This is a genomic window from Bacillus sp. V2I10, assembly GCF_030817055.1.
GTDB lineage: Bacteria > Bacillota > Bacilli > Bacillales > Bacillaceae > Bacillus_P.
This window is the reverse complement of the sequence record NZ_JAUSYV010000001.1, coordinates 1,322,660-1,380,330: the sequence shown is the minus strand read 5'-3', so window position 1 is coordinate 1,380,330 and position 57,671 is coordinate 1,322,660. Positions and strand designations below refer to the sequence as shown.

At 39.3% G+C, this 57,671-nt stretch carries 40 protein-coding genes and 4 pseudogenes (2 of these 44 running past the window's edge); 10 read left to right on the top strand and 34 right to left on the bottom strand.

Annotation, left to right across the window (positions count from 1 at the left end):
* The 6 genes from QFZ72_RS06880 to QFZ72_RS06855 all read right to left on the bottom strand — a co-directional run.
* On the bottom strand, positions 1–202 hold the 5' portion of the coding sequence (locus tag QFZ72_RS06880) for an MFS transporter (RefSeq protein WP_307431156.1). Its footprint begins 1,100 nt before the window's first position; 202 of the gene's 1,302 nt are visible here — the first part of the coding sequence; its start codon is at positions 200–202; the stop codon falls past the left edge of the window.
* 284 nt (positions 203–486) lie between these two features.
* Positions 487–1,680, bottom strand: coding sequence for an L-rhamnonate dehydratase (rhmD, locus tag QFZ72_RS06875; protein ID WP_307431153.1), 1,194 nt, complete (start codon positions 1,678–1,680; stop codon positions 487–489).
* Between the two features lie 24 nt (positions 1,681–1,704).
* Positions 1,705–3,171 (bottom strand): aldehyde dehydrogenase, encoded by a 1,467-nt coding sequence (aldA, locus tag QFZ72_RS06870; protein ID WP_307431151.1) that lies wholly within the window; start codon positions 3,169–3,171, stop codon positions 1,705–1,707.
* Between the two features lie 71 nt (positions 3,172–3,242).
* Positions 3,243–4,166 (bottom strand): dihydrodipicolinate synthase family protein, encoded by a 924-nt coding sequence (locus QFZ72_RS06865; protein ID WP_307431148.1) that lies wholly within the window; start codon positions 4,164–4,166, stop codon positions 3,243–3,245.
* 287 nt (positions 4,167–4,453) lie between these two features.
* The gene (locus tag QFZ72_RS06860) at positions 4,454–5,257 is read right to left on the bottom strand and encodes an IclR family transcriptional regulator (RefSeq protein WP_307431145.1); all 804 of its coding nucleotides are present in this window, start codon (positions 5,255–5,257) and stop codon (positions 4,454–4,456) included.
* 1,101 nt (positions 5,258–6,358) lie between these two features.
* Positions 6,359–6,913 (bottom strand): recombinase family protein, encoded by a 555-nt coding sequence (locus tag QFZ72_RS06855; RefSeq protein WP_307431142.1) that lies wholly within the window; start codon positions 6,911–6,913, stop codon positions 6,359–6,361.
* 596 nt (positions 6,914–7,509) lie between these two features.
* On the opposite strand from QFZ72_RS06855, the pseudogene QFZ72_RS06850 reads away from it, so the two are divergent.
* The 6 genes and pseudogenes from QFZ72_RS06850 to QFZ72_RS06820 all read left to right on the top strand — a co-directional run bounded on the left by QFZ72_RS06850 (position 7,510) and on the right by QFZ72_RS06820 (position 13,874).
* Positions 7,510–8,387 (top strand): annotated as a pseudogene (locus QFZ72_RS06850) (putative RNA methyltransferase).
* 430 nt (positions 8,388–8,817) lie between these two features.
* Positions 8,818–9,558, top strand: a complete 741-nt coding sequence (gene map / locus QFZ72_RS06840) for a type I methionyl aminopeptidase (RefSeq protein ID WP_056524056.1) — start codon at positions 8,818–8,820, stop codon at positions 9,556–9,558.
* Positions 9,559–10,333: 775 nt separating this feature from the next.
* Positions 10,334–11,437: a phosphatidylglycerol lysyltransferase domain-containing protein gene (locus QFZ72_RS06835; protein ID WP_307431130.1), complete on the top strand. Its 1,104-nt coding sequence runs from the start codon at positions 10,334–10,336 to the stop codon at positions 11,435–11,437.
* A gap of 209 nt (positions 11,438–11,646) precedes the next feature.
* Positions 11,647–12,120 carry a DinB family protein gene (locus tag QFZ72_RS06830; protein WP_307431127.1) on the top strand — a complete coding sequence of 158 codons (474 nt, stop codon included), beginning with the start codon at positions 11,647–11,649 and terminating at the stop codon, positions 12,118–12,120.
* A 633-nt stretch (positions 12,121–12,753) separates the two neighbouring features.
* A complete protein-coding gene (locus QFZ72_RS06825) occupies positions 12,754–13,086 on the top strand; it encodes a DUF3888 domain-containing protein (RefSeq protein ID WP_307431123.1) in 333 nt (110 codons plus the stop codon).
* 629 nt (positions 13,087–13,715) lie between these two features.
* Positions 13,716–13,874: a hypothetical protein gene (locus QFZ72_RS06820; protein WP_307431121.1), complete on the top strand. Its 159-nt coding sequence runs from the start codon at positions 13,716–13,718 to the stop codon at positions 13,872–13,874.
* Positions 13,875–14,417: 543 nt separating this feature from the next.
* On the opposite strand, the gene QFZ72_RS06815 is transcribed toward QFZ72_RS06820, so the two are convergent.
* Positions 14,418–15,287: a LysR family transcriptional regulator gene (locus tag QFZ72_RS06815; protein ID WP_307431119.1), complete on the bottom strand. Its 870-nt coding sequence runs from the start codon at positions 15,285–15,287 to the stop codon at positions 14,418–14,420.
* 126 nt (positions 15,288–15,413) lie between these two features.
* On the opposite strand from QFZ72_RS06815, the gene QFZ72_RS06810 reads away from it, so the two are divergent.
* Positions 15,414–15,953 (top strand): prolyl-tRNA synthetase associated domain-containing protein, encoded by a 540-nt coding sequence (locus QFZ72_RS06810; protein ID WP_307431117.1) that lies wholly within the window; start codon positions 15,414–15,416, stop codon positions 15,951–15,953.
* Between the two features lie 129 nt (positions 15,954–16,082).
* Complete coding sequence (locus QFZ72_RS06805; RefSeq protein WP_307431114.1) at positions 16,083–17,021, top strand: DMT family transporter; 939 nt, start codon at positions 16,083–16,085, stop codon at positions 17,019–17,021.
* A gap of 789 nt (positions 17,022–17,810) precedes the next feature.
* Here QFZ72_RS06805 and QFZ72_RS06800 read toward each other — a convergent pair.
* Positions 17,811–18,618 (bottom strand): annotated as a pseudogene (locus QFZ72_RS06800) (IS110 family transposase); the annotation flags it as partial.
* 501 nt (positions 18,619–19,119) lie between these two features.
* Positions 19,120–19,236: pseudogene (locus QFZ72_RS06795) on the bottom strand (SDR family oxidoreductase); the annotation flags it as partial.
* A gap of 78 nt (positions 19,237–19,314) precedes the next feature.
* Between QFZ72_RS06795 and QFZ72_RS06790 the strand changes: the two are divergent.
* On the top strand, positions 19,315–20,307 hold the full coding sequence (locus tag QFZ72_RS06790) for a zinc-dependent alcohol dehydrogenase family protein (RefSeq protein ID WP_307431111.1): 993 nt from the start codon (positions 19,315–19,317) through the stop codon (positions 20,305–20,307).
* A 1,031-nt stretch (positions 20,308–21,338) separates the two neighbouring features.
* Here QFZ72_RS06790 and QFZ72_RS06785 read toward each other — a convergent pair.
* The 18 genes and pseudogenes from QFZ72_RS06785 to QFZ72_RS06700 form a co-directional block, all read right to left on the bottom strand.
* Positions 21,339–21,635 (bottom strand): hypothetical protein, encoded by a 297-nt coding sequence (locus QFZ72_RS06785; protein ID WP_307431108.1) that lies wholly within the window; start codon positions 21,633–21,635, stop codon positions 21,339–21,341.
* Between the two features lie 420 nt (positions 21,636–22,055).
* Positions 22,056–22,442 (bottom strand): SRPBCC family protein, encoded by a 387-nt coding sequence (locus QFZ72_RS06780; protein WP_307439628.1) that lies wholly within the window; start codon positions 22,440–22,442, stop codon positions 22,056–22,058.
* Between the two features lie 127 nt (positions 22,443–22,569).
* On the bottom strand, positions 22,570–24,300 hold the full coding sequence (locus QFZ72_RS06775) for a M28 family peptidase (RefSeq protein ID WP_307431105.1): 1,731 nt from the start codon (positions 24,298–24,300) through the stop codon (positions 22,570–22,572).
* A gap of 53 nt (positions 24,301–24,353) precedes the next feature.
* Positions 24,354–25,790 carry a YfcC family protein gene (locus tag QFZ72_RS06770; protein WP_307431103.1) on the bottom strand — a complete coding sequence of 479 codons (1,437 nt, stop codon included), beginning with the start codon at positions 25,788–25,790 and terminating at the stop codon, positions 24,354–24,356.
* 42 nt (positions 25,791–25,832) lie between these two features.
* A complete protein-coding gene (locus tag QFZ72_RS06765) occupies positions 25,833–27,029 on the bottom strand; it encodes a M20 family metallopeptidase (protein ID WP_307431100.1) in 1,197 nt (398 codons plus the stop codon).
* Positions 27,030–27,240: 211 nt separating this feature from the next.
* A complete protein-coding gene (locus QFZ72_RS06760; RefSeq protein ID WP_307431098.1) occupies positions 27,241–28,131 on the bottom strand; it encodes a LysR family transcriptional regulator in 891 nt (296 codons plus the stop codon).
* 310 nt (positions 28,132–28,441) lie between these two features.
* Complete coding sequence (locus QFZ72_RS06755) at positions 28,442–30,013, bottom strand: SagB family peptide dehydrogenase (protein WP_307431095.1); 1,572 nt, start codon at positions 30,011–30,013, stop codon at positions 28,442–28,444.
* A 24-nt stretch (positions 30,014–30,037) separates the two neighbouring features.
* The gene (locus tag QFZ72_RS06750; RefSeq protein WP_307431093.1) at positions 30,038–31,978 is read right to left on the bottom strand and encodes a TOMM precursor leader peptide-binding protein; all 1,941 of its coding nucleotides are present in this window, start codon (positions 31,976–31,978) and stop codon (positions 30,038–30,040) included.
* On the bottom strand, positions 31,975–33,906 hold the full coding sequence (locus tag QFZ72_RS06745) for a putative thiazole-containing bacteriocin maturation protein (RefSeq protein WP_307431090.1): 1,932 nt from the start codon (positions 33,904–33,906) through the stop codon (positions 31,975–31,977). The genes QFZ72_RS06750 and QFZ72_RS06745 overlap by 4 nt, the downstream gene beginning before the upstream one ends.
* Positions 33,907–34,064: 158 nt before the next feature.
* Positions 34,065–34,343, bottom strand: a complete 279-nt coding sequence (locus QFZ72_RS06740; protein WP_307431088.1) for a heterocycloanthracin/sonorensin family bacteriocin — start codon at positions 34,341–34,343, stop codon at positions 34,065–34,067.
* A 402-nt stretch (positions 34,344–34,745) separates the two neighbouring features.
* On the bottom strand, positions 34,746–36,035 hold the full coding sequence (locus tag QFZ72_RS06735) for a YjiH family protein (protein WP_307439626.1): 1,290 nt from the start codon (positions 36,033–36,035) through the stop codon (positions 34,746–34,748).
* Positions 36,036–36,181: 146 nt separating this feature from the next.
* Positions 36,182–37,720, bottom strand: a complete 1,539-nt coding sequence (gene hutH / locus QFZ72_RS06730; protein WP_307431081.1) for a histidine ammonia-lyase — start codon at positions 37,718–37,720, stop codon at positions 36,182–36,184.
* A gap of 27 nt (positions 37,721–37,747) precedes the next feature.
* The gene (locus tag QFZ72_RS06725; RefSeq protein ID WP_307431078.1) at positions 37,748–39,373 is read right to left on the bottom strand and encodes a BCCT family transporter; all 1,626 of its coding nucleotides are present in this window, start codon (positions 39,371–39,373) and stop codon (positions 37,748–37,750) included.
* A 140-nt stretch (positions 39,374–39,513) separates the two neighbouring features.
* A complete protein-coding gene (locus tag QFZ72_RS06720; protein WP_307439624.1) occupies positions 39,514–40,482 on the bottom strand; it encodes an agmatinase family protein in 969 nt (322 codons plus the stop codon).
* A gap of 8 nt (positions 40,483–40,490) precedes the next feature.
* A pseudogene (gene hutI, locus QFZ72_RS06715) lies at positions 40,491–41,793 on the bottom strand (imidazolonepropionase).
* A 118-nt stretch (positions 41,794–41,911) separates the two neighbouring features.
* Positions 41,912–43,579 carry a urocanate hydratase gene (gene hutU, locus QFZ72_RS06710; RefSeq protein WP_307431075.1) on the bottom strand — a complete coding sequence of 556 codons (1,668 nt, stop codon included), beginning with the start codon at positions 43,577–43,579 and terminating at the stop codon, positions 41,912–41,914.
* Positions 43,580–43,792: 213 nt separating this feature from the next.
* A complete protein-coding gene (locus QFZ72_RS06705) occupies positions 43,793–45,280 on the bottom strand; it encodes a helix-turn-helix domain-containing protein (protein ID WP_307431072.1) in 1,488 nt (495 codons plus the stop codon).
* 411 nt (positions 45,281–45,691) lie between these two features.
* On the bottom strand, positions 45,692–46,426 hold the full coding sequence (locus tag QFZ72_RS06700) for a PIG-L deacetylase family protein (RefSeq protein ID WP_307431069.1): 735 nt from the start codon (positions 46,424–46,426) through the stop codon (positions 45,692–45,694).
* 392 nt (positions 46,427–46,818) lie between these two features.
* On the opposite strand from QFZ72_RS06700, the gene QFZ72_RS06695 reads away from it, so the two are divergent.
* Positions 46,819–48,177, top strand: a complete 1,359-nt coding sequence (locus tag QFZ72_RS06695) for a glycosyltransferase family 2 protein (protein WP_307431066.1) — start codon at positions 46,819–46,821, stop codon at positions 48,175–48,177.
* A 40-nt stretch (positions 48,178–48,217) separates the two neighbouring features.
* Here the strand turns inward: QFZ72_RS06695 and QFZ72_RS29415 are convergent, their stop codons facing one another.
* The 7 genes from QFZ72_RS29415 to QFZ72_RS06665 all read right to left on the bottom strand — a co-directional run.
* A complete protein-coding gene (locus QFZ72_RS29415; protein WP_373464667.1) occupies positions 48,218–48,304 on the bottom strand; it encodes a hypothetical protein in 87 nt (28 codons plus the stop codon).
* Between the two features lie 54 nt (positions 48,305–48,358).
* A complete protein-coding gene (locus tag QFZ72_RS06690; protein WP_307431063.1) occupies positions 48,359–52,027 on the bottom strand; it encodes a GH32 C-terminal domain-containing protein in 3,669 nt (1,222 codons plus the stop codon).
* A gap of 99 nt (positions 52,028–52,126) precedes the next feature.
* Complete coding sequence (locus QFZ72_RS06685) at positions 52,127–53,095, bottom strand: carbohydrate kinase family protein (RefSeq protein ID WP_307431061.1); 969 nt, start codon at positions 53,093–53,095, stop codon at positions 52,127–52,129.
* A gap of 7 nt (positions 53,096–53,102) precedes the next feature.
* Positions 53,103–54,575 (bottom strand): glycoside hydrolase family 32 protein, encoded by a 1,473-nt coding sequence (locus tag QFZ72_RS06680; protein WP_307431058.1) that lies wholly within the window; start codon positions 54,573–54,575, stop codon positions 53,103–53,105.
* Positions 54,576–54,642: 67 nt separating this feature from the next.
* Positions 54,643–56,247 (bottom strand): ABC transporter substrate-binding protein, encoded by a 1,605-nt coding sequence (locus tag QFZ72_RS06675; protein ID WP_307431056.1) that lies wholly within the window; start codon positions 56,245–56,247, stop codon positions 54,643–54,645.
* 24 nt (positions 56,248–56,271) lie between these two features.
* Complete coding sequence (locus tag QFZ72_RS06670; protein ID WP_307431053.1) at positions 56,272–57,150, bottom strand: carbohydrate ABC transporter permease; 879 nt, start codon at positions 57,148–57,150, stop codon at positions 56,272–56,274.
* 19 nt (positions 57,151–57,169) lie between these two features.
* Positions 57,170–57,671, bottom strand: the 3' portion of a protein-coding gene (locus tag QFZ72_RS06665) for an ABC transporter permease (protein WP_307431050.1). Its footprint extends 470 nt past the window's final position; only the last 502 of its 972 coding nucleotides appear in the window; the start codon falls outside the window, past its right edge; the stop codon is at positions 57,170–57,172.

Genomic DNA, 57,671 nt, shown 5'->3' with positions numbered 1-57,671 from the left:
CAGGAACTTGTAATATCATATAACCAAAGAAGAAAATACCTGCAGCAAGACCTGCATAGGTTGCACCAATTCCTAAATCTTCCTCCATTCCAGCAAAACCAAACCCTATATTGTTACGATCAATATTGGCAATTGCGTACATTAAAAATAGTAATGGAAGAACGCGCCACCATCGCTGTGCATGCACTTTGTTCTCACTCATAGAAAATCCCCCTTTATTTGAAATGGGCTACTTGTATGTGTTTAGTTATAAAAATTCGTATTTTTGGCTTTATATCCTGTTTTAATCACAGAAAACGCTTTCAATTAACTGACAATTTTCGGGTGTTTGAATCTAATTCACATAACTCTAATCTTCTAGTATCTGAATCCTCTATTTTTAGAGGATTCAGTCGTTTTTGATCTGATTTTTCGTTATAATAATATATATCGTTTTAATTTTATGAGAGATGAAAAATAGCCGTTTTTCATCTCCCTTTTTTATTTTTATAACTTCTGACCTTTTACTACCTCTACCAATCCTGCTTCTCTATTTAATTCCACACCAAATCCTGGTGCATCGCTAACTTTTAATTTACCATTCACTGGAATTGGCTCATCTTTGATAAGTGGATAATATTGAGGAACGATATGGTCCGCATCTGGACTCATGACTAAGTACTCTGTAAATGGGCTGTTTACTTTCGTAGTAACATAATGATGACTATAGACTCCGCTGCCATGTGGAATAACTAACTTTCCATAGCTTTCTGCCAAGTTACCAATCTTAATGAGTTCAGTTAAACCGCCACACCAACCAACGTCAGGCTGTATAATATCCAAATCGCAATACTCCATTAATAAGCGGAATCCGTAACGGGTTGCTTCATGTTCTCCGCCTGTCACCATTATGTTGTTCCCAGCACGTTTCTTTAAATCACGATAGCTCCAATAGTCATCAGGATTGAAGCATTCCTCCACCCATTTGAATCCTAAATCTTCAGACCCTTGCATTAACTTTTGAGCATACGGAAGGTCTAATGACATCCAGCAATCCCACATTAACCAAAAGTCTTTTCCTACACGATTCCTCATTTCAGCAGCCTGTTCTAAATTTTTCTTTAACCCTTCTTCCGAGTCAGCAGGACCGTAGACAAGCGGTAATTTACCACCAATAAACCCCATTTCTTTTGCCAAGTCCGGACGAGGTCCTGTCGCATAGAATTCTAGCTCTTCGCGTACCTTTCCACCAATCATCGAATAGATAGGCTCTTCGCGTAGACGTCCCAATAAATCCCATAAAGCCAAATCTACAGCAGAAATGGCATTCATCACGATCCCTTTTCGTCCATAATACATGGAAGCACGATACATTTGATCCCACATTTTTTCCACATTTTCTACAGGTTGACCCACAATGAAACGATCCAAATGATTCATAACTAACCAGGCAGCAGGATAACCTCCAGTAGAAATACCAAAACCTACTACGCCATTATCAGCTTCTACTTCGACCACAATAGTTTTTAAAGCATTGATACCAAAGCTAGTACGAGTTTCCTTATATTCAGGGTAAATACTCATCGGAGTAGAGATTTGTTGAACAATCCAATGTTCTTGGCCCTGATCATGATAATCGGCACCACCACCCTCTACGACGTATGCTCGGATGGACGAAATTTTATGGCCTGTTATTCCCATCTTTATCCCTCTCTTTACTATTCATTATTTTTTATTCGGGTTATGTTGAAGATACACAACATGGGTTTGCAAATATTCCTCTAACCCATGCTTTCCATCAGCTCCACCAATACCAGACTTCTTCCACCCTGCATGGAAACCTTGTATCGCTTCAAAATTTTCACGATTGACATACGTTTCTCCAAACTCTAATTCCTTACTTGCACGCATAGTCACATCTAAATTCTGTGTGAAAATAGATGACGTTAAGCCATATTCGCAATCATTTGCTAATTCTAGTGCTTCATCTAAATCCTTAAAGATTGCAATGGGCAGAACAGGACCAAAAATCTCTTGTTGCATAATGTCCATCCCATTATTTACATTAACAAGTACAGTTGGTTCATAAAAAAATCCTTTTTCCCTAGCTGAACGCTTACCACCTATTAGCACTTTAGCACCACTGGCTACTGCTTCTTGAACCATTCTCTCTACCGATACAAGGGCTTCTTCGCTAACAAGAGGTCCCATATCAAGATTTTCATCAACCAAAGGATTCCCGTACTTTGTTTGTTCCATTGCTTTTACTACCTTTTCAATAAACTCATCAGCTACTGTCTCATGGACATAAACTCGCTCTGTACAATTACATACTTGTCCTGTATTAATTACACGAGAAGCGACAATAGAACGTACCGCCAACTCTATATCTGCATCATCCATAACAATAGCCGGTGCTTTTCCACCTAATTCTAGGGATACCTTCGTAATGTTATCCGCCGCAGCACGCATAACAGCTACTCCAGAATTATAACTTCCTGTTAGGCTAACCATCCCTACCTTTGAATTTCCTGATAATTCTTGACCCAGTGTTCTGCCGCTACCTGTCACAACATTTATAACCCCTTTAGGTATTCCTGCCTTTTCAATGATCTTAGCAAACTCCATCGCGTTATTAGGTGACACATCACTTGGCTTCAAAACAATGGTGTTACCTGTAATCAAAGCAGGAGCTGCTTTACGAGCAATTAAGAAAAACGGAAAATTCCAAGGGAGAATGCCGGCAATAACTCCAATTGGTGCTTTATGAACGAAAATTTGCTCATTCGGTCGATCACTTTGTACGATTTCACCTTCATAACGTCTTGCCCACTCTGCCATATAATCGATATAGTCTGCGGTAAAGTTTACTTCCGTTTCAGCAAGAGATAGGGTTTTTCCCATTTCCTCTGAAATTGTGCGAGCTAAGACATCTGCATTTTTACGAATCTCCTTAGAAATAGCTCGTAAATATTTTCCTCTTTCAACAGCTGGAAGCTTTCCCCATTCCTTTTGTGCACGTTCTGCTGAATCAATTGCTCGACGTACATCTTCCACGGTTCCTTTTGGAATTTCTGAAATAACTTCTTCCGTTGCCGGATTAATAACTTGAGTTGTCTCATTGGAGCTAGATTCAACAAATTCTCCATCAATAAACATTCGATATTTTTTGACTTTTGTTTGCGTTTTCATCTTTTTCAACCTCCTATTGCTAATTTTCTATAATTAGAGCACTTTTCATTCAAATTCAAAAGCAGCATAACTTATGAAAGAATAATAGATTTATCTAATAATTCATTTAAAAAACTTTTCAATTGTTCTTTCTTTTCTGCACTAAGTGAACGGACTGGTGCTAAAACATCTGTAGAAATCTCTATCCCGCGCAGACGAATTGCTTCTTTCGCAACATTCATAAAAGGTGAATCTAGTTTATATAAAAGTAGTACAGGAGCCAATTGGCGGTGTAAATCAATTGCATGGCCATAGTTACCTTGCTTAAAAGCTTGATAGATACCTACCGAAAGTTCCGGTACGAAAGACGCAGTTAAAGGAATTGACCCATCTCCCCCAAGGGACAAATTATTCAAGAAGTGATCGTCATATCCGGAAAACACAGAAAAATCAGTTTTTTCAGACTTCACTTTTAGGATCATTTCTCTTGTGTGTCCTACTGACAAAACCGTATCCTTGATTCCAACGATATGTGGATATGCTCTCACTAACTTAAGTACAAATTCCGGAGATAAATCTTGTCCTGTTAATTCCGGGTAATTATACAAAATAATCGGTAGGTCAACATTTTCAGCAATTTCTGCAAAATGTTGAAAAAGACTGTCCTCAGTTAGCTTGTAATAATAAGGATTAATGACAACGATACCATCTGCTCCTACTTTTTTTGCATGCAAGCTTAATGAAATGGTTTCCTTTGTACCTGTGGTGCCTGTTCCGATTAAAACAGGTACACGACCATTTATATACCGAGTTACAAATTGGGCCACATCTTTTCTTAGTTCAACAGACATTTGGCCGAACTCGCCTCCAGAACCTAAAAAGAACAGCCCGTCTACCTTTGATTCGATTAGAAAATCAATAAGATTTTCCATCCCCTTTTCATCAATACGCCCATCTTTGTGTAATATTGTAGGTACGGGTGGAATAACTCCATGAAATTGTGTTTTAGCTTGCATAATACTCTCCTTTTTTCTTTATTGTTAGTTTAAGTTTTACATCAATGTTAACTAGATAGGTCGAATAAATTTCTTATAAGACATTAACTACATTTGTGCATTTGTTCCCTTTTTTATTCTATTATTAAATCTACTAAATACTAATTGTACAACGGTTAAGAACAATTTGATCCATTTTCAAAAATGAACTATCTTGTGAGTAAGGTTCTTATTCAGTTGATTAATAAAGCGCTTTCAAAATTAATGGCATTCACCTCCTTAACTTTTTTCTTTTTGAGACTTTATGATTAAATGTTGTTTTTTCTCTCTATTGCTTCAGTTTTGTATTGAAAATTTGTATATCCGGCTTGCTTAGATAATCGTTGAGCTAAATCTATAATTTCTTCACGTGCTGTTTCTCTTTTTGTATTCCAGCTATTTTCAAGCATTGTAAAACTAACTCCAGCAATAATTTTGCCTTCGTGATTATAAATTGGTGCTGCTACGCAGAAAAACCCTAGAGCCCCTTCTTGAGACTCATAAATATATCCTTGTATTTTAGCCTTTTCTAATTGTGTCCATAATTCATCGATGTCCGTTATAGTATAAGGAGTTTTCTTTTCTAATTGTTTTTCTAGATACAATTTTTCAAGTTGCTCATAATTGTATTGTGATAATTGAATTTTACCAATTGCAGATGCATGAGCTGGAAAATGCATACCTGGATCTGTTACTAAACGAACTGGTGAATTCCTGTCTTCTTTTGCCAAATAAACAACATTTCCTCCGTCTAAAATACCTAGTTGGATATTTTCATGTAACTTATTTACAGATTTCGCTGCTTCTAAATAAAAAGATTGTAAAATATTAAATTGACGAAAATATGCAGCACTAAGTGCGCCTAATGATGGTCCAAGTGAGTAAGTATCCCCTTTTTCTTTTACAACCCATCCAAGAGTTTCAAGTGTATTTAATAGGGAATACATTGTACTTTTATTGATTTCCAAAGATTTAGATATGTCTATTAAGCGAAGTTGAGATGGTTCCCTAGCAATTAAATTGAGGACTGAGTTAGCTTTTTCAATTGCAGGAACCCGATATTTTGGTTCCAAATTATTTCACCTCTTTGGTTTAATTAAGATTATTCGGTTTTGTATTTTAAATTAGGTTTTGTATATTAAACTAAATTAATTATATCATATATTCAGAAAAAATAAAATATTTTTATTGTAATTTGTAAGAAATTAGTCAGGGTGTAAGAAATACCAGGATCACCTACTGTAGCATAGTCTCTTTTATTAATCTGTCCATTTTAAAGGGTATAGTTCATGCCGAGCAAAGGCTTTTTTTGACGAGTTTCTTCTATATAGGCTATTTTTATACTGCCCTTTAAACTCATTGACTAACTTATAAAAAGTCTTCTTCTTTACATCTATTTCTTGTATGGCCTTCACAGCAGTAAACTCCCCTGATTTCCACCAAACATACACTTCTTCAAACTCTTCTGTAGCCTGAAAACTTTGGGTTGACCAAACGTTGGACCACTTTGCAAAGCCAAATCAATCCCTTCGCGCTGCCGTTTTCTAATACGATCTCGTTCTTCTTGTGACATCCACGATAAAATCTGTAGGAAAGTTGTATGAGCAACGGCATATCTAAATCTATAATGTCGGCCTGAATATTTTTGATGTCATTCCACTCCTGTAAAATCCCTTATTTGTTCCGACTGAAACGATCTAGGGAATGATTGTAAAGGATATCTCCTTTATAGATAACATGTTTTCTCTTTTGTCCAAAAAGATTTCTCATTCATTGACTCCTAATTTATTGTGGCTTCTAATTATCGACATTCATTTTTCTAATGAATTTTAGAAAGTACACTTTTACAAACGGTTTTGATAAAGGGTAGGTATAAAATGGAAATAAATAGAAGTTTGGTTTTTTAGAGATTTGGTCAGGTGCAAAGATATATCTATTGGAAGTATTTGTTTATAAAACAAGTGATTCAAATTCCTTATTTCATTTTTCATTTACATCCAAATAGGAATCGTCCAAAAGTTGTAACTTCTAGACGATTATATTTAGAATTTATTTTCCGTGTGTCATTTTTAGAGATATTTTGCACTTATTTTAAGTGTTATTTTGCACATCCAACTTTAAAACCCAGCTACCTTTCATGAGAAGATTAGCTGGGTTTCTTCATTACTTCCGATTTACTGTTTTTCTAAATAACGATAAATCGTCGTGCGAGACACGCCCCACTTTTCCGCAACATCTTTAATCGGTGTACCACTTTGGATTAAAGCTTTCATCATTTCAATATCTTTTGGTCCATACTTCTCTGGGCGCCCACCTAGACGCCCACGCGCTTTTGCAGCTGCTCGTCCTGCAACCGAGCGTTCCTCGATCAGGTTACGTTCAAATTCTGCAAACGCTGCGAATAAGTGAAACATCAATTGCCCCGTTGCATTGCTTTTGTCCATTGTTAGGTTTTCTTGCAAACTATGAAAGCAAACACCTCGTTCATTTAAGCTGTTCACAATTTGAATCAAATCTTGCATGTTACGTCCTAGTCGGTCCAATCGCCAAACGACAATTGTATCGCCTTCACGTACATACTGAAGTGCTTTCACTAAACCGGGACGTTGTTTTTTTGTCCCACTCATCTTATCGTGATAAATTTTCGTACAACCATGTTGCGTTAGCGCATCTGTTTGCAAATCTAAATTTTGCAATCCTGTCGACACACGTGCATATCCAACTAACACCAATTATCACTCTTTCTAATTTTTACTCTAATTTGATTGTAATATAAGATAAAAATAAAAAGGTTATTGAACATAGAATAGTGAACAGGGTTTTATTACACTTAAGACAATAAAAAAGCCCCTTTCAAATCAAAAAGAAGCGTGTTCAGAAAAGGACGAGTTTTGAAACATAGAAGACAAATGAGTAATCTAAATGTATAAATGAAAAAGCATTAGTAAATGTGGATTTGAAATAAATTTCAATAATGTACAAGATTTTTTCTTGTTCAGCAATCGGGCCAGATTGTAGAAGAATGAAACGCCATTTCAAATGATTTCAAATCAGTATTACATTGAAACAATCACAAGTTAGAAAAGTTATATACTTGAAATGAGAAGTTAGTCATGCTAATGTGTTTTATGGGTTAAATTCCTATAAACCTACTCAAAGGGGTTATTTCCATGATTATTCAATTCATTCGTTATAGATAGTAATAGGTATAGACTACTTTCAAATCCTCATCAAATTTTTTTGAAAAAATTTGATGAGGGTTTATTTGTCTATGCCTTTTTCATTTATCTAAAAACGAATGAATGAGGTGGCTTCTTTGTTTAAAATAAACAAAAGAATAAAGGGTGCAAAATATTTAAGTAATTTTGAATCTATTTTTAAGTGTCCTATTTGTGATTCACCAATGAATGTTTTTGAGTTAAAAAGTTTAATCTGCTCAAATAATCATACATTTGATTTTGCCAAGCACGGGTATATCAACTTGACGACTCACCCGGTAAGAACTAAGTACAGTAAGGACCTTTTCGAAGCACGAAGGAAACTTATTGCAGAGGATGGCTTTTTTGAACCACTAAGTAAGGCAATTGCTGAAATCATAAATAAGCATGTTGGTATTAAAAAAGGAACAATTTCTTTAATAGATATGGGATGTGGAGAGGGTTCGCACCTATCTAACATTTGTGATATTGTTAGTTCTGATTATCAAAAAACAGTAACAGGAGTAGGAATTGATATTTCTAAAGAAGGTATCTTGGTAGCTTCTAAGAACTACACCAATAAGATTTGGGCTGTTGCTGACCTTGCAAATACTCCATTTAACGATAAGCAATTTGATGTTATGCTGAACATCTTATCACCTTCAAATTATACAGAATTTAATAGATTGTTAAAAGCTGATGGTTTATTAGTGAAAGTTGTTCCGCAAGTGGCTACTTGAAAGAATTAAGAGAAGTTGTTTTCGATGAACCTGAAAAACAATCCTATTCTAATGTAGATACTGTTGAACGATATAATGAGAATTTCCAAGTGGTAGGTAGCTCAAGGCTATGTTATACCGTTACCCTTAATAAACTTTCAATTCAATCACTGATTCAAATGACTCCCTTATCATGGGCAGCCACAGAGGGACAAGTTAAATCATTCTTAGAAGGGGATTCAGTTCAAATAACCGTTGATTTAGAAATATTAATTGGTAAGAAATAATAATATGTTTAGGACGAAGGCAATCCTTACAGTAGGGACTACCTTTATGCCTTTTATACAACAAACGGGCGCTTATCTGTAATAAGGTAAGTGTCTTTTTTATTGGATTAAAAGATTGAGTTAATCACCTGGTTTTGAAATAATTGGTATTAAGCAATCGGGCAGATTAATGGAATAAGACTTCCAAACAAAACAGGATAATTATGTGAAATCGGTGTGAGATTGTGAAGAAAAGTGGAAGGTAAATCCAATTAATAGTATAGTCATATGTACTAGATCCTTTTTGTGGTCTATTTCTTGATCGAAGAAAAATTCAAGCTGGGGGTATTGTACCAAATAATTTACATTGCTTTTATTTTTCGAGAAAATAAAGGTACAATTAATACTTATATAGTTTTTTGATGAAAAAAGATAATGAGGTAGGAAAAAAATGATTGCAAAAACAGAAGAAGATTTTAATGGTTTGAAGGAAATTGGCAAAATTATTGCCTCCATTAGAGATGAATTGGTACAAAGAACAATTCCTGGCATAACGACCAAAGAACTTGATGATATAGCCGGAGAACTTTTAGAAAAAGCAGGTGCAGTTTCAGCTCCAAAAGGTGAATATGATTTTCCTGGCTATACTTGCATTAGTCTTAATGAAGAAGTGGCACATGGTATTCCGGGTCATCGGGTTATTCATGAAGGGGATCTAGTAAATATAGATGTATCTGCTTCAAAGAACGGTTATTTTGCAGATACAGGAATCTCATTTGTAGTAGGAGAAGGAGAAGAAGTATTAACGAAAATATGCGACGTTGCTAAAAAGGCATTTGAAGCAGGTCTTAAGAAAGCAAAACCCGGTTCCAAAAAAAGTAGAATCGGAAAAGCAGTTTTCGAAACAGCGAGACAGCATGGATTCACTGTTATCAAAAACCTTACAGGACATGGTGTTGGACGTAGAATACACGAAGCACCTGACCATATTTGTAATTATAATGATCCATGGGATAATGAAATATTAAAGGAAGGAATGGTTATCGCATTCGAACCATTTATCTCAACCTTTGAAGAAGAAGTATTCCAAAAAGAAGACGGTTGGACCTATGCTACGGAAAAAAGCTATGTAGCTCAATTGGAACATACGATTATCCTTACTAAAAATGGTCCGATTATTGTCACACTTTAATTCAAGCATAGACGGAAAAGACTCGTATTAATATAAGTAGTTCGCTTACCGTGTAGGAAACTTAAATGGAGTAACATATAAATTCGTAACAGTTTTATAGAATGTTACTCGCATCTAAAAAAAGAAGGATTCGATTGGTGTATCCCACATCAACCCACTTAAATAAGGGAGTTGCTTTGGCAGCTCTTTTTCTTTTGGAGCTAAAGGGGCAGAATATATATAAACTTCTATATTTTAGTAATTTACATATATATTACTATCTTTAAGGTAATACAAATTGCTCTATTTTAGAAGAAATTCATGATAATTTATAAAAAAGATTGATCATTTAAAATAAAGTTTGATAAAAACCCTGTATTAATTATAGGGTTTTTCTTTTGATCCATAAATTCCAGCTGTATTGTTCAATTAAAGGGCCATATTGTGGAATAAAACCTTTAAAGAAAATTAGATATATATTTATTTGTTTTTCGGAAAATACAAATATACCAGGTTAAATCGCTCCTTTTTAGCCATATTTCGGTTCTACCAAAAAAGTATGATTTCCGTTGGATTTGCATTGAAAATTTCTTCGATTCTTACCATTAAATCCTCTAAAGAATACTCTTTAATTGCTTTGACCATGACAATCCCTCTCAAAATGTGTTCTTACAGATTTATCATACATATGAGTAGGTGAATTTTTTTAAAAACTTTTGGAAAAGAAATTATCTATTTATTCAAGTATTTGTATGTTATCTTTAAAAAGGTGAATTTTATCAGGAGGTTTACCTTAATGATTGAAATAACACTTTTCTTTTTATTTACTATTGGTTTTGTAAATTATTTTTTATATAGGGTTAACAAGAGATTTTCTTCAGCTTACGAAGAGCTTGAACTGGAGCGGATTATTCCTTTTTTAGAAGAAAAAGGCGGAAACCATCTGTCACACCTCATCTTGCTACAGGATAAAGAGGTGTACTGGGCGCAGGATGGAAGAGTTTTAATTGCATATAAGAAAATTGGAAATAACTTGGTTGTTCTCGGTGACCCGATTGGCGAGGAACCGCCTATTCAAGCGGCCATTACAGAATTTAATGAGTATAGTAAAAGCATAGGGCTTACACCTGTTTTTTATCAAATTAGCCCTCGATTCATGCACTTTTACCATGACACAGGTTATCGGTTCCTCAAATTAGGGGAAGAGGCGATTGTCAACCTCGATAAATTTACCCTTGAGGGAAAACAGGGGGCAAAGCTGCGGACAAGCCTTAATAAATTCACCCGTAATTCTTACACCTTTAAGGTTATTAATCCTCCTTATTCCAATGATTTGCTGTCGGAGCTTAGAGTGATTTCAGATTCATGGCTGGGGGACCAAAAGGAAAAGGGATTTTCAGTCGTATCTTTCAGTGAGGAGTATGTTTCTTGTTTTCCAATTGCTTTGTTATCGGACCCAGAGGGAAATATCGTAGCATTTGCGACACTGGCAAACGATTATAAAAAGACCATGACCATTGATTTAATGAGGAAGTCTTCCGACAGCCCGCATGGAACGATGGATGTTTTATTTATTCACATTTTTAAATGGGCAAAAGAAATGGGCTATCAGCACTGCAGCTTAGGAATGACGCCTCTTGCACATGTCGGGGTTAGTCCATTTTCTTTTAAAAAAGAAAAGTTGGCACGATTAGTCTATCTTCACGGAAATTCATTTTATAAATTTAAAGGGCTGAAAGAATTCAAAAGTAAATTTGTCTGCACGTGGGAACCGAAGTATTTAGCCTACAAAAAATCCTTCCTGCCAATTGTCGTCATTCAATTGCTTTTATTAATCAACAGCAAGCCACATCCAAAGTATGTTGATAAGATTAAGTATTTGTTTAAAAATGCGGGATAAATAAAGCATGATCTATTACTAAATTAATTAGAATTAAGGATCTTCAATAAACGGGCGCAAGAATTGAACACGATGGACTGTTATAGCAGTCCATTTTTTCTTGATCTTTAATCAGTTAAAGGTCACTTTAATTGATTAAGGAAAGGAAAGAATGTATCGGGAAGAATATATTATTTGTAGAATTTACATTAAAATTGGAGGGATCAATTGTGAAGGAACTAATTGAAGAGTATGGTCAAGGATATGAGATGTTACGAAAAGCTATTGAAGGTCTTACTGAAGAGGAGCTTCGATTTAAACCTGCACCTGAAAAATGGAGTATTCATCAAATCTTAATACATATAGCGGATTCCGAATTAGTTTCTACACAAAGGATAAAAAAAGTCTTGGCTGAGGAGGAACCTATTTTGTTTTCGGTTGACCAGAACGCCTGGGTGGATGGCTTGGGTTATGATCAGTTGGACCGTAAACAATATCTTCATCTGTTCAGACTACTTCGTTCTAGCATGCTGCCTATACTGAACAGTCTTTCACCTGAACAAATTGAACGGGTGGGGGTGTATCCTGATGCAGGAAAGTTCACCATCAAACAATTGTTGGAGTATCGTGTTCAACATGTGCGAAGACACCTTTCTCAGATTGAACAAGTAAGGAAGGCATACCAGAAGATTCTGGACAGTTAGAGGGGGCTTTTCTAAGAACATTTGTAGAGCCTATCCCTTATATAACCATCTTCAGCAATCTGGCGCTTTTCTTCGATAAGACAACATAAATGAAATTCAACAATCGGGGGCGATTGATGAATAACCACGCCCCTAATGATATCAATGCTCACTTATTGAGTTAGCAATTTCAGCTAATACTTCCTTTGCGTCTATGTTCGCTTTATTAGGAATGCTCAAAATGTATTGAAAGCCAAACTTTTCAACTACCATAAGATTAAACCCTCTTACCCTTTTGGAATAAATAGCATTGCTACCATCCTTTAATTTAACGGTTTGGGTTATGTGTTTATCCTCAAACTTAATACCGCTTTTAACCGGCCTAACTGATAAACTGTAAGTATGTTGTGGTTTATCTTCATTTACATATACAACTTCAAACTGATCATTAAGGTTCCCATCTAAATCAGAAAACCTGCCAAAACTATGAGTAAATGATATAGGCGGTAATCTGTTGGGTAGTATGATTTCCTTTTTGAAATGCTCTTTACTGACCTGAAGTTCCTCAAAGATGTATCCGTATCCAATCTGAAAATACTCACTTGAGGTCTTATCAACACTATCATTTGCATTTGCCGTTTTAATTAGAGGTCTGTGAAGATTGAGAAGAAAAAAATAGCTACGGTCGGTAGTGAAGTAGTGCTTGAGCAGGCATTTTTAAGGGCTATTGGGAAAGAAATCCTTGATGCAACTAAAACTTTTTATGGAGAATCAAAGCTGTTTCATTCTCAAAGGATTATAAATATTGATCGAGATGAATTTGATGATAAATACGATATCACAATCCAGATTATAACCTACGAGAGAGCTAGAATGCCACCCTATGGTTTTGACACAATCACTTTACTCATACCAGGTTTTCAAGTTGTAAAATACGACCATAAAGATGTTTCTGATATAAGTAAAATTCCAGTAGAAACTCATTGATAAGGCAAAGGTGTTATTCCACAATCGGGGGCTTTAATGGAAGTCTTCTTACTATATTCTGAGTAAAATTGATATTCAGCAATCGAGCGCGATTCTTTAATAGGGATCGTCTTTTTTATTGAACAAACTGGGGAGTTTAATAACTGCATTGTGACAAAGGTACAAATAAAAACATAAGAAAAACCCGGTTCTTGTGGGAATTGAGATTACGGAATATATGAACCCAAAAACGTGTGCCGAATCGTAAAAGAAGCTAATAGAACTATGTGAAATTATGGACAGTTACCTTGAGAAAGGCGATTTTTTTGAGCTGTATAGTTGTTGGGTAGGAGAAGAAGCTGAAAAGCGAGAGGGTAAGGTAATCCTCCAAATCAATAACTTTGATATTGACCAGATTGAAATACCTGAAAAAACGTTAGTTAGATTTGAAAAATGAATTTTTTTATTCAACTAAAGGGGGCGTTAACCTAAGAAGGATTAACGCTATTTGTCATTGAATAGTTCAAATATCCAGTGCTATATAGATTGGCTAGCAACCAATCGTGAATGTAATGATAGTTGAAATTGATGGACTTTATCATCAAATACTGATAACAGGAAGAAAATGTTCGAAACAAGAGTTAAAGCAGATGTATTTAATTGCAAAACAAATGGCTGCTGATGTTCGTGAGCTGCCTAGGATATTTTGCAGAATAAATAACTTTGACATTATTCCTTTTGAGGAAGAAATACAAGTGGATTACGTAATTGATACCGATACGGACAGAATATATACTCCATCATATTGAGCAAAAATAACAAACTCCTTACTCAACAATCGGGGGCGATTACTGCAAAGCGTGATCGCCTTTCTTATTGAGGAATTGGGCAGGATATTGAATGAGGATTGGTTACATTGTAGATAAGAGGTGTAGTTAAAATGCATTATTTAAAATTTCTTTTTTATGAGTTTATATTGTTTAGTTTATTGGTTATTGTAAATTATTATTTGGATGGTTACCTCAATCCGCCCTTTACTGGGGAGTACCAGCGAAGCTGACACCACCCGCAATAAGGAAATGTCAAGGTTATAATAAGTTGTTAAAAGTTAAATACTTCCAAAACGCATACCCCCATCCTGTTTTGGATGGGGGTAAAATAAAGTTTTATTCAACAATCGCGCCCGATTGCTAAATAGTTGAAAATGCGAAAAAAAACATGCATTGTTGCCTGTCTGAATATTTTCTTCAGTATCATAAAAGGTTCGGACCAGAGTATAGGCGCGAACCATGATTTGAAATATTTCGAACAGACTGTCATGTGTATTTTACATTCTGATCCATCATACTTATTCACTCTCTGTTCCTATATGATAAATATTCTAAGAATTTCTTGGACGCAAGGGAAAGTGATTTTTGCTCTCTCGTAGCTATACCAATATTTCTAAAAGCAGGAATTTCAAGCTCTTTCGCTATAATTTTGTGAGGAATACGCTGTAAAATCAATTCTGGTAATATACTGATTCCAAGCCCGTTTTCCACCATAGACATAATTGCATAGTCATCCCATGTTGTAAAATTAACTTGCGGTGAAATATGATGCATCTCAAAAATTTCAGAGATTTCTGCTTTTGCTCCCTTTTCCAATAGCATAAACGGACTATTCAGTAAGTCGTTGATTGGAAACTTTTCGCAATTAGCAAGAGGATGATTTAGCGGAATCACTACCAGCAAACGGTCTTGCTCCACAAAGATAGTTTCTAATTCTGGTTTTGACGGTAGCCGCACAAATCCGAAGTCAACACGTCCATTTAGAATCCAGCTTTCAATTTCTGTATAATCACCAAGTAGAAGTTCAAAATCTATCTTTGGGTAATCCTTCTTAAAAATTCTAATAATGTTAGGGAGCCAATGGGTTGCTACACTAGAAAATGTCCCAATACGAATCATCCCAGTCTGCATATCGTGTAAGTCTTCGATCAGCCTCATTAAGAATTCATGCTCATTACAGATTCTCTTTAATTGGGGCAGTAACTTTAAGCCATCCGAGGTTAAACTGATACCGGCACGTCCTCTTTCAAAAAGAGAAACCCCCCATTCCTTTTCTAAATCGTTAATCATACGACTGATCCCAGACTGTGTATAGTCCAATGCTTCGGCAGCTTTTGTAAAGCTACCGAATTCTACTACTTTTATAAATGCCATATATTTTTGGATATTCATACTCTTTTCCTTTTCCATCTGTTTTTGTCATGCATTTCATGATAAATATTCGTTTTTGTAATACATGTGAACATGATATGTTATTACTATCAAAAATTCAAGTTAGGAAAGGAAAGGGATATATAGATGTTTTTTGTGAGTGATATTATGAAAAAATCACCAGATACCTATAATTCTCCGCTACAAGAAATGGTCTACGAATCATTGACAAAGTTACAGATTTCATTTGAACGAGTAAATACAGATGAAGCAATTTCGATGGAGGACTGTATCGAGATCAATCAAAAATTGGATATGAAAATGGTAAAAACGCTGTTCCTCTGCAATAGTAAAAAGACAAAGTTTTATTTATTTATAACTACCGTAGATAAGCCATTCAAATCAAAAGATTTTAGCAATGCACTCGACATTTCACGCGTATCCTTTGCTCCTGCGGATCTGATGGAAAGTATTCTGGATGTAAAAATCGGTGCTGCTACTGTATTTGGTGTTTTAATGGACAAGGAAAATCTTGTGCAGGTTGTTTTTGATAAGGATGTGCTATTGGAAGAGTGGTATGGATGTAGTGATGGAACGACAACCGGATATATGAAGGTCAAAACAAAGCTGATCGTCAATAACTTCCTAACCTATGCAAAGCACATTCCGACAGTAATCGAAATGTAAAATTCAGAAAAAGAATGGTGATTAATTACTTTATTTTAAAAACAGGTTAATAATCTGCGAAATATAAGCTGTTTCGCAGATTATTAGGAGTAGACGATGAAATCTAAAAGGTTCAAAGGAGGGAAGTTTGTGGATCAAAAGCGATTATTACTAATTTATGGTTTAGTATTTTTTGTCACAGCAATTTGGGGACTTAATATGGTTATAATTAAAGTATTGGTGGAAGAATTACCTCCACAAACCATGACGGCATTTCGAATTATGATGGCTGGGATTACAGCATTAATCATAATCGTTCTTGGAAAATCCTTTCGTCGTTTATCGAAAAGAGAATGGATTTATACACTACTTGGAATGTTATTTGGTGTCATTCTACATCACTTGCTTATAGCAGTAGGTTTAACAATGATTGATGCTTCGAATGCTTCTTTAATTCTTGCATTAGTTCCGCTTTCAACAGCAATACTCGCTGTCCTTTTTTTAGGTGAACAATTAACTAAATTGCGAACGATAGGTTTTATTCTTGCATTAACTGGTGTCTTTTTTATTCAAGGTGGTTCATTCAGTAATATGCAATTGTCTCAAGGAGAATTGATTTTATTTATTGCTATGTTCGTCCAAGCCATTAGTTTTATTTTTGTAAAAAAGGCAACAGCAACTCTCGATTCAAAACAGGTAACAACAATAATGTACTTATTAGGTTCAATAGGTTTGTTGATTATTAGTTTTATAACTGAACCTAAAGGATTCAATGAAATGACTTCAGCCTCTTTATTTATTTACTTTTTATTTATTGTGTCAGGGGTAGTGGCAACAGGTGTGGGGTATATAGTTTTTAATGCAGCGATTCAGCAGATAGGAGCAGGGAAAACAGTCATATTTAATAACTTTGTTCCTTTTTTTGGTCTTGTGTTCTCCGCACTTTTCTTAAATGAAACCATTACAGCTTCACAATTGATTGGATTTGTGTTTATTGTAGCTGGAGTTCTATTTGGGACAGGTTATATTGAAAAACTATGGGCGAAAAAGCATAATCGGATTAATAATACAAAAAAGAGTGTAGGATAATATACACTTTTTCCTAGTATTAGCAATTGGAGGTTCTTATTTCTTAACCTTACGTAGATAGATTGTTATGATATTAATAAACTACTTACTATCAATTTTTATCTGTACTTGCATCAAAACTCGGTCTTTCAAGATTGTAAGCCTGTCAAAAAAGAAATTATTGCTTTAATGCAACTATTAGGTGGAGAAGCAATACACGCATATAAATCACCTCAAAGGGTATTTTCTCCGCCTACTTCTTTATTATTCCACTAAACTCCCTCTATAAAGAAAGGAATAACTCTGGATTTCTAGCTTTTTCTTAAGATTTCATTAGGATTTATTTTAATTAGACATCAAAGTCATGGAAGTAAGTTGAAAGTATGGTTATTTTTGGTGCGTTAGAGAAAAAAAGTCCTTAACTACCTAACCACTCCTATCCAAAAAGTGGTTACCTAGTTAAAGTATGGTTGCACTGGTGGATGTCCACATGTCTCATGGAGGTCAACCCTCCCATATCTCACAGAGTCTACGCTCCAAAATTCCTTCGTCCAACCTTTCCATGAGGTGGATGTCAGTGATGCTGCCCGACAGGATCAAAGTCCGTACTTTAATTGTTTTACTGACTAATCCGTGCTTCAAATGTCTAAATAATAATCCTAAATAAAACCTTTTGAATATTAACTAATGAACCCTAAGCTGCTTTCAGTAAAGGAGCCATATGAGGAATATCCTTCAACATTCTATCTTCACTAAATTCACATTGTTTTGTACCAATCGTAAAAAGAATACGTATCAGCTTATTACATATAGTTCTTCGAACTTTTCATTTATTAACTCATACTTGTCTAGTAAAGTGCGAAGCTCTAATTTAGCCATCCTTGAACCTTCACGAATACCGATAGAGTACCCGTTTAAGTTCCTGAATTTTACTGAGTCCAACCGCACGTTTTACAGCCTTTCTGAGGTGAATTAGGATCTCTTGTTCCGAGACTATCTCTAACTCATGTGGTAATACGTTTAACTTTAATAATTGTAATGCTGCTTTTCCTTCCCAATCCTTAAACACTGTAAGGAATTCAGGAAAATATCGATCTAACCAGTTATGAATTTGCCCCTGCACAGCTTGTAAGTCAACAAATAAGAGATCGCGTATTTTCCTTGCCACACGAAGTTCTGCATAAACTCCTTGTGGAATATTAGGTTCGGCATATCTCCCATCTTTGACTAGTTGTGCAATGACTTTAGCGTCCTTCACATCATTTTTGGTTGGAGAATTATCATCTAATTCTTTAGATTTCTTCACATGCATAGGATTTACAACTACAAACTTTATCTCCTCTTCTTTCAGAAAATGAGCGAGGTTGAGCCAATAATGACCTGTCGGCTCCATTCCTATTATCGCCTGTTCCATGCCGTTCTGTTCCATCAAATGTTTTATCCAGCCTAAAAAGAGTTCAAAATGATCTTTGGTGTTCTCAAAGTGACAAGGTGTTCCAAACTCTAGTCCTCTAAAATCTTGAGCACGAGCTACATGCTTGTACTTCGCAATATCTACACCTACAATTAGTGTTTGAGAAGTTATTTGAGCAATCTTTTCATTTTGGTTATAATTCATATTGAAGGCCTCCTGGTATATATGTTTTGTCCTTTTCGCTGGCCAGCTTCAGGACACTCATATCTTACCAAGAGGTTTATTTTTTGTTCAAATCCCATTTTTCTTCATTACAGGAATGCTGCCAGTTAGTTTAAGTGTAACCCTTCACAATCTCCATTTCATTCTAATTGATCTTCTCCAATCTGGCCCGATTGGAAATGAGGTTGACCGTGCGTAATGTCCAAAGAGTAAGACTGAGACAAGCTTATGGTTTTATAAAGTCCCACGCACTCGTACGTCCTACCTTGCCTTCTGATATAAATTGTTCTATTAAAAAAGGTCAACCAGTAAAATAACTGGCTAACCTTATAATACAAACGCACCTGTTTGTTGATTAAATACTTACTTAAAAGTTAAATGATAGAACATACAACGCTTCTATATTGAATTTTAAAACTAACCAGCATCCTCGTTATCACTCATAATTTGGATGAAAGGGATCTCAGTGGTTGATACCATTATTTATCCGCGCGATTTTCCACCTGAAATATTAACGGTTGTACCTGTAATATAACTAGAACGGTCTGAAGCTAGATAAGTGACCAATTCCCCAATTTCATCCAATTTACCAGGTCGTCCATATTGAAGTAAAGGGCAGGTTATTGAAGATGATATAATTAAATAAATCCGGATTTATATTAAGGAGACTTTATTGTTTTGAATGCGAAATGTATTAAATTCTATGAATTTGGTAGTCCTAAAAATGTATTAAAAGTTGAATATAAACGCATAGAACCACCAAAAGATAATGAAGTCATTGTTCGAATGTTAGCACGACCTATAAATCCTTCTGACTTAATACCAATTAGAGGGGCATATTCCCATCGGATTTCTTTACCGAATATTCCTGGTTATGAAGGAGTTGGTATTGTAGAAGAAGTAGGTCCTTTAGTTTCTAAAAATCTTATCGGGAAACGTGTTTTACCTTTACGTGGGGAAGGCACTTGGCAAGAACTTGTTAAGTCATCAGCAGAATTTGCAGTTCCTATACCGGATTCTATTGATGATTTTACTGCATCACAAATGTATATCAATCCAATTACAGCGTGGGTGACTTGTACGGAATTTTTAAAATTAAGACGGAATGATGTTTTGTTGGTTAATGCGTGTGGTTCTTCTATTGGGCATATTTTTGCTCAATTATCGAAAATATTAGGTTTTCGACTAATTGCAGTCACTAGAAATAATAAATATACAGATGACTTACTTCATCTTGGTGCGTCTTATGTAATAGATACCTCTTATGTTTCACTCTATGAAACAGTTATGGAATTAACTAATGGAATTGGTGCGGATGCTGCTATTGATTCTGTTGGAGGTTCATCTGGAAACGACTTGGCTTTTTGTGTGCACCCTAATGGCAATTTTTTAACCATCGGTCTTTTATCAGGGATACAAGTAAACTGGGCAGATATTGTAAATACAGCAAAAGTTAATGCTAATATGTTTCATTTACGGAATTGGAATAAAAATGTCTCCGTAAATAAATGGCAAGAAACCTTTAGTCGTTTGATAAGGCTAATAGATGAGCAAAAATTAAGTTTGATGATGGCAGATTCTAAGTATGACTTGTCTAATATAAAAACGGCTATTGATGTTGTTGAATCTTCTAAAGAGACCAAAGGGAAAGTATTTTTAACAAGCTACTGAGTTAATTCTTCTTCAATTAACGGGTGCTTATCTTTAATAAGAAAATATAATGATCTTCCATAATCGGGGGCTTTATGGTGAAATCAGGATAAGTTAGGAGTAAGAAAAAGGGAGATGGTGATGGATTGGTTTTGATTAATGGAACAATCGGGGGCGATTGTTGAACAATAAGCAGTTGCTTTTTTACTAAACAGATCAGAATAATTCTATAAATGATTGGATGTAAATTATTAAGAAACCCAGCTACCTTCACAAGAGAAGATTAGCTGGGTTTTTAAAGTTGGATGTGCAAGATAACACTTAAAATAAGCGCAAATTATCAAACAAAGTGACATTCCGTGTATTTTTTTAGTGGAAATTAGTCTAAAAGATAGTCTGTAACAAAAGGTATAAAAGATTGTTAATTTATAGACAAAAGGAGTTTAATTAGGAAGATTGGTTATGCGAGAGTAAGTACAGTTGAACGAACACCTGAAGTAGAGAAAGAGCAAAATCAAGGTAAACACATGGGTCGTCCTTCACAACCGAGAAAAAATATAGCAAAAGCTCTACGATTATATAATAGTAGAAATACGAATGAATTAAGATTGTGAAACTCACTGGTACCTAGCAACTTTATATGTGGAAATTTAAAAAAACGTGCAATAACCTAGAATAGTTGTTGCACGTTTTGAATGTCTCAACAGTCTTTTACCTTGTTTAATGAATTTCTCCTATAGAAGGGGATTTTTAAACTTCCATTATTTCGCAAACCTTTCTTGCCAGCCTCACCTATTATTGGTGGTTTTTTCTTTCATCTAAGGAAATACATTTGTTCCTTTTAGTACGTCCGGCTTTAATTTATAATCTCACATATTCTAATATAGGTATAACTCAGAAGTATTAAAGTACAAATACCGAAAAAACCCGTCTCTTAATGGAGAGTTTTTTTAACTTAGTCAGATGTACACTCCTTAATTTCATCCTGCAGACCGCCTAATGTAAAAAGAAGATCCCAACCATTAACTGGTTGAGGATCTTCTTTTTTATGACTAAAAAACCCTAAGTTGATGCTTAGTCTTTTCAAACTTTAGTCTTGCTTGATAATAAACTTCTATAAGGTTACTTATTTTTAATTTGATTTCTTCTACATTGCCATCACAATTTGAAATTACCTGTTCAATATTGCAGTGAAGGAATTCACTTAGAAGATTGTTTATTCTTTCGCTGTAAACATCTTTAAAGTATTTTGTAGAACCAAATTCGACTTTTTCCTGCTCTTTTTCAAATGTGAACAAATGAGGCAGCTCAATTTCTTCAATTGAAACGCTTTTTATTTCTTTATCCATGCAATCTCCCCCTTCGTAAACAGTACCATTAAGAATATGAAGGGGAGGATATCTTTATAACCTAAGATTTGACTATAAAATTGGAAACTGAAGGATCACATCTTGATTCTTCACCACAATTTCATTTGGATCAATATCGTTTTTCTTTTTTTTATTTTTAGCCCGCTTCACAAAAAATGTTATGATATAAATCCCCGCTAGGAACAGGATTATACCCAATAAAAGCGGAGCTGTATTACATCCATTAATCCCACACCAATCTTAAATTTGTCTATTGTCATTGGCTGTTTTACAATTTTTATACAAATTAATGTGAAATTTTACGAATTCAGATTGTATAAGTGACTACACAGTTTCATCCTTATATGCAATAAAAAAAGCCAACAAGTATTTGTCGACTTCATCCTATTGTATGAATGTTTAAGACCTTTCCTTCACACGTACATCCAACTGTTCAAGTACAATTGGCCAAGCTTCTTTGTGTTGAGCCCTTGACTCATCATCTGGAAACCCTGCGTGTGTAAGACGCAGGTTAGTTCCGTCTCCATTTGGTTCAAACTCGACTTTGACAACTGTTTCAGCACCCTTTGTTCCCCCGGCCCCAGTAACCCATGTAAGTTCTACAAGCCGGTCTTCCTCAATCCTTAAAAACCTTCCATAATGGGGGTGACGTTTTCCCTCAAATGAAGTCTCAAAATAGAAAACCGTGTTGATTTCTCCTTGCATTATAACGCTGCCCGGTGCAGCGAACCAGATGTCAAACTGTTTCGTCCATGCTTTGAACAGAACCTCGGGTGATGAATCCATTACTCGTTCTACCGACAAAGAAAATGGTCTTAATGATAGATCAGGAATAGAAATTGACAATTTCGTTTCATCCTCTCGCATTACGTTTCATTCCAATTATGAGCTTGTAATTTTCAGGCATGTCAAATCAGTGAATCACAGACTTTATATAATCATCAATCTTCCAGCATGCCTCTCTTACTTCATTCACAAAACGATTACTTTGCCTGACATAATAAGTCTTTGTAAACAAAAAATCTTCTGATGATATATTGCCCGAGTAGATATTTTTCACTTTTGCTAAACCTGGATATGGGTGAAATGGAAAGGTATTATCAAATTCATACTTGCTGGAATAAGAAAACATTAGTCTATTTAATGTTCCAGCAACTGCTTTTAACATGTTGTTATATGCATCAGCATGTACAATTTCAGTTTCTGAGAGTGTTTTTACTTGTTCAGTCAGTAAATTGAGGGCTTCATGAATCGGTGTAAAATCAAATTGCTCATCTGAATTTCTATCCATTTCTTCGATGATTTTTCTGCCATTATGGACAAATGCTGTTAGATTAATCGGCAGAATTTCCAAATTGACTAGTTCATGGACAAGCGAAGCATGCATCTTCGTATCTCTCATTAATAGCTCTAAATCTATTTTGTCATACAAATCTTCCTCTGTATGCCACCACCAATTACCGCCAGGAGTTTTGTAGACTTTATCCGTTTCATTCGGTTCATACTTAAACTGAATGTGAATCGGGACATTCGTCCCCCAAAAGGATTGGTCTGCCCCGCGAGGGAGGTATGCGAAATGATTTGGCTTTTTACCTGTAAAATAAGAGATAATGTTTTCTGGTAATCTTTCATCCTCGATGGAGCTTGACCTTGGTATGACATTGATTCCCCCCATGGTTCCAGGGAAATCCACATTGATGTGTGCCATACACTTTTCATTGATTTCATGCCAAAAATGATCACAATACCATGTAGAACCTGCATATCTTCCATTTGAATGTCCGGGCCACCATGCCAATTTGATCCCTCGAGTCAAATCTCCTTTTTTATTTGAGAATATCCGTGCCAATTCAAGCAATAATGCATTCCCGCCAGCATTATCGGTTGCGCCTTTATGCCATGAATCGTAATGACCTGAGACTAAAATGTATTGATCTGCCTTACCTGGTATCGATGCAATCGGTAAACTGACTCGTTTGATTCCAGTCTGTACGACCGTTTTCACGACAACTTTGATTTCTTCTTTTTGCATATGTTCCAATAATTGAATTCCATCGTGATAAGTAATCCCAACGACAGGTATTTTTGTTAACTGATCCACATTTTCAATTGTAGGCGTTCCCCATACTGCTCCAACCGTTTCTTCATGGATGACCTTTTCAGGTGATGGCCAAATATGAATTAAACCCTTCGCACCAGCACTCTCAATTTTCTTGACGTAATCCTCATAAAAATTCCAGCTGACAACAATCTTCCCTTGTAAATTTGTATAACGATCAATTGTACCCGCACCGTTATAACGTTTTTCACTATAGAAGTCATAAACGGCTTTTCCTTCGATGCCTTCTGGACAATGAAGGCTAAATGATCGTGATTTTGCCTTTACGCTAAAAATATCTGAAGAAATCACATGGACTTCTCCATGTATTGGATCACTGAAATAGCCATCAAATTCATATCGCTCATAATGCACGCCAAACTTGTTCAGCTGTTCTAAAATATAATCAGCAGCTGCTTCTGCCTCTTTTTTACCACTTAATCTTTCCCATTGGGTCAACGCTTTTACATGCTGATCCAATTGTTCTTTCTTTATCAATTGGATCAGGGCAGCATATTCTGAGGGATTGAATTTATAATTATCCAAATTTATCCACCCTTTACTTTCGTACAGAATTCATATTAGACATGTACCAATTTTTAATATTGAATAAAATCTGCAAACAAAACAAATCCAGCCCCAATGACCATCCAAATCAACAGCAGCGGCCAGAAAAATTTGACCCAATCCTGATATTTAATTTTTGAAACAGCCAAACTTCCCATTAGCATAGCAGAAGTAGGAAGGATACAATTTGATAGGCCGTCTCCTAATTGAAAAATCAAAACCGTCGTTTGTCTTGTTACATTAATTAAATCAGCGAGCGGTACTAAAATTGGCATGGTTGTTGCAGCTTGTCCTGTTCCAGAAGTAATAAAAATGTTCATGATGTTTTGCACGATATAGATCCCTAAAACTTGGATCTGAGTTGGTAAATGAGCTATTGAGGTAAACAATCCATTAACTACAGAATCAATAATAGCTCCCTGCTCTAAGACGACAACAACCCCTTTGGCAATTCCGACGATAAAGGCGCCAAATGTAATTTCCTTTGCTCCAATAACAAACTCACTGGCAATTTTACTGGGTCCATACTTTGCTAAAAATCCGACAATAATTCCTAATGATAAGAAAAACGCTGCAAGCTCCTCCATCCACCAGCCTTTGCTGGAGACACCCCAAATTAAGACGCCGAAACCTGCAACCACAGCAATGATTGTTAAATAATGAGCTATTTTTATTTGTGGTAAAGAGGCTATTAAATCTGTTCTTCCCATCCCTTCTTCTATTTCAAGTTCATAAGAAAAGCTGAGGGAAGGATCTTTTTTCACCTTTTTGGCATAGCGAATAATATAAGCACTTGTAACAGCTAATAAAATGACTAATAATATAGCCCGCAGCCACATTCCAGAAAACAATGGAATCTCAGCAATCGATTGGGCAATTCCTACGTTAAATGGATTTAAGAGCCCTGCTGTAAACCCGCTTGCAGCACCTAACATAACCATCGCAGTTCCTGTTACCGCATCATATCCCAACGATCTTGCTATCGCAATTCCGATAGGCACAAACGCCATCACTTCTGCGGACATTCCCATTGTAAAACCACCGACAGAAAATAAAGCCAGGAAAATAGGGATGATAACGAGCCCGCGATTCATAAAGGCTTTTCCGACCCTAGCTGTTACTGCTTCAATCGTTCCTGTTGAATTAATAATTTGGAACACTCCGCCAATAATAAATATGAAAAAAACTGTATCGCTGGCACTGGTCAGTCCTTGAACAATGGCTAATGGTACGTCGATGATACTTACCGGATCTTGTTCAACGGAATGAAACGTATTTTCAACAACAACCGTGTTGCCCGTTTCTTTATCCTCAACTCGATCAAATTCACCTGCCGGCAAAATATACGTTAATAGCGCACAAATTAAAATAATAAAAACAATAATGACAAGTGTATGCGGCATTTTAATAAAGCTTGCAAATTTCGATGGAGGTTTTGATTTAGGTTCGATTGTTGTCTTTGTATTCAATAGTAAAACCACCTTTCATAGTTTTTTTATTTCAACCAGTTCTTATTTAGATTGCTTTTTCTTCTTCCACTCTTCAAATTCTTTTCGGATCGCCTGAAAATATGACTGATTGCAGCATACGTCATAAGCCGTCATTGCTAATGTTTTTGCTGCTTTATTTAAGCCCTGCATGCCAGCCTCTGACTTAGCAGCTTCAACAAATTCGGGAGTATGAGTGATCGCATCATCCGTTATTTTGATATATGGATGGATCGCAGCTGTTACTTGTCCGACATTTCCAATGTCAGACGAACCAATGCCTCCTTTTTTGGGCGGTTCGATGACTTCTTCACCTAACAGTTCCAAATTCTCTTTAAATAGGGAGGCTAAGGTTTTATTATTATTTCGTTCCGCATAGACGAGACCCTCTGTTATTTCGAGCTTTGCACCCACAGCCTCTGCAGCATGGCGAGCAGCTGCGTATACCTTGCCGCGAACAATAGTAAGATCTTCAACGGTCTCAGCTCTAAGTAAAAATTCAGCTTCACAATAGTCTGGTACAACATTTGTTGCTTCTCCGCCTTTTGTGATAATTCCATGAATTCTAACATCATCTTTGAAAAATTGTCTCAATGAGTTTACGGCAACAAAAGTGTTAATGACTGCATCGAGAGCACTAATTCCTTTTTCTGGAGCAGAAGATGCGTGCGCAGATTTTCCAAAATATTTAAATGTTGCATCGACACATGCTAATCCGCCGCGAAGCACCATTGATTGTTTTTGCGGATGGCACATCATTGCCGCATCTACCTCATCAAATACCCCGTCTTGAACCATTAAGATTTTGCCTCCGCCTTCTTCTTCAGCAGGTGTGCCTAATACGACAATTTTCCCTTGCAGATTTGGATGAGCAGCCTTTAATGCTAAAGCTGCACCTACCGCAGATGTTCCAATAATATTATGGCCGCACCCATGGCCGAGTCCTTTTAGGGCATCGTATTCAGCTAATATGGCAACTGTAGGTCCGCCAGGTTGTCCTTCCCATGTTGCTCTAAACGATGTTTCCAGATTAGCTATTCCTTTTTCAATTGCAAAGCCAGCTTTTTTTAAAGGCTCTGTCAACCATGCCATCGCTTGATATTCATAAAAACTAAGTTCAGGATTCGCATGAATCTTTAACGATAATTCACGCAGCTCAAGGTCAAGAGCATCTACTGCCGCTTGAATTGCCTTTTTCCCTTCTATTTCATCGAAATTCATAAATATACAACTCCTTCAACATTCAGAAAATTCATTATTTTTTATTCATTTTACTTTCCTACGAACTATAAGTACACATAATGTTTTTTTGGTTATTTATAAAATTTTTTTATAGTATAAATATACAAGTTCGAAATGCTTTATTAATTACTATTACGAAATATTAAATATAAAAAAGAGAACACCACATGCAGTGTTCTCTTTCTCATTTTTAATATCTTTTCTTTATATAATTTACAATTGTCGAGACTGTCGCTAATTGCAAGGAGGATTGGCGATAGATCATCCATGTTCTTCTTTTCAGTTCCTGACCGTCTTTAAGAATTAAATCATGACTTGTTAATTCATCCATTTCGTGAATAAATGCCCTTGGTATAATTGCATACCCAAGTCCTTTTTTTACCATTTCTTTACACGTCTCATAACTGTCTACTTGCATGGAAATAAACGGCGGTTGATCGTATCGTTCATCCCACCAGCGATCTATGCTTTTATCTAATGGATTAGATGATACATTTTTATATTTTTTTAAAACGGCTGGCTCTTTTCGATTAATCATCGGGTAGTTAGGAAGTTGATCTAAATCCATTTCATTCTTAGAGATAAGGCAAATATTTTCTTCATTAAGAAGATACTTTTGATCTGACCAATTATAATCCCCTTTTACTATAGCAACATCAATTTCCCCTTCTATGAGCAAATCGATCATTTCCGTACTAAAGCCTGTATCCACATTTACATGAACTTTTGGATATTGGTTCATTAAATATTCTAAAATCGAAGGCAATTCGTATAGACCAAAGTTGCTGCTCACGCCTATTTTAAAATTCCCCTGCACTTCATTTCCCATATTCAGCAAGTATTCTTTCGTACTGCGCAAGTCAGTAATCATTTTTTTCGCATACCCGACTATATATTCACCAGCAGGTGTTATTTTAATATTTTTCCCATTCTTTGAGAAGATCTGAATCTGAAACTCCTTTTCAATTTGCCGCAATCGATAGGTCAAAGCTGGCTGCGTCATATAAAAATGTTCTGCAGCTTTTGTTAAATTCGGATCCTTATACAAATACTGCAAAATCAGACAATCCTTCTCATCCAAAACATTCACCTGCCCTATAGTTTATATAGATATTTAATAAGCTATCTTCTATTTAAACATAGAGTGAGGGTGCTGTCTTTATCTTATGTATTAACCTTGATTAAAGGAACGAATAACTTCGTGTGAAGATTTTACAAGTTTAATAGAAGCAATTTTCTTGTATATCTTAACATTTGATCTGCAAGTCTCAACGTGTTACGAAAAGAACCACCTATCAGGTCAATGATAGATGGTTTTTTCATTTATTCCATTTCAGCATTGACCCTGCAGACATTTTAACCGTTGAAAATATCTTCATTCTCTCCATAACTTAGCTTTGTAAACTCCCCTGTAACCAAGGACGAGGCCGATAGGGACCGATCGGAATTTGGATCAGGCTGGTTTTTCCTTGATTATCCATCTTATATATCTCATCACTCAATTTCGCATCAAATCCTAGTAGTGGATGTCCTCCCATCTCAAGGGCTGAGGCGACTAACAGTAATCGCTGCACGAGCATACCCGCTTCCATTTGCTGAATACGATATCCTCTGTACCCCAGTTCCGATATGAAGTGATCTTTATCGCCTGCCACATGAAAGCAGAGCGGCACTTGGAACAAATTCACATTTCCTCCTGACATTCCGTATTGTAAATTGATTCGATGATCACCGAGATCTGCCTGTCGCAAAGCATGATCAGCGCTATCATATTGATAAGCACCATCCGGAATTCCTTCAACATTATTCAGACATCCATACAGTGATACACGTGACTCGAGCTTCTTATGTGGTTCATCCAAATCATTACGATACAAGTATGCGGACGTTGCTTCCTGCAGAAGAGTCGCAAGCTCCGATTGACTGACCTTTCCAAAAATGAAATCCATGTCCGGTGAAAATCGCTTTTGACATACCGACGCCAGATCATACGATAATCGCTTCATATGAGGGAGAGTTATCACTTGACTCTCAACATTCAAATTCTCCCTCGCCTTTATTTGCCTAAACGTTTGTGTTGATTCTAGCATGGACGCTTCATTCATCTTCGTTAACATCGGAAACGTCTTGATCCTCTGTGATTGGACGTAGTAATTAGTTTGAATCGCTTGCAGCTCTCGACACAGCTCAGCAGCAGATACAAGCTCATCTCTGCCGCTCCCATTAGTAAACCAGCTCGTAGGTTCCACTGTCAGCGGGATAACTGCATACACACTCTCTTTTTCTTCGATTAGTCCAAGCAGATGGTTGATCGCCCGATCCAGATATTGAAAGTACACCCCCGAAGCAAAACCAAACCGTTTTGCTACTTCCAATAACTGTCCAATCAGCACCCCGGCATCTAACCCTTGCAGACGGTAGGCAAAGTTATTGTATTTATAGAAGTTTTTCCAAAACATTGTCGACACAAAAACGGTACCAAAACAAGCGGACACTTCACAGCGATTACCAAGAGCCTTGGCTATATATGAATCGAAATTGCCTTCTCGCAACAGTACCAAGCGATGGTGTGCCACATCATAATGGTAAACACCAACAGGCAAATCCTCCATCTTCAGATACACATACAATTCGTTTGGATATAACGCCCCGCCGGAAGGAACAAACCGCCGATTCGACTGCATTAGTTCCGGTGCCTGATCTGCAGTGGGAAAAGCCGACTGGGAAAATTGAGTAAGGCCGAATACATACCAGAGAAAGTGACTGATTCTCCGAAGGTTAGGCTGTTCTGGTTCTTCCCATTCTTCAAGCGTCAGCGGTACTTCCAGTGATAATGAAAAAACAGGCAAGCCACGGTAAATCTTATATGGAAGCGGTGCATCTTCCCAATCCACTTCCCAGTCCGCTGGGCTTGCCTTGTCGATTTCAAAATGCAGATTGTGCAGAAATGTATCGAGACCCATCCTCCTGCCCCTCCTAGGTACCGTTTATGGAAACGGATGTGGATGTGGATTGAGCTGTTCAAGTGTGAGCGGCTGCTTGGTATATCCAAGTTCCATTGGTACCCTCAGCACCCTCTCAAGCCCTGTTACTCTCGTAAGGTGATGTCCGAATGTCATTGGCAGCATCCCTGGAATCAGCACTTTCACGCAATACAGTCCGTTTCGTTTCGTTTCCGATGTTGACTGATCCACCACAATCACATCGAGGTTCAATCGACGAAACTTCTGAAGAATGTCCTGCAGGTCATCGGTCAGATCTGCATGAGTTGACTTCCACTTGAATTCCTCATCAAACGACCGCAACGGACGATTATCGTCCAGCAAAAACTGCAGGCGCTCTTGCGCTTGCGGCAAACCGTACAGCATGCCATGATCATCCATCTTCTCTACCAAGGAAGAATCTTGCAGCATTCGCACAAACTCATCCTGATTCGTTTCTAATTTCTCATCAAGCGTCAGCATCATGGCAGCCAACTCGTGAACCGTGCTTTTCACCGCCCGTACTGGATCCAGATGAGCTCCGGCTGCACAGATGATATTCAATCCCTTTTGCTTCCTGTTTTTTGCCATCGCCCAAACGCTTGGAATTCCGTGCTCCATCGTCGAGTTATAAAAATGCAGATCATATCCCCCCACTGCCCGCACACGGTCGATCATTAACAGCAATTCTTGATCATTAGCCGAATAAGGGTCAAGACGCGGGAGAGGCAGCTCTGCGTACCAAGTCATCAGGAACGAATCACGTTCCACCACTTCCAAAATACCGTAGAAAATGGCTTCCTCCAAACTTCCTCCTAATGCGCATCCGTTGGAAGTTTCATAGACAAATCCATGTCCGCACCCCAAGCTGTAATAGGCAAGCAGCTCAGGAACCAAAATTGGACGCTCTTGCAAAAACGAATAGCCCCATACCCAATTTATTGGACGATCAGGGTTAAACTGTTCAAATGGAAAACCAGGCCGGGCATACTGATCCTTCGCGTGCACTCCTACATTAATAGGATTGAGCGCTTGGTCTTTCAGATTACGGTAACTATCATAGACCACCGTCCGCTTTCCACGGGGCGTTATACCGCAGGACCGCTCCAAGCCCTCCAAAATAGCAGTTAACTCACTTACTGCGTATGAATGAGTCCGGCCTGCTACTCCCTCGTCCCCTGAGAATAACGGCAAATTTACACCTACATCAGCAAAAGGCGGTACTAGGTCATACATTTTCCCATTCAAAATGCCCGTCCGGTGATCCAGATAGTCTTTAACCAGAACTTTACTTAGATCGTCCATCGAACGGCAGCGGTAACTGCCTTCCATTTTTGGACTTGGTTTTAGTGAGATTCGGGCCGCGTCCGGTGAATCATCAGGTAATTGACTGCAAACCGGACATAACGGATCGGGCAGAAAAGGATGCCATGAACTCTTCAATGTTTTTAGATTGAGTAAAAATACCCGTCCTTCCGAGTGCGCCTCATCACCTTGCAAGATCCTCTGAACCTCCGCCTCAAGCAGATAGGCGATCTGCATAAGCCCCGTGCTCGATGCCCACGCGTCACGCGGCATTCCTCCGCCCGCAGCCAGCCTCTGCCCAATTTCCCACATCTCTTTACGGTCTCGTCCTGCCATGAGATGCCGCATGTCTGCACATTGGGAGCACCCCTGTGTATCCGGGCGAACCAGTGGTCCTACCACGCCTTCTCCAAATGAGACGAATCCTCGCAGCCAAGGAATACCGGCTGGACGCAACACTTCTTCAGCTTTTTGATGAATGGAATGATTCCAGGCATCGTGCAGCACTAGAACTAAATCAGTCGCTTCAGGTACTCCTGCCTCGAAATCAATATGACGAACTACCTGGTATTGTGCTGATAATTCTTCACACAAGTGGTCAGCTAACATTCCTTCTCCGATAACCACTACGACTGCACTCACCGGGATTCCTCCTCTCGTAACAACGTACCATACACACCTACCAGTTCCTTTTTCAAAAATGGTTCCCATTCAAGTTCGAAAACCAAGATTCGCTTGCGGTTCCGTTTTAGGACCTGCATTGCGGACTGCAAAACCTCGGATATTTCTTCACTCGTACGGATTACAAGTCTTTGTGGTGCCGTTTCTGCGAGAAACACGGACGAATCCGGTAACGCTTGTGCCGATTGATTTTTTCCATTCATCAGCGCCTGTTGCAGCGCTTTTTGCAGCGCCATTGTTGTATTCAAATCTACACTGCCATACCAGCGATCATTCGTGCCGACCCATACAACAGGGAAACCGGAGACTTCCTTTCCCAAACCGATGATCGGTGCCCCCTGCATGGTGGTCAGTGCCTGTAAATAATACCGGCAACGTTCATCTTCTATATCGCTTAACTGCACCCGGGAGACAACGTTCTTCTGATTGGCCAGTTGTTTGTACAGTTCCGCTGTTAAACACTTTTGCAATCCGCGGCAAACGCCTTCTGCAATTGTTTCTCCCGCTCCAACACCAACAATTTTCCCGGATTCTACTTTCTGTCTTAGAGGAAGAGCGGCAACGAGAACATCGGCCATTTGAGACACATACGCTTCCATTCCAGATAGACCCGCTTCCCTCCGTGCCTTCTCATGTGTCAGTTCTGTACAGACAATGCTCGGCAGAAGCTCTGCAGGTCCCACAGACAACGGGTCAACTGCCTGTACGCGGCACTGTGCTAACGGTAACTGCTTTAAATCCTCCTCTTCTAAAATATGAAAAATACCTGATTCCGCTGATGTCAAATGGCTTAAATACAGAAGCAGCCCGCCAAGCTCCCCTTTGCCCGAACTCTGTTTGAGCCCCAAATCTAAATCTCGAATCCATTCAGCTGTAATACGTCCGGTCACAAGCGGATGAGGCATGAAATCATGCCAATTTCCTTCCAGCGTCTCCGGATCAAGCAGGAAGAATTGATTCCTCTGTTCTGATTCAGTAACTCCCGTAACGTTTTTAAACAATTCAAACACGATCACATTGGCCAACATCGCTCCTGCTGTGGAAGTGAAACTTTGTAATTGCTCATCTTTGCCAAACACTGATTCGTGTATGCTGCGCCACGCAGACTCCCAGCATCCTTCAGAGTCTGGATGAACCAGAGGACCTGCCAGACCCACCTGGTGCAGAAATATAGCAGGGAGCAACAGCTTTTTCTCTTCCCTGCAAATCCTGTGAAGAGTTCGCAGTTCCTCTACATTGCCTTCCTGCGACACATACAAAATCGAATCAAACGACTTCACGATCTCCCGCCAAGAACTTTCCCCCTCATTTTTCAGGATGACCTCTTCTACTGCTACCTCGGGGTCCGTTTTACGGGCATGTACCGCCAATTCTTCTAACCGCATCCGATTGGTCGGTACTGAGTCCATTATCAGTACATGAAACTTGGGCAATCCAGATTCAACCAACGAAGAAACCAACGAGACAAAAAAAGGGCCAGAGCCGACCGCCAACACTTTGGCCTGACGATAGGCTTGAAAACGGTACGCACCTGAATCGCCGAAACTTTCTAAAAATTCAATTTGAGAAGCATACTTTTTAAGAACTTGATCCGCCAATTGATGAGGACGGTCTTGACTTACATCCCGAACAAACCCATTTTTATACAGCACTTCTGCAATTTCATATACACGATCTCGATATTGGCCCGGCAATCCGTTTGTCAAATTCCCCAAGGTGTACTCTCCATTAAACATTGGCATCAGCTTGTTTACCCACTGATCAATCGTACTGCCTGTCATATGGAATGAACTTACATTATTTCGAAAATAAACACCGCTGTTTGGATCAGGGAGAAAAAAAGTGTCCCTTTTCACTTTCAGACGCATAGAAGGGTTCAAATTTGTCATTCCGCTCCTCCTTACCCAGCTGTCCTCAAATCTATAGCATCATTTTTCATTTCACTATAAGCCTATGTACCGTAATTTGTCTCTTATGTCTAATCTTTAAAGAGAAAAACCCCTGCAATTCTGCAGGGGCTTTTCTCCTTAGATCACTTATACGAAAATTATCGACCGCCGCAGCGACCACCGCAGCGACCGCCGCAGCGACCACCGCAATTTCCACCGCATCTAAAGCAATTAGAGCAGCGAAAACAATTAAAGCAGCGAAAACAATTAAAGCAGCGAAAACAATTAAAACAGTTAAAACAATTAAAGCAGCTAAAAAAGAATCCAAATTGTCGATCTTGATTCATATAAGATTGGTTTTGATCCCAATAAGTAGCCTCGTTCGCCTGGAAATCACCAACATTCAACGATTGAAGTTCATTTTGGAAATTATTCATTTTTCATACCTCCGTATTTTAATTAATCAGGTTTACCAACAAAGAACGAAAAAACAACTGTGTAACAGGAGAGAGACTCGACTAATACTTTTCTCAACAAAATATGAACACTGCTTGGGTATTGTTCCTGATTCAAATACCTATTTTATTCGATTTAAAATTGGTGCCAGCCCGCCTATGCTAGGATAAAAGCAATCGTTCGCTTGATGAACCATGAATAAAAATAAAACAATAAAATGGAGCCTGGTGCCAATATATTAAAAGGCAACCTAATTCAAACACTATATATAATCAGAATATTTCGTCATAATAGAAAAAGCTCTAATTTGCCACATGGATAAAATCCAGTTTTAAATTAAAGCTAAGACATTTATCTTATTTAGTTTTTAATAATATTGTTGGTTAGAGCAATAAATAAGCAAGAGGGGTTACTAAGATTAAAGTTAAAATTGTGCGTTCCAGCCAGATAAGAAGAAGCTTTGGTATGCTAATTGGAATCTCAGTCGAAAGAATACAAGGAATAGTGGCTGAGAAAAACAAAATGGAAGAAACGGATACAACAGCAATGATGAACTTCGTCACTAAAGGGGCATCTACTACTAGAAGAGCTGGCAAGAACATCTCAGCGATTTCAATCGCTGAAGCTTTCGCAGCCAACAGTGGCTCAGGTATCTGCAAAGCCCATGTAATCGGATAAAATATATAACCAATCCAATCAAAAACTGGTGTGAACTCCGCCAGAATCAAGCCAATTAGTCCAACTGACAGTATAGACGGCAAAATACTCATTGTCATAATAAATCCGTCTTTTAAGTTCTCCCATATATTTCTCCAAATGCTCAACGAGTTTTCCGCAGCTTCCATAGCACTTTTCCAGGCATTTTGCAGAAACTTTTCTTTAATAACTTCTTCAGGTTCTCCTTTTTCAGTGTAATAATCATCACTCATTTTACTAAGGGGATATATATGCACTGTAATAGCAGTAACAAGGAAGGTGACAACAAGCGATACCCAGAAATAAAGATTCCACTTATCCATAATCCCAAGCGTTTTTGCAATAACAATCATGAATGTTGCAGAAACAGTAGAAAATCCAGTCGCGATAATAGCCGCTTCCTTAATTGTATACTTGCCTTCTTTAAATACACGGTTTGTAATCAGCAGACCAATTGAATAGCTTCCAACAAAGGAAGCTACAGCATCCACCGCGGAACGGCCAGGTGTTTTCCAGATTGGACGCATGATTGGCTGCACGAGTACACCAATAAATTCGAGCAAGCCATACCCTACGAGCAATGCTAAAAATACAGAACCAATAGGGACAACAAGCCCTACCGGTATGACCAGCTTTTCAAACAGGAAGGGTCCCATGTTCGGTGCCATCAACCATGCAGGACCGATTTTAAAAACAATCATAAAAGCAACAAAGACCCCCAATACCTTCAAGAAAGAAAAAACCATACTAACTTTATCTTTCTTCCAGCTCTTTACTGCAAACGGATAAATTGCACCAAGTAAAATAACAATAAGCACATAGATCGGAACAAAGGAAGGGAACGATTGCTTGATCCATGTCGTCATATGATCAAGTGAGATCGAAGAAACCCCATTTATGGAAATCGGAATAAAGAACATAAAGATACCAATCAAACTAAATCCAATAAATTTCGTTATATTGGAGATAGAGTACATGGCAGTTTTTTGCGGCTTTAAGTCAGTTCCTGGATTTGGAGCAATCATATACAGTCCTCCTCTAAAATGAAGTTTGCCTGATAAATCAACACCAAAAGAATAATATATTGCCAGTTTTTCCAGCTTCAGCAATGTGAATCAAATCTTTAAACCTGTAAAGGACCGATTTTATCCTCTACGTGTTTTACAATTTCTGCTGAATGAATAAGCTCCTCAGCTTTACGCATGTCTTTATATAAAATTCTGTCCTCCTCAAGGCGCGGGACATATTTCCTGAACAAATCGCAGGCTGCTTTTGTTCCTGCCCCAGGCTGCAACGGCTTAAGGAATTCAATTCCCTGGCAGCTGCACATCCATTCGATTCCAATCACTTTTTCTGTATTAGCGATTACTTTCAGCGCCTTTAAAGCCGCCGATGTTCCCATGCTTACATGGTCTTCCTGTCCCCCCGATGTCGAAATGGAATCCACAGACGACGGATGTGAAAAAACCTTATTGTTAGAAACCAATGCCGCCGCAATATATTGCGGAATCATAAAACCCGAGTTAAGCCCGCTTTGCTCGATCAAAAAAGGCGGCAGCCCGCTATATTCAGGAGAGACGAGTCTAAAGATTCTTCGCTCTGAAATATTCGCCAATTCCGATAAAGAGATTGCCAGAAAGTCTAAGGCTAAGGCTACCGCTTCCCCATGACAATTGGAAGAGGATATCGCTCTTGCACCATCTTGATCATTAAACACCAACGGATTATCTGTGGCTGAATTCATTTCTCTCTCTACTACTGTCCGTACGTAATCAACATTGTCTTTACAAGCTCCATGAACTTGTGGAATGGACCTTATACTAAGAGCATCTTGGAGGCGATAATCTTTAAATCTTTCAGCGATCTCACTGTTTTCTATCAGCTTATGAATATTATCAGTTGTCTTTCTTTGTCCAGGATGACGTTTTACTTGACTAATTTTTGGATCAAAGGCATAGTATGTTCCTTTCAATGCCTCAAAACTGATCATCGATACAATGTCTGCTGCCTTAAGAACATGAATAGCATCATAAACTGCCAGAGCGCCAATTGCGGTCATATCTACCGTGCCGTTAATCAAAGAAAGACCTTCCTTTTCATGCAGTTCAATTGGCCTGATTAAAGCCTTTTTTAAAGCTGTTTCGCCATCCACCAGTATGCCTTGATAATAGGCTTCACCTATGCCCAAAAGGACCAAGCTGATATGTGCCTGATGATTTAAGTAACCTAAGGAACCTTCTCTGGGGACAAATGGTATGACCTCTTTATTCACCATCTCTACTAATCTCTCTACCGTTTCAAGTCTTACTCCAGAATAACCATGAGAGAAATTTTTAATCATCATGACCATGATGGCCCTTACGACTTCCTTCTCCAACGGATCTCCCATACCGCAAGCATGGCTCATAATTAATTTTTTTTGCAGCTCTCTGGACTCAGAGACTGAAATTCTAATTTTTGAATTCTCCCCTACTCCGGTCGTAATGCCATAAATCACTCTGTTTTCAGCCACAAAACCATCGACTAATGCTCGTCCTTGCTTAATTTTTTGTTTAATACTTTCTGAAAGCTCCAAAGGCAAGTTATATCTGGCCACTGAAATGAGTTCTTCAATCGTAAAATCCTCTTCTGTGATTGTGACTCTGTTTTGTGTCTTTATCATAAATTCGAAGCCCCCATATGTTTTTCTTTATGCGGTCTGGTCGACAGATTCCGTTAGAATGTTTGCTTCTTCTGCTTCGATATCGAGTTTGGCCGTTTCAGGACAGTTGGCTCTATCAAATTCCTTTTGTCTGGTGATTCCTTTGACGGTGGAAATCGTTTGAACAATCATAAAGAAAAGAACTGGGAAACCTGCAACTGTAGCCATTTGCTTAACTGCATCCACACCTGTAATTTCCCCGCCTGTTCCGGCGGTAATGGTAAGCAGTGCCATAAAGCCCATTAAACTTCCCCAAAAGATTTTCACTTTTGCAGGGGGTTCTGGATCTAAAATAGTATTTCCTGTTGTAGTAAGCGAAGATACAGTTGTTGTAAGTGAATCAGCCAAGGTTGTAAACGATATAAAAATCGTGATCAGCATTAACCAGCTAATCAATGCCGGGAATGGAAGATGTTCCAAAAATGCAAACAGCGAAAGCTCCAAGCCCCCTTCTTGTTTGCTAATTAAATCCCAGAGCTTTCCTTCATCCTTCCAATCATAAAAAATAGATGAGCCTCCAAATACCCAAAACCAAATGGCCCCAAAGCCTGCCGGCAGCAACAGATTGTATGTTACAAACTCCCGGAGCGTTCTTCCATATGCCAATCTGGCAAGAAACATACCTGTAATGGGAGCATAAGCAAGCCAAATGCACCAGTTAAAAATTGGCCACCATCTTGGCCAGTCCGAGCCATCCATTGCGCTTATCCATAAAAGCCGTTCAGAAAAATTAGCGATAAAACTGCCTGTCGCTTGAGTGCCGATATTTAAAATAAAAACGGATGGACCGAAAACAAATACAAACGCTAACAAAAATAAAAAGATTTTTGTATTTTGGTCCGCTAAAATTTTAATCCCTTTATCCAATCCTGTGTAACTCGATAAAATATAAGTTCCTGTAATCACGAGAATCAAAATAGTCCATAGCAGCGGTCCTGTATGAATGGGTGTTAGATGGGCTATACCGCTGCCGATTTGGAGAACTCCTTCGCCAAGCACGGCCGCCATACCGCCGGCAATCGCAAACATGCACAAACAGTCTACAATTGTTCCAGGTAAACCGAATGCTTTTTTACCCAATAGCGGATAGAGAGTGGAACTGACATTGTAGGGAAGTTTCAAATTATAATGAGAATAAGCAACGGCAATACCAGCAATTACGTATAAAGCATAAGGAGCAACTGTCCAATGCATCAAACTTGTCGCAATGGCAAACACAGCAGCTTCTTCTGTCCCAGGTTTGATTCCTAATACTTTGGGAGGTTCGCTGAAATGAGTGATTGGCTCTGCAAGTCCCCAAAACAAGATACCTACACCAATTCCTGCTGTTAGTGAGATTGCAAACCAGTTCCATTTGTTTATCGTAGGCTTGGCATCCTTTCCTCCAAATTTGATGTGACCGTATTTGGAGAAACCTAAATATAAGCAGATAACTATAAATGCAAAAATTGAAAGATTAAATAACCAGCCAAAGTTCACGGTTGAAAATTCAACTAATTTCGTTTGAATATGATAAAATCCTTCAGGATTCACTACTCCAATTACAGACGTTGCAACTAACAGAATGGCCATCGGTAAAAATACATTCCAGCGTATCTTCTTTTGACTTTTCATAAAATTCCTCCCCCTTGAAAATATTGTTTGAAAAATCTAAAAATTTAAGTGCGAAATTCGCCTTCCCACTGAGTAAAAGGCCTGTTATGAAAGTACTTTCAGCAGATTCAATTGGAAGGGCCTCAAGTTTTAGCACTCTCCTATTGATGACCTATTCTTTGCTTAAAACCAGTTAAAAAGGAGAGCATTGTATGGACCGCTGTTTTTAACGTTGCTTCCCCTCTATCTTTGTATGGATCAAGGCATACCATGTCCATTGCTTTCACTTTCGGGCATTTGCCAGCAAGATAGACGGCTTCGAAAAGTTCATCATTCCGCATGCCGCCCGGTGTAGAAGCTGGAACGCCAGGTCCGCAGCTCGAATCGAGAACGTCCATATCAACGGTCAAGTAGATTGTATCCACTTTTTCGCTTAATTGATCTAAAGCTTGCATGACCGTTTTTTCGATCCCTTTTTTGCGGGCATTTCTCATCGTTGTATAGTTAACACCGACTTCATCAGCGTATGTTTTTAATGAAAGGGCATTAAAGAATCCGTGCAGCCCGATATTATAAACATCCTTCCCCTTGATCACACCGCTTTCAATCAAGTTACGGATCGGAGTTCCATTGCTTGGACCGTTATCACTTAAGTCCCTCAGGTCAAAATGAGTGTCTAATTGTAAAATACCGATTCGCTCATCATGGTGGACTGCCTTCCACCCTTTGACGAGCATAGCAGTAATTGAATGATCCCCCCCCATCACCACAGGAAGCACTTCCGGGTGATGGGTTCTCATACTGATCATTGCTTCTTTTATATAGTTGTGGCATTTTTCAATATTCGTTACATGTTGGCGTACATCCCCAAGATCAACGATGTTAAGGACGGAAAGATCTTCATCGTAATCAAGGTTGTACGTTGTAAAATATTTCCACGCCCTTCTTAATGCATCCGGGTTTTCACTGGCAGCCGAAGCAGAGATTGATGAACGCGAGAGTGGAACGCCAAGAATAGCAGCGTCATAATGGTCCCAGTCCATTTTTTCCGATTTGGCTGGGTCAAGCGTCATGATCCATTCATTGACTTTCGGTTCCGCTATAGCTTCACTTCTATCCCATGAAAACATCGGTGGCTTTAGCTGTGGATATGGGTATCGCTGCAAAGCAATCTCCCCCCGTCAACGACCAATTCGCCTTTTTTAAGAACACTGTGCACATGGTTCACACCATAGCGATATTGAAGGCCTGCGTAGTTTGGCACATCAAAGATCGTGATGTCTGCTTTCTTTCCTTTCTCAATGCTTCCGATTTCTTTACCTTTTTTAATAGCATGTGCCGCATTAATGGTAACAGCTGTAAGGACTTCCGCAGGGGTCATCCCCATTTTCAAGCAGCCAAGGTTCATTATTAGAGGCAATGAAACCGTTGGTGAAGAACCAGGATTGCAGTCAGTAGATAGAGCTACTGCTACTCCCCTCATCAATCATTTTTCGCCCATTTGCTGACTCTGCCATGAGGAAGAATGCCGTACCTGGCAAAAGAACGGCAATCACTCCTTTTTCCGCAAGTGCTGCGATTCCTTTATCCGATGCCTTTAATAAATGTTCAGCAGATACTGCCCCGATAGAGGCCGCTAATTCCGCGCCTTCGTACGGTTCAATTTCATCAGCGTGAATCTTTGGAAGAAGACCGTGTTCAATCCCTGCTTCAAGAATGCGTTTTGACTGCTCAGGTGTAAAAACACCTCGTTCGCAAAATACATCATTAAATTCTGCAAGGTTGCGGCGCGCCACTTCAGGGAGCATGTCATTGATCACGTGATTGACAAATTCATCAGGGTTTTCCTTGTAATCAGAAGGAACAGCATGCGCACCCATAAATGTCCGAACAATGTCAATCGGGTGATTTTCATGCAGCGCTCCCGCAACTTCCAACTGCTTTATTTCGTGTTCAAGTGATAGACCGTAGCCGCTTTTCGCTTCTATTGTGGTTACTCCGTGCAGTAAAAACTGATCGAGACGTTTTTTACTTTCGTTAAAAAGCGTTTGGTGGCTTGCCTCCCTAGTAGCAGCCGTGGTGGAATGAATTCCCCCGCCATTATTCATAATCTCCATATAGGAAGCACCCTGCAATCGCATGTTAAACTCACTTTCACGGCTTCCGGCAAAAACTAGATGAGTGTGCGGGTCAACTAAGCCTGGGGTTACAAGCTTCCCTTTCGCATCGATGATTTTCGCTTCATTTATTCGAGAATTATACGCCTCAGCAACTTCTTCATCTTTTCCGACAAATTGAATGACACCATCTTCTAGCCAAACACTTCCGTTCTCAATCACATGGAGTTGTTCCATCTGCTTTCCAGATAAGGGCGCCTCACTGCTTCCATGCAGTGTGATTAGCTGGCTTGCATTGCGAATAAAAACTGGTTTCTTGTTCATATTGTCTCCCCTCTCTAAAAATGATCTGACAGACTCAATTTCATAAAAATTGTTTATTTTTGAAGGAGCAGACACTAGTCCGCTCCTTCCATTTTTCTTTATACTGACTTTTTGCATACTATTTCAACATTGGAATATAGACGCCTTTTTCTTTTGCTGTCTGAATGGCAATGTCATAACCTGCATCGGCATGGCGAACTACACCCATTCCTGGGTCCGTTGTAAGAACGCGCTCCAGTCGTTTTTCTGCTTCTTTTGTCCCATCTGCGACAATAACCATACCTGCATGGAGCGAATAACCCATTCCAACACCGCCTCCATGGTGGACAGACACCCAGCTTGCTCCGCCGATACTGTTGATAAGGGCGTTTAGAATTGGCCAGTCTGCAACTGCATCACTGCCGTCCTTCATTGCTTCCGTTTCACGGTTCGGTGAAGCGACAGAGCCCGAATCTAAATGGTCGCGCCCAATCACGATCGGAGCCTTCAGCTCGCCGCTAGCGACCATATCATTGATGATTTTGCCGAATCTTGCCCGTTCGCCGTAGCCTAACCAGCAAATGCGTGCTGGAAGTCCTTGGAACTCAATTCTTTTCCGGGCCATTTTAATCCAGTTGCAAAGGTGGGTATTGTAGCTGAATTCACGTAAAATAACTTCATCTGTTTTATAAATATCCTCAGGATCACCGGAAAGCGCAGCCCAGCGGAACGGCCCTTTCCCTTCACAAAATTGAGGGCGAATGTATTCTGGTACAAACCCAGGGAAATTAAAGGCATTCTGAACTCCTTCATCCTTTGCAACTTGGCGGATATTGTTACCATAATCAAACGTAATGGCACCCTTTTCTTGCATTTTTAACATTGCACGTACATGCTCAGCGATGCTTGCTTTAGATTTCACTTCATATGCTTTAGGATCCCTATTGCGCAGCTCTGCAGCTTCTTCCAGGCTCATACCAATTGGAATATAGCCGTTAATCGGATCATGGGAAGATGTTTGGTCTGTCAAAACATCTGGAATAAAGTCCCTTTCAAGCATTGCGTTCAATACTTCCGCTGCATTGCCAAGCAGACCGATAGAAATTGCCTTTTTCTCACGCTTTGCTTCTAGTGCCATATTGATCGCATCATTTAAGCTTTCTGTCATAACATCAAGGTACTTTGTATCCAAACGCCGCTTTATACGCGTACGATCAACATCAATGTTGATGCTGACGCCGCCGTTTAGTGAAACCGCAAGCGGCTGAGCGCCACCCATACCTCCAAGCCCAGCCGTCAGGGTAATCGTTCCTTCAAGAGTACCATTGAAATGCTTGCGTCCACATTCAGCAAATGTTTCATAGGTTCCTTGGACAATACCTTGGCTGCCGATATAAATCCAGCTTCCTGCCGTCATTTGTCCATACATCATTAAGCCTTTTTTATCAAGCTCGTGAAAGTGATCCCAGTTAGCCCATGCAGGAACAAGATTGGAATTGGCAATCAGCACTCTTGGGGCATCTGAGTGAGTTTTGAAAACAGCAACTGGTTTTCCAGACTGCACCAGCATCGTTTCATCATTTTCCAAGTTTTTCAATGTAGCAACAATCGCATCAAAGCTTTCCCAATTTCGGGCTGCTTTTCCGATACCGCCATATACAACTAAGTCTTCCGGACGCTCTGCCACATCTGCATCCAAGTTGTTGAACAACATGCGTAATGCCGCTTCTTGTATCCATCCCTTTGTATGGAGTTCAGTACCTGTATAATTTTCAATCAATCTTTTACCTGTTAGCTCTACTTTCATGTCTTCACCTGCTTTTTCAATTTTTAGTAGATGCAAAAAAAGGATACACGTGTTGTATGCCTCTTTTTGTGCAATCTATTATTCCTACTCCTAGTGTAGAGAAGGAAAGCAATTGAAAACAGACGTCTATTTTTTGAATTTTCCTAATTTTTTACGAAATTAATATTTATTTTAAAACACTTACACTTAAAAACTATAATTATTTTAGATTTTCTATACTTTTTTTCGAATTCTAAACGAACGAGGGGTTTTACCTGTTTTCTCCTTAAAAATTTTGCTGAAGTAGTTTGGATTTATGAATCCCGTTTTATCTGCTACATCCTGAACCGAAAGGTTTGTATCCAGCAAAAGGCGCTGGGCTTCTTTTATCCTTGTTTTCGTTAATATTTGCCGGAATGAGCTCCCTTGCTTTTTTGTTAAGAGCGAGCTAAAATACGCTGGACTTCTATCCACATGGTTAGCAACATCCTCTAGTCTTAGCTGTGGGTTAGGAAAATGTTCCTCAATGTACTGGATGGCCTGCTCAATCACATCTGCACGAGCATTTTCTTGATGTTTTTTTGCCCGGTCAAGAACTTCATATAAGAACAGCAATAGCTCCTGAACGATCCGATAAAGAATCGGATTGTATAAAATGGTTTCAAATACTTGGTGGTAACGTCTCTCAAGTATCCCTTCGTCAAGATAAAAGGACTTCATGAAGCGGCGGACTTGTGCTAATAGGCTTGTTAATCGGGTTCGCAATAATCCTGGCTCGGGATAGGGAGCTTCCTTATTCAAAAATTCTTTATACATCCACTGCTTAATTTTTTCCCTGTCACCTCCGTTTAACATGTCAATCCATTCACGTTGTTCAGACGGAGTTAAAAACGGATCGATCATCACCCAGTTCACCTTATCTTCAATGACCGAAAGCTGTCTGTATCCTTTGAAAAATCTGATTTCCAGCGCTTGCTTTGCATGTAGATATTTTTCGTTCAACGAAAGCAGCGGATCGTTTGTATCATATAAAACAAGTGACACGGGCTCTGAAAACTTCTCTTCCCAATCTGTAATAATCCGGTTGCCTATGTGTATTAATTCCTTAAGGGGCTCCTGGTTATCAAATGAAAAAACGGTAACAATCATGTCACTTAACGGCAATAAAACCGGTGGGTTTTTAAACGGATAATCTTGTAAAAAAGATAGCAGCATAGGCTGTTTCATCGGGTCTTCCAACTGAATCAGCATTAATCTGAAATTTGCGCCTAATGTTTCTTGATGCACAAATAGAGAGCGGTAAGATACAGAATGAACCTCAATTTGAGCAGGTGGTTCTAGTTTTTCCACAGCTTGAACTTCCTTGCAGCATTTGGTTAATACTCGTTTGATATGCACAGGCGACTGAGGCTTTACCCAAAGATCATATGCATGCAGTTCAATGCCTTGAAGTGCCCGTTCAAATGTAGCTTCGGCTGTCATGACGATGACCTTTTTTATGTAACGTTTCGTAAGCTCTTTAAAACTGTCCCATTCTTCTTTTGGAATCATATCAAGTTCTATGCAAACAACCTCTGGAACTTCAGACTTTATTTGGTTAAACACTTCTGCTAATGAGCCTGCCATTAAAATTTGATCATATGGAATCGAATACGAAGAAACCAGCCAGCCAATCCCTGCCCGTTCATTTTGGTCACGATCAGCGATTAACAATTTAACCATATATCTGTCCCCTTTATGTCAAATTCTTTTCTGGACTTTGTTATTTATATTGTAAACTAGAATCCATTTTCTCTAGTGACTTTTTTTGTTTTCACCCTTATTTATAAATATTACCAACTCTCTAAAACTGCTTACCTCCTTTTCAACTATTTAAATACAAATATAAAAAAAAGAGCAGTTTCACTGCTCCCACGATTGGAAAAACCTATGGTTTATCATTGATACTATGTGACCATTTAATTTAATAAATAAGGGGCTGCCCAAAATATGATTGATGTTGTGGGATTCAATTATATGGGGCGATTCTATTATCTTAAGATCTAGTTAATAAAAAAAAGGGCTGACTACAAAAGGTCACTTTAAGTGTCCTTTTGTCTCAGCCCCTTTTCACTAAATTATAGAAAGAAACTTCTACTCCTTGTAATTAGGCAGATGATACAAGCTTTTGGGATTTTTCTCTAAGTTCACAAATAAATCCCCTGCTGATTTTCTCCCAATCCCATAGAAACCGAATTTGGGCATATTTATGTTATAAGCTCTTATGCCCATCTTTAACCTTTTCTTATATTTGCGTTCGTTATAGGGTTCCTCAATCCCTTTAGTATCATATCTTCCATAGTTAATATAAAACTTAACATCTTCATTAATTTCCCCTTCATTATATAACGCATTAAGGGCTTCTCCCGCAACATTATGGTCATTATGTTTGTCATAGTAGCTGTATGCTCTATGTTTTGCACCAGGGTATTTTTTTTCAAACTTTTGAATAACTTCTCTCATATCCTCCTTTGTCACTTTTCTGTCTTGCAAGTTTAAAAAATGAAGATTATTTGGCTTTACTCTTAATGCAAGTGCAGAACGAATAAATTCTTTATCTCTAGCTTTTCCAAATTGCTCTGGAGTGAGATTTAAGGTGTGCTGAACATTTGATGCCAGACCATCTGTGTATAAAACTAAGTGAACTTCATAACCTCTTTCAACATCGTTTAAAATACCGACACCCATCGATAATAACTCATCGTCTTGATGAGGGACGTAGTAGATAACCACTTTGTTTTCTTTAAGGTCTGCTGCTTTGACATCATTCTCCGTAAATCCCAAAATACAAAATATGAATACTGTTAATAAAACGGCTGTTTTTTTCATTTGTCTCATCCTCTTGATTGATCCAATCCGCATAAAATTCATTCATTTAACTGTCCAAGCAATATGTATAGTAGTCTTTTGGGCTTGTTTTTACTTATGAATGACTATTTATTAAGATATAAGTCTATTAATATTAGTTTAATCATGATTCTATTTTCCTATATAATTTCCTGAATTTCAATTATTTTCTGGTCGCTTTCTTTATACATCTACATGCTTTTAGAGGGATGTATGAAGGCATTAATCACATCTTTATGCGGAGTTTAATACTAAAGTTTCCTATCGATAAATCACTCAAAATCTATTACCCTTCTTACAATTACCCTCACAAAAAAACATTCTCCAAGAAAATATATGATATCTTTTCTTTTTTTAACTGAAGGAGTGTTTTTTTGGATATTTACAGTTTATTGCTCTTTTCTTTATGTATCGTATTTCCAGTGATACATCTGATTCATAGTTTGCCTTGGTTCAAAAGGCAGACTGAGAAGTTAAAGTTTCATGCACAAGAGGATAAGGGCATCAGCATTTTAATTCCCTGCTACAATGAACAGGGAATTATTGATACTTCTATTAATTCTATGAAATCTCTTTCCTACACAGCGTATGATGTCATCTACATTAATGATGGGTCTACTGATGACACTATGCATCTGATGAACCAATTCCTGCAGCTGAAGCCAAGCTCTAAACAGCCGCGTAGAAAAATAGGCCACGAAAAGATTCTGGGATTCTATCAATCAGAGCTTTACCCGAATATTTTTGTAATTGATAAAGAGAATGGGGGAAAGGCAGACTCTTTAAACGCCGGAATTGAGTATGCACAAAAAGAGCTTCTGATCACTCTTGATGCAGACACGATTTTGACAGACAAGGCGCTTCCTGTAGTAAATGATGCTTTTGAGGATGAGAATGTGGCAGCTGCTGGAGGAATGGTTCATGTGCTTCAGACGAAAACAGCTGAACCTTTGAAATCTTTGTCCCTGCTTCGAACAAATCTTCTTGTCAGCGTGCAAGCGCTTGATTTTCTTAAAGCCTTCTATATTACTAAAATGTCGCTTGCCCGCTTTCATGCTTTAGCGATCATTTCAGGTGCATTTGGCATATTCAGAAAGCAAGTGCTGATCGAAGTCGGAGGATTCAGAACGACAATCGGAGAGGACATTGATATTACCCTCCGTATTCACAGGCATATATCAGCTCACAAGAAGAAGAAAATTATTTTTATTCCTGAAGCGGTCTGCTATACCGAACTTCCTGAAAACTGGAAGGATTTATTTAAGCAGCGGATTCGCTGGCAAAAAGCCTTTATCGACTGCGTCATCCATTTCAGGGTATTCCTTGTAAAAACCCTGTTTACGAAACCTGTTTCTTTCTTTTATTTGATTGAATCCTTCCTGGCGGGAACCATTGCAGCTTATGTCATGACAGGTTTAATTGTTGTTAACGGAATCACTCATCCTCCATCTTCCTATTTTGATTACTTTTTGTTTTTTTCTTTTTACATACTGATCTTCGGAATTATTTATGATCTAGCAGCCGTTCGAATGAGCAAACATTATGGCATTTCTTTTAATAAGAGAGAAATTCCGAAATTGCTGCTGGCTATTCTTTTCGATGTGCTGATCTATAGACTCGTCACAATGATGTTCATTATGTACGGCAGCATCGCCTACTTTTTCAATCAAAATTGGAATAAGGTTGAGAGAACAGGCAGGGATTATCAGACGGATACGGAAACAGCGGCTTAACTAGGAAAGAAGGTGCCGGTAAACGGCACCTTTATTTTAATTAAGACTCCTGCAGCCTCTTATTCTCAAGCTCGGCAACATACAAGTTACCGCTCTGATCAACAACTATATCATGCGGGATTTTCAATTCTCCTTCTTTTCCCCCCAACTTCCAAAGGGCTCTATGATATTGCCTTTATTGTCAAGGAATTAGCTTCCATTCCTGAAACTTCCCTTCCCCTAACTCCTGTATCTCCACAATTGTACCATCCTCTGGCCGGTTATTCTTAACTCCAAGAACTTTGCCGCTGTTAACAGCACTGAAACGATACGTTCCATCCCAGTGATCGGTTATTCTCCATTGCTGGTTGCCGTAGCTCAGATACTCCCAAACTTGCACATCGTCTCCGGCAGTGATTCCGGATGCATCCAGTACGAACTTGCTGTCACCTGCGTGAACTTTATATGCTCCAGGGGAAACTCCATCAATCGTCCACGTTTGCTCCCCGTCTGTCTGAAGTCTTGCTTTAGAACCATTTGAATTCCCTTCAGGTGTAAGGATTTTACCGGTTGTCTTATCAGCAATCTTAAAGGCCGCCTTGCTGTCAACGATTGTTCTGCCGATAATCTTCCCATTATTTGAAGTAGCAGTTATGATGCTTCTTCCGTGCCCTGTCATCCTGACTTCCGCCCTGCGTTCATCCAGTTTCCTAACTTCTGCTACATTATTGCTTGAATGCCATTTTATCTTTTGATGCTTGCTTGTATTAGGAAGGACAGCTGTTGAAAGTTTGTGCGTTCCGCCCACCGGGAGAACAAGCTTTTCATGATCCATGATTATTTCAGCAGGAGCTGTATTTTCATTCTTCCAGACTCCTTTTAATGGGTAAACATCAAGGGAAATGATTTTTACACTTCCTCCCTTGGTGTAAAAGCTCATGCCGTCGCTTGCCCCGTCAGGAAATACAACATTTGAGAATACGGCCTGGCCGCCGTTTCCGAAGACCTCAATAGAAGATTCATCTACGAAAATACTCAATTTCACTCGTTTGTTCTTTGAAGTAACTTTTGTTTCATGATAGGTGGAAAACTTATCAGAAAAGCTGATGTCTCCCGATTCGGAACGGTCGAAGAACATGTTAGCCTCTGTAGCTTTATAGCCTACAACCGTTTTCTGTGCGTCAGATTCTCTCAGCCTAAATCCAAACTCTGCTTTGCTGTCCTCAGGCAGTTCAACTTCTGCAGCAATTTCATAGGATGTACCTTTTACGTTTGCCAGCAGATTGGCATCTCCTGGCTTTACTGTTTTGCTGCTCCATGAGGAAGCTGATCCTCTGAGCTTCTCCAGCTCTTTAATCGGCTCCTGGTACAGTCTGATTCCTTCACTAGGAACAGTCTTCAATGTAAGCTCCCGCGGAATGGACATTTGCCCTTTCCATGGTGAGGTAGGAAAACTGAATGGATAATCCCAGTTGCTCATCCACCCTAATGAAATTCTGCGTCCATCTTCGGCTGGAATGTCCGAAAAAGACATCGCTGCATACATTTCTTTGCCAAACTCGTTTTTCAGCACAGTGCCTGCAGGGTGATCGCTGACGAAGCGATTTCCGTCAAACGTCCCCACAAAGTATTCTGAATCTGATCCGCCGGTTTTAGGATTCGCTCCAGTACTGATGGACAGAACCCATTTTTTCTTGTTTGGATCTCCGTCAACCGGCAGCTGGAAGAAGTCAGGGCATTCCCATACTCCCCCTCTGACGTAATCCCCGTACCCAAATGATTCAATCATTTCCCAGTTAAGGAGATTTTGCGAGGTAAAGAAACGGATGTGATCTCCCCCGGATATGACCATGACCCATTGCTTATGATTCTCGTCCCAAACGACTTTCGGATCCCTGAAGTCCCAGCCATGGCCGCCATAAAATTCACCGATATTCGGTATGATCGGGTTGCCATCATAAAATTCCCATGTACGCCCCTTATCCTTGCTGTAAGCAACGCCAATTTTCTGATCGCCATTGTGCTTTTCAGGATTAAACGATGTGTAAAAGGCAATCAGCCCCGACCCTTCCTCGTCAAATAATCCGGACGCATTGGTTTTATCAACGACAGCGGAACCTGACCAAGCATGCCCCATCTCATTCCAGGGAATCGCAATCGGCAGCCTCTTCCAATGAACGAGGTCTGTGCTTACAGCATGTGCCCATTTTCCGCCATCCTGATGGAAAAGGTGATATTCCCCTTCATAATAAACTAAGCCGTTCGGGTCACTGGCATAGCCTCTTGCCTGCGTAAAATGATACTGCGGCCGATATATTTCAGAATAATAGTCGTCAAACGGAGTGGCGTAGACATACTGAAAATACGCTGTACCATTATAGACATTCAATCCGAATTTTCCGCTTGAGTAGGCAGAGTCTTTTACAGAAATCACTGGATCGGCATATCCATCGAAATAGATTTTCAAATCATTTCCGTCAGCATGAATCTCAAAATGATAGGTTTTTCCTGTTTCTACCTTCCGCTCAGCCATTCCCATGGTACGATCTCCTTTTAAATCAAGGAGACGGATCCTGTTCAGATTGGGATCCAGGGTTAGCATATATCCTTCCCTGCCATCTCCATTTCCTCTGAATACAAGTCCTGCCGTACCAAAAGGAGCTTCAGCATCTACCTTTACATCTCCTTCTAAGACGAAATCAGCTCCCGTTGTTTCTGCCATCCGGTAAGTATTTTGTTCTGCAGGGCTCTTCCCCATCGTCCCGTCAAGATGCGGAGTCCACTCACCATTAATGGATTGCCAGCCTTCTAAATTGGACTGCAAATCACTCACTTGAATGTTTTGAAAAACGGCATCTCCGCTTGCATGTAAGCCAAAAAGTCCTCTTGTGTAGGTGTCGTCATCTGCCTTCAAAACTGGTATCCCTCCATTCTGCCAGAAGACCTGCATCGAAGAACCTTCCGCTATTATTTTCATGCGATAAAGCATTCCCGGTTCGATCTGCATCTTTGTTTCCGCCAGCACTTTCTTCTGATGGGCATCTATCAGCTGCAAAACGTCATTTTCTGCATCAGCCTTCACTTGGTATGCCTTCAATCCTGTTTTGTCGGATCGGAATAGCAAGGAGCCGGATGCAGCTTTTTCTTTTAGGAGAAGCTCCGATTCAAAGGTGAAATCAGCAGAAGAAGTCGAGGAAACGGAATAGAGATTCTCTCCTTGCCCAGGGGTAGCCTCTAACCCTTCAGAGCCGGCCTGCCATTTGCCTGTTTTTGTTTTTAATCCTGTTAAATTCGTCCGCACTTCATTCATTTTAACCTTGCTGAAGACAAGCTTTCCGCCCTCCGCATGAAACCCTGTAAATCCCTTAGAATGGCTGAAGTCCCTAAGGTCCATTACCTTTTTTTCATCCACAAATACGCTAATGGAAGGGCCATCTGACGTTATTTTCACTCTTGTCTCAGCATTCTCTTTCACTTTGAGCGGAACACTTTTCAGAATACGGTCCTCACCAAGTGCAGAAAGAAAAACGCTGTCCCGTTTGGAATCCAGACTTACTTTATATCCTTCTGTGCCTGTCTGATTTGCGCGGAAGACGAGAGACCCCGCGCTGTTCTTAGCGAGTTTTATTGTTGCTTCATAGACAAGATAGCTGCCTGTTTCTGAAGTTGATAGAATAAGTGCAGGCTTGTTTTTAGCTGCATCCCCTTTAAGAGAGCCATCCGTTTCCTTTTTCCAGCTTCCCGACAAAGCGGTGTAGCCGAATATCGCCGTTTTACGTTCATTGGCTTCTCCACTGAATCCCTCCAAAGAAAATACCGAAAAGAGCAGTGCAGCAGCGGCCGCCAGTTTCAGCAAAGTCATTTTTTTCATCTATTTATCTCCTTCCAGTTACAATAAAGCGCTTTCATTATTTTCTAAAAAAGAAGGGATTGAAGAGTAACTTCCAACAATCCCTTTTAAAACGATATATCAGCTGAGGACGACTTCTTGATTTACTATTTTCAAAGAAGGCATGGCAGATATCGCACCTACTTTTGTACAGACAATTGCTCCAATCCGATTGCTGAAGGAAATCATCTTTGTGATTAAATCCATATTAGCTGCAGCCATCTTCGGATTCTCTGAATGTGCGATCTGATATAATAAGGCGCCTACAAATGCATCACCGGCACCTGTTGAATCAATAGATTTGACGCAGATGCTTGGGACAGCCTTCTTCTCTCTTCCGTTTGAAACGATGGTCCCGGCGCTCCCTAAAGTGACGGCAATCAGTCCATCGCAGGTTTCCTGAAGAGCATCGAGTCCTGCAGTGACACCCTTTACTCCTGAAATCAGCACCAGTTCGTCCGCACTCATTTTAATAAAATCAGCCAGCCCCATTGCCTTTTTAGCCAAGTTGATAAACTCTTCTGTGTTTGTTTTCCACAGATCTTTTCTAAAATTCGGATCAAAGGAAATGAATTTCCCTTCGTTCTTTGCTTTTTTCATCATGTCAAAATAAAGCGTTCGAAACGGGTCTTCCAGCAGAGCTGTTGCTGATCCAAAATGAAGAATGCCAGCTTGCTTTATTTTTTCCTCATCAATATCCTGCTCAGATAAAAAAGCATCAGCCCCTCTGTTAAAAAGGAAATCTCTCTCTCCACCCGCCTGAAGCGATACAAAGGCGAGCGATGTTTTGTGTACAGGATCAAGCACAACCATAGACGTATCAACGCCTGCTTCATCAAGCTTTTTCTTTAGAAAAGAACCAAAAGGGTCGTTTCCCACTTTTCCGCAGAAGGAAGCCTTGCCTCCTAATTTAGCGATAGCCGCACAAACATTGGCAGGAGCTCCTCCCGCTTGTTTTTCAAACTTTTTTCCTTCCATTAAATCGATATCTGTTTCCGTGCAGAAAAAATCAATCAGCAGTTCCCCGATGCAAATAACAGACGTACCCACCTTGCTCTCACCCTTCCTTGTTCCAAATGGAAGACAGCTCATGCAGCTCAAATGATTTTACTTTTATGCTTCCACCTGAAGTCGCCAAGTGCAATTCGCTCTTTTCAGATGAAGGGAACACAAGGCTCGTAATGGCGCATTCACCGTCATTGCCGAAAAGTTCAATGGAAGAGGCATCTAAAAGCAACTGCAAATGAATGCCGTTTTTCTTCATCTTTAATGGTGCCGCCTGCACTGCAGGGAATGAAGATGAAAAGTCAGCTTCACCTGAAAGAGTTCTGTCTGCTGACAGGATTTCCGCTTCTGCGTCATAACGGATGACCGTTTTTTCTGAATCAGAATGCTGAATCGTCAGTTCAGCAAGGGAAGCGCCCTTAAATTCAACTGCCAGATTTAGTTCAAGCAATGTGCTCTCCAAAGGAATGGAAAGTGACTGATCCGGTGTTAAAAGCTTATCCTTAAAAGTATTGGTGCTCTTTCTCAGCACTCTTGCTTCTGAAACAGGTTTTTGAATAAGGCGGACTCCATCCGCACTTGAGGTTAGGGATAATTCCCTCGGTATCGTCATGACACCCCGCCACTCTTTTGTCGGAACTTGATTGGCATAGCGCCAGTTGCTCATCCACCCGATATAAATTCTTCTGCCGTCACTTAAAGGCATGTCAGACCAGCTGACTCCTGCATAGTTGTCCCTTCCATAGTCCAGCCAGAGAACGGTCTCTTTGTCATGATCATTAATAAACGTTTGTCCATCGAAATCTCCTATAAAATACTGAGTCCAGGAGCCTTCTGCATGTTCGCCGGTATCTCCCAGGCTGACAAGCATCACCCATCTCACCTTGTCTCCATCAACCTGAAGGGGAAACAGATCAGGACATTCCCAGAACCCGGCGTGCGAGCCTTCACCAAATTGACTTGCAAACTGCCAGTCAATTAAATTGGCAGACTTGTAAATCGTCACGCTCTGCCCTGTAGCTAGCACCATAATCCAGTGCTTGGTCGCTGAGTGCCAGAATACTTTCGGATCACGGTAGTCTGTTTTTGTTTCGTCAATTAGGACCGGATTACCGCTGTACTTTGTCCACGATCTCCCGTTATCCTTGCTGTATGCAATGCATTGGCGCTGACGCGGCCTTTCTGAGTCAGGATACGAATCATGGCTTGTATAGATCGCAACCAGCCCAGGCTGATCATCGAAGAAACCGGTCGTATTCTCCCAGTCGACCACTGCGCTGCCTGAGAAAATGGCTCCATGTTCATCAGGATGCAGCGCGACAGGAAGGTGCTCCCAGTGAATTAGATCCTTGCTGACCGCATGGCCCCAGTGCATCGGACCCCAGATTGTACTAAAGGGATGATGCTGATAGAACAGATGATACTCACCGTTAAAAAACACCATTCCGTTAGGATCATTCATCCATTTTTCCGCTGGAGAAAAGTGAAAATGGGGACGATATTTATCTGTTAAAATCGGTTTCACGAAAAAAACTCCTTTTCCATAGATTAAGAGGCTGCAGAAAAGAACAACAGCCTCTTTGGTTTGATGTTTATTGCTGATTGCGGTCATAGCCTGTCTGTTTGATTTCAAGCCACTCCTGAAGTCCTAATCGGTCAAGTTCAGCTATATAATCTTTCCATTCTGCCTCCGCTTTTCCGTTTGTCATCCATTCAGCGCGTTTTCTGTTAATGTAAGCAAATAGATCAGCTTCAATGGATGATAGCTTATCCAGCTCTTCAAGAGAGAAGAAAACTTTTGGATACGTATTTTCAGCTTTCATATGAGGAACCATAACCTCTTTCATCAAGTCCAGTCTCCAAGCAGCATCATCCGGCTTCGTGGTAACGGAGCCATAGTATTCATCTAAAATGGCAAGAGGTCCGTTAACGCTTGTTTTCTGACGAACTTCAACTGGTGCAGCTCCTTCAAGAGGCAGATGCTTCAGCATATTTGCAGATTCGTCATATTCAAAGATGTTTTGCTGCTTGTCATCTCCGTATGTTCCCCAGTTGTTCTGAACAGACTGCAGCGGATCATACAGCTGGTCAATCCATTTAGCGGTAAGCTCAAGATTTTTATTTGAACTTGTAATGACCATTCTCCCTCTGTCAAAGCCCATTCCATTTGTTCTGGCAACGTTTACATTTCCATCCGGTCCAGCTACTGGAGACATAAGGTCATATTTGTCATTCAACCCGGTAATGTTTGCTTTGTCCCAGGTAAAATACATGCCGTACCGTTCATCTTTGCCTTTTGCAAGATACGTATTCCAGTCGTGTTCAAACGCTTCTACATCAATTAAGCCTTTCTTATAAAGATCACTGAAGTACATGATGGCATCTTTATACCCTTCCTCAGCTGCTGTCAGGATCACTTTGCCTTCATTGCTTACAACTGTATGATCCCAGTTATCTCCAAGGCCGAATGCTCCGAATAAGAAGGCAGGATCTTCACCGCCATGATTAATGATGAAGGACATTGGAATTTCGTCCGCTTTTCCGTTTCCGTTTGGATCCTGAGTTTTAAAGGCAACTAATACGTTCTTTAGCTCTTCTGTATTTGTCGGCATTTTTAGGCCCAGCTTATTGAGCCACTCCACATTGATCCAAGGAAAATCATCAACTGAATGAATATTCTCTTTGCCTGTCCCAAGCTCTTCAATCCATGGGAAGGAATAGATATGACCGTCAGGAGCTGTCATCATTGCTTTATATTCAGGTGAAGAATTGAGCACTTTTTTCAGATTCGGCATGTGTTTTTCTATTAAATCCTCAACTGGAATAATCGCTCCATCTTTTGCAAGCTTCAGCAAATCATAGTCGCCGTAGCCAGCATCCATAATGGCATCCGGCAAATCACCGCTTGCCATAGCCAGATTTCTCTTCTCTGCAAACACATCGTTCGTATAGTTTTTCCACTGGATTTGAACACCCGTTTTTTCTTCCAGTCTCTTATAAATGAGTTTATCATTTGGATCTTTAGGCGCAAGCGGCGAGCTTTGCGTGATAAATTTCAGCGTAACTTCTTCCTTAAGCGGGAAGGAGACATCTTTTAGTTCATAGTCTTCTGAAGATGAGACATTTTTGCTTGTGCAGCCGGATAATAAAACAGCTGCAATAGCGGCAGTTCCTACAGCTCTCTTAACATGTTTCATTTACATTTCCCCCTGTATCATGTGTTATTTTAATGAACCGACCATAACCCCTTTTTCAAAGTACTTCTGGAAGAACGGATACATAATGATCAGCGGAAGGCTTGAGATCACGATCGCCGAATATTTAATCATCTCTGAAACCTTGGCCAGTTCAGCCATTGCCAATTGATCGCTGATCATGCCGGGTTCAGCCTGGTTCTGAATTAAAATGGATCTTAAAACAAGCTGCAATGGATGCATCTTAGGATCTTCAAGATAGATCATTGCATCAAAATACGAATTCCATTGGCCGACAAACGCATAGAGCGCGAGAACAAAAATAATCGGTTTAGAAAGCGGTATCACAATTTTGAAGAAAATAAGCAAATCCGAAGCCCCGTCCACTTTAGCTGCTTCATGCAGTTCATGCGGTATCCCCTTAAAGTAAGTTCTGGCAAGAATGATGTTCCACACATTGACTGCTCCCGGCAGCAAAATCGCCCAGACCGTATTTAACATGCCGAGATCTTTGACAACCAGATACGTCGGAATTAATCCGCCGCTGAAAAACATCGTAAAAAGAAAGAATGACATAAAAGCATTTTTACCGACAAACCCTTGAGTCGCCAGGGGAAAAGCAGCAAATATGGAGACAACGACCGTAATAAAGGCAAATCCTGCAGAGTAAAGCATGGCGTTTATAAATCCTCTAACCATTGAATCATCGGATAGAATCCGTTTATATCCCTCTAGGCTCCAATCAGACACGTTAAACGACAGCCCCTGATTCAGAAGAACCGTTGGATCCATGAATGAAGCGATGACGACATAAACGAGCGGGACTAGAACGGCAAGAACAGCCAGACAAAGAAATACAGCATTCAGAGACAGGATGATCCGGTCTACTCTTGTATGTTTAATCATGAAAATCCTCCTCTTTAGATTAATAGAGTCCTTCTCCTTCATTCAGCTTTTTGACAACAAAGTTCACGACAATAAGCAAAATGACGTTGATAACTGAGTTAAACAGGCCAACTGCAGTTGAATAGGCGTAATCTCCTGCCTGCAAACCAATTTTATAAACGTAGGTCGGAAGAATCTCCGATGTCGGCAAGTTCATGGCTGTCTGCATTAGGAAAGCTTTTTCAAACCCAATCGCCATGATACCGCCCGCACCTAAAATAAAGATAATGGCCATAAGCGGTTTTAAAGCCGGCAGATCAATATGGATCATCCGCTGAAGAATGTTAGCTCCATCAATCGTCGCTGCCTGGTGCAATTCAGGATCCACGTTTGCCAAAGCGGCAACATAGACAATGGACGACCATCCTGCAGCCTGCCAGATTCCAGAGATAATATAAATGGATCTGAAGTATTCAGGATCAGACATAAACATGACCGGCTTACCTGTTAGAAACGCAATAAAATGATTGATCGGCCCCGTC

Excerpts from the sequence above, each read along its gene's own strand:
- rhmD (WP_307431153.1), bottom strand. The coding sequence starts at position 1,680 with ATGGGAATAACAGGCCATAAAATTTCGTCCATCCGAGCATACGTCGTA.
- aldA (WP_307431151.1), bottom strand. The coding sequence starts at position 3,171 with ATGAAAACGCAAACAAAAGTCAAAAAATATCGAATGTTTATTGATGGA.
- QFZ72_RS06865 (WP_307431148.1), bottom strand. The coding sequence starts at position 4,166 with ATGCAAGCTAAAACACAATTTCATGGAGTTATTCCACCCGTACCTACA.
- map (WP_056524056.1), top strand. The coding sequence starts at position 8,818 with ATGATTGCAAAAACAGAAGAAGATTTTAATGGTTTGAAGGAAATTGGC.
- QFZ72_RS06835 (WP_307431130.1), top strand. The coding sequence starts at position 10,334 with ATGATTGAAATAACACTTTTCTTTTTATTTACTATTGGTTTTGTAAAT.
- QFZ72_RS06820 (WP_307431121.1), top strand. The coding sequence starts at position 13,716 with ATGTATTTAATTGCAAAACAAATGGCTGCTGATGTTCGTGAGCTGCCT.
- QFZ72_RS06815 (WP_307431119.1), bottom strand. The coding sequence starts at position 15,287 with ATGAATATCCAAAAATATATGGCATTTATAAAAGTAGTAGAATTCGGT.
- QFZ72_RS06810 (WP_307431117.1), top strand. The coding sequence starts at position 15,414 with ATGTTTTTTGTGAGTGATATTATGAAAAAATCACCAGATACCTATAAT.
- QFZ72_RS06785 (WP_307431108.1), bottom strand. The coding sequence starts at position 21,635 with ATGGATAAAGAAATAAAAAGCGTTTCAATTGAAGAAATTGAGCTGCCT.
- QFZ72_RS06780 (WP_307439628.1), bottom strand. The coding sequence starts at position 22,442 with ATGGATTCATCACCCGAGGTTCTGTTCAAAGCATGGACGAAACAGTTT.
- QFZ72_RS06765 (WP_307431100.1), bottom strand. The coding sequence starts at position 27,029 with ATGAATTTCGATGAAATAGAAGGGAAAAAGGCAATTCAAGCGGCAGTA.
- QFZ72_RS06755 (WP_307431095.1), bottom strand. The coding sequence starts at position 30,013 with ATGGGTCTCGATACATTTCTGCACAATCTGCATTTTGAAATCGACAAG.
- QFZ72_RS06745 (WP_307431090.1), bottom strand. The coding sequence starts at position 33,906 with ATGACAAATTTGAACCCTTCTATGCGTCTGAAAGTGAAAAGGGACACT.
- QFZ72_RS06740 (WP_307431088.1), bottom strand. The coding sequence starts at position 34,343 with ATGAATAATTTCCAAAATGAACTTCAATCGTTGAATGTTGGTGATTTC.
- QFZ72_RS06735 (WP_307439626.1), bottom strand. The coding sequence starts at position 36,035 with ATGTACTCTATCTCCAATATAACGAAATTTATTGGATTTAGTTTGATT.
- hutH (WP_307431081.1), bottom strand. The coding sequence starts at position 37,720 with ATGATAAAGACACAAAACAGAGTCACAATCACAGAAGAGGATTTTACG.
- QFZ72_RS06725 (WP_307431078.1), bottom strand. The coding sequence starts at position 39,373 with ATGAAAAGTCAAAAGAAGATACGCTGGAATGTATTTTTACCGATGGCC.
- QFZ72_RS06720 (WP_307439624.1), bottom strand. The coding sequence starts at position 40,482 with ATGTTTTCATGGGATAGAAGTGAAGCTATAGCGGAACCGAAAGTCAAT.
- hutU (WP_307431075.1), bottom strand. The coding sequence starts at position 43,579 with ATGAAAGTAGAGCTAACAGGTAAAAGATTGATTGAAAATTATACAGGT.
- QFZ72_RS06705 (WP_307431072.1), bottom strand. The coding sequence starts at position 45,280 with ATGGTTAAATTGTTAATCGCTGATCGTGACCAAAATGAACGGGCAGGG.
- QFZ72_RS06700 (WP_307431069.1), bottom strand. The coding sequence starts at position 46,426 with ATGAAAAAAACAGCCGTTTTATTAACAGTATTCATATTTTGTATTTTG.
- QFZ72_RS06690 (WP_307431063.1), bottom strand. The coding sequence starts at position 52,027 with ATGAAAAAAATGACTTTGCTGAAACTGGCGGCCGCTGCTGCACTGCTC.
- QFZ72_RS06675 (WP_307431056.1), bottom strand. The coding sequence starts at position 56,247 with ATGAAACATGTTAAGAGAGCTGTAGGAACTGCCGCTATTGCAGCTGTT.
- QFZ72_RS06670 (WP_307431053.1), bottom strand. The coding sequence starts at position 57,150 with ATGATTAAACATACAAGAGTAGACCGGATCATCCTGTCTCTGAATGCT.